General features: G+C 45.9%; 45 protein-coding genes and 1 tRNA gene (1 of these 46 running past the window's edge). 19 read left to right on the forward strand and 27 right to left on the reverse strand.

All coding sequences use genetic code 11. The features are described 5' to 3' along the window. Positions 1–26: 26 nt before the first annotated feature. A tRNA-Arg gene (locus tag A3860_RS22545) sits at positions 27–100 on the reverse strand. A gap of 644 nt (positions 101–744) precedes the next feature. On the opposite strand from A3860_RS22545, the gene A3860_RS22555 reads away from it, so the two are divergent. Continuing rightward, positions 745–1,158 carry a hypothetical protein gene (locus A3860_RS22555; RefSeq protein ID WP_081150221.1) on the forward strand — a complete coding sequence of 138 codons (414 nt, stop codon included), beginning with the start codon at positions 745–747 and terminating at the stop codon, positions 1,156–1,158. Between the two features lie 97 nt (positions 1,159–1,255). Then, a complete protein-coding gene (locus A3860_RS22560) occupies positions 1,256–1,729 on the forward strand; it encodes a 23S rRNA (pseudouridine(1915)-N(3))-methyltransferase RlmH (RefSeq protein ID WP_081150223.1) in 474 nt (157 codons plus the stop codon). 1 nt (position 1,730) lies between these two features. Here the strand turns inward: A3860_RS22560 and A3860_RS22565 are convergent, their stop codons facing one another. The 6 genes from A3860_RS22565 to A3860_RS22590 all read right to left on the reverse strand — a co-directional run bounded on the left by A3860_RS22565 (position 1,731) and on the right by A3860_RS22590 (position 8,797). Beyond that, complete coding sequence (locus A3860_RS22565) at positions 1,731–2,498, reverse strand: polysaccharide deacetylase family protein (RefSeq protein ID WP_245843599.1); 768 nt, start codon at positions 2,496–2,498, stop codon at positions 1,731–1,733. Between the two features lie 29 nt (positions 2,499–2,527). Next, a complete protein-coding gene (locus A3860_RS22570; RefSeq protein ID WP_081150227.1) occupies positions 2,528–3,349 on the reverse strand; it encodes a glycosyltransferase family 2 protein in 822 nt (273 codons plus the stop codon). Positions 3,350–3,499: 150 nt separating this feature from the next. Then, positions 3,500–4,540: a DUF4249 domain-containing protein gene (locus tag A3860_RS22575; RefSeq protein ID WP_081150229.1), complete on the reverse strand. Its 1,041-nt coding sequence runs from the start codon at positions 4,538–4,540 to the stop codon at positions 3,500–3,502. A 2-nt stretch (positions 4,541–4,542) separates the two neighbouring features. Then, positions 4,543–7,122 (reverse strand): TonB-dependent receptor, encoded by a 2,580-nt coding sequence (locus tag A3860_RS22580; RefSeq protein WP_081150231.1) that lies wholly within the window; start codon positions 7,120–7,122, stop codon positions 4,543–4,545. Between the two features lie 69 nt (positions 7,123–7,191). Then, positions 7,192–8,190 carry a FecR family protein gene (locus tag A3860_RS22585; RefSeq protein WP_081150233.1) on the reverse strand — a complete coding sequence of 333 codons (999 nt, stop codon included), beginning with the start codon at positions 8,188–8,190 and terminating at the stop codon, positions 7,192–7,194. 46 nt (positions 8,191–8,236) lie between these two features. Next, entirely contained in the window at positions 8,237–8,797 is a 561-nt protein-coding gene (locus A3860_RS22590; protein WP_081150235.1) for an RNA polymerase sigma-70 factor, read from the reverse strand. Positions 8,798–9,154: 357 nt separating this feature from the next. Here A3860_RS22590 and A3860_RS22595 point away from each other — a divergent pair, with 357 nt between their 5' ends. Beyond that, a complete protein-coding gene (locus A3860_RS22595) occupies positions 9,155–9,751 on the forward strand; it encodes an RNA polymerase sigma-70 factor (RefSeq protein WP_081150237.1) in 597 nt (198 codons plus the stop codon). Positions 9,752–9,894: 143 nt separating this feature from the next. Continuing rightward, positions 9,895–11,163, forward strand: coding sequence for a FecR family protein (locus tag A3860_RS22600; RefSeq protein ID WP_081150239.1), 1,269 nt, complete (start codon positions 9,895–9,897; stop codon positions 11,161–11,163). 650 nt (positions 11,164–11,813) lie between these two features. On the opposite strand, the gene A3860_RS22605 is transcribed toward A3860_RS22600, so the two are convergent. After that, a complete protein-coding gene (locus A3860_RS22605) occupies positions 11,814–12,794 on the reverse strand; it encodes a helix-turn-helix transcriptional regulator (protein WP_081150241.1) in 981 nt (326 codons plus the stop codon). 567 nt (positions 12,795–13,361) lie between these two features. Between A3860_RS22605 and A3860_RS22610 the strand changes: the two genes are divergently transcribed. The 3 genes from A3860_RS22610 to A3860_RS22620 all read left to right on the forward strand — a co-directional run bounded on the left by A3860_RS22610 (position 13,362) and on the right by A3860_RS22620 (position 22,099). After that, positions 13,362–13,967, forward strand: coding sequence for a GNAT family N-acetyltransferase (locus A3860_RS22610; protein WP_081150243.1), 606 nt, complete (start codon positions 13,362–13,364; stop codon positions 13,965–13,967). Between the two features lie 368 nt (positions 13,968–14,335). Continuing rightward, a complete protein-coding gene (locus tag A3860_RS22615; RefSeq protein WP_216823491.1) occupies positions 14,336–20,779 on the forward strand; it encodes a HAMP domain-containing protein in 6,444 nt (2,147 codons plus the stop codon). Between the two features lie 24 nt (positions 20,780–20,803). Further along, positions 20,804–22,099 (forward strand): ATP-binding protein, encoded by a 1,296-nt coding sequence (locus A3860_RS22620; RefSeq protein WP_081150245.1) that lies wholly within the window; start codon positions 20,804–20,806, stop codon positions 22,097–22,099. A gap of 41 nt (positions 22,100–22,140) precedes the next feature. Here A3860_RS22620 and A3860_RS22625 read toward each other — a convergent pair whose 3' ends face one another. Continuing rightward, complete coding sequence (locus A3860_RS22625; protein ID WP_081150247.1) at positions 22,141–22,590, reverse strand: response regulator; 450 nt, start codon at positions 22,588–22,590, stop codon at positions 22,141–22,143. Positions 22,591–22,777: 187 nt separating this feature from the next. Here A3860_RS22625 and A3860_RS22630 point away from each other — a divergent pair, with 187 nt between their 5' ends. Further along, positions 22,778–23,083: a hypothetical protein gene (locus A3860_RS22630; protein ID WP_081150249.1), complete on the forward strand. Its 306-nt coding sequence runs from the start codon at positions 22,778–22,780 to the stop codon at positions 23,081–23,083. Positions 23,084–23,199: 116 nt separating this feature from the next. Here A3860_RS22630 and nagB read toward each other — a convergent pair whose 3' ends face one another. The 3 genes from nagB to A3860_RS22645 all read right to left on the reverse strand — a co-directional run bounded on the left by nagB (position 23,200) and on the right by A3860_RS22645 (position 28,956). Next, positions 23,200–25,107 (reverse strand): glucosamine-6-phosphate deaminase, encoded by a 1,908-nt coding sequence (nagB, locus tag A3860_RS22635; RefSeq protein ID WP_081150251.1) that lies wholly within the window; start codon positions 25,105–25,107, stop codon positions 23,200–23,202. Positions 25,108–25,217: 110 nt separating this feature from the next. Next, positions 25,218–26,795 carry a beta-N-acetylhexosaminidase gene (locus A3860_RS22640; protein ID WP_081150253.1) on the reverse strand — a complete coding sequence of 526 codons (1,578 nt, stop codon included), beginning with the start codon at positions 26,793–26,795 and terminating at the stop codon, positions 25,218–25,220. Between the two features lie 262 nt (positions 26,796–27,057). Beyond that, positions 27,058–28,956 carry a CocE/NonD family hydrolase gene (locus A3860_RS22645; protein ID WP_081150255.1) on the reverse strand — a complete coding sequence of 633 codons (1,899 nt, stop codon included), beginning with the start codon at positions 28,954–28,956 and terminating at the stop codon, positions 27,058–27,060. 67 nt (positions 28,957–29,023) lie between these two features. On the opposite strand from A3860_RS22645, the gene A3860_RS22650 reads away from it, so the two are divergent. Together A3860_RS22650 and A3860_RS22655 are read left to right on the forward strand one after the other, a co-directional pair. Then, positions 29,024–30,055, forward strand: coding sequence for a N(4)-(beta-N-acetylglucosaminyl)-L-asparaginase (locus A3860_RS22650; RefSeq protein ID WP_081150257.1), 1,032 nt, complete (start codon positions 29,024–29,026; stop codon positions 30,053–30,055). A gap of 186 nt (positions 30,056–30,241) precedes the next feature. After that, complete coding sequence (locus tag A3860_RS22655) at positions 30,242–30,973, forward strand: copper homeostasis protein CutC (RefSeq protein ID WP_081150259.1); 732 nt, start codon at positions 30,242–30,244, stop codon at positions 30,971–30,973. Positions 30,974–31,101: 128 nt separating this feature from the next. Here the strand turns inward: A3860_RS22655 and A3860_RS22660 are convergent, their stop codons facing one another. Together A3860_RS22660 and A3860_RS22665 are read right to left on the reverse strand one after the other, a co-directional pair. Further along, the gene (locus A3860_RS22660) at positions 31,102–31,776 is read right to left on the reverse strand and encodes a hypothetical protein (RefSeq protein WP_081150261.1); all 675 of its coding nucleotides are present in this window, start codon (positions 31,774–31,776) and stop codon (positions 31,102–31,104) included. A 129-nt stretch (positions 31,777–31,905) separates the two neighbouring features. After that, positions 31,906–33,723, reverse strand: coding sequence for a M61 family metallopeptidase (locus A3860_RS22665; protein WP_081150263.1), 1,818 nt, complete (start codon positions 33,721–33,723; stop codon positions 31,906–31,908). Between the two features lie 118 nt (positions 33,724–33,841). Between A3860_RS22665 and A3860_RS22670 the strand changes: the two genes are divergently transcribed. Continuing rightward, on the forward strand, positions 33,842–34,318 hold the full coding sequence (locus A3860_RS22670; protein WP_081150265.1) for a nucleoside deaminase: 477 nt from the start codon (positions 33,842–33,844) through the stop codon (positions 34,316–34,318). Here the strand turns inward: A3860_RS22670 and A3860_RS22675 are convergent. Both A3860_RS22675 and A3860_RS22680 read right to left on the reverse strand, forming a co-directional pair. Beyond that, the gene (locus tag A3860_RS22675) at positions 34,315–34,680 is read right to left on the reverse strand and encodes a hypothetical protein (protein WP_081150267.1); all 366 of its coding nucleotides are present in this window, start codon (positions 34,678–34,680) and stop codon (positions 34,315–34,317) included. The genes A3860_RS22670 and A3860_RS22675 overlap by 4 nt on opposite strands. 39 nt (positions 34,681–34,719) lie before the next feature. Beyond that, complete coding sequence (locus tag A3860_RS22680; RefSeq protein ID WP_081150269.1) at positions 34,720–35,292, reverse strand: RNA polymerase sigma factor; 573 nt, start codon at positions 35,290–35,292, stop codon at positions 34,720–34,722. A 279-nt stretch (positions 35,293–35,571) separates the two neighbouring features. On the opposite strand from A3860_RS22680, the gene A3860_RS22685 reads away from it, so the two are divergent. Beyond that, positions 35,572–36,342: a C40 family peptidase gene (locus tag A3860_RS22685; RefSeq protein WP_081150271.1), complete on the forward strand. Its 771-nt coding sequence runs from the start codon at positions 35,572–35,574 to the stop codon at positions 36,340–36,342. 5 nt (positions 36,343–36,347) lie between these two features. Here the strand turns inward: A3860_RS22685 and A3860_RS22690 are convergent, their stop codons facing one another. The 7 genes from A3860_RS22690 to A3860_RS22720 form a co-directional block, all read right to left on the reverse strand. Then, positions 36,348–37,724 carry a thioredoxin family protein gene (locus tag A3860_RS22690; RefSeq protein ID WP_081150273.1) on the reverse strand — a complete coding sequence of 459 codons (1,377 nt, stop codon included), beginning with the start codon at positions 37,722–37,724 and terminating at the stop codon, positions 36,348–36,350. A 143-nt stretch (positions 37,725–37,867) separates the two neighbouring features. Next, positions 37,868–38,239 (reverse strand): sulfite exporter TauE/SafE family protein, encoded by a 372-nt coding sequence (locus A3860_RS22695; protein WP_081150275.1) that lies wholly within the window; start codon positions 38,237–38,239, stop codon positions 37,868–37,870. Between the two features lie 157 nt (positions 38,240–38,396). Next, positions 38,397–38,948 carry an inorganic diphosphatase gene (locus tag A3860_RS22700; protein ID WP_081150277.1) on the reverse strand — a complete coding sequence of 184 codons (552 nt, stop codon included), beginning with the start codon at positions 38,946–38,948 and terminating at the stop codon, positions 38,397–38,399. Positions 38,949–39,103: 155 nt separating this feature from the next. Continuing rightward, positions 39,104–39,508 (reverse strand): hypothetical protein, encoded by a 405-nt coding sequence (locus A3860_RS22705; RefSeq protein ID WP_143774221.1) that lies wholly within the window; start codon positions 39,506–39,508, stop codon positions 39,104–39,106. Positions 39,509–39,738: 230 nt separating this feature from the next. After that, positions 39,739–40,761 (reverse strand): PhoH family protein, encoded by a 1,023-nt coding sequence (locus tag A3860_RS22710; protein WP_081150281.1) that lies wholly within the window; start codon positions 40,759–40,761, stop codon positions 39,739–39,741. Positions 40,762–41,161: 400 nt separating this feature from the next. Then, entirely contained in the window at positions 41,162–42,136 is a 975-nt protein-coding gene (locus tag A3860_RS22715) for a DUF2147 domain-containing protein (protein WP_081150283.1), read from the reverse strand. Between the two features lie 724 nt (positions 42,137–42,860). Further along, complete coding sequence (locus A3860_RS22720; RefSeq protein ID WP_081150285.1) at positions 42,861–43,376, reverse strand: YdeI/OmpD-associated family protein; 516 nt, start codon at positions 43,374–43,376, stop codon at positions 42,861–42,863. 625 nt (positions 43,377–44,001) lie between these two features. Between A3860_RS22720 and A3860_RS22725 the strand changes: the two genes are divergently transcribed. Then, entirely contained in the window at positions 44,002–45,255 is a 1,254-nt protein-coding gene (locus tag A3860_RS22725) for an alkaline phosphatase family protein (RefSeq protein WP_081150287.1), read from the forward strand. Positions 45,256–45,398: 143 nt separating this feature from the next. Next, positions 45,399–46,670 (forward strand): flavin monoamine oxidase family protein, encoded by a 1,272-nt coding sequence (locus A3860_RS22730; RefSeq protein ID WP_081150289.1) that lies wholly within the window; start codon positions 45,399–45,401, stop codon positions 46,668–46,670. Between the two features lie 706 nt (positions 46,671–47,376). On the opposite strand, the gene A3860_RS41190 is transcribed toward A3860_RS22730, so the two are convergent. The 3 genes from A3860_RS41190 to A3860_RS22740 all read right to left on the reverse strand — a co-directional run bounded on the left by A3860_RS41190 (position 47,377) and on the right by A3860_RS22740 (position 50,445). Continuing rightward, complete coding sequence (locus A3860_RS41190) at positions 47,377–47,523, reverse strand: hypothetical protein (protein ID WP_158085326.1); 147 nt, start codon at positions 47,521–47,523, stop codon at positions 47,377–47,379. Positions 47,524–48,069: 546 nt separating this feature from the next. Next, positions 48,070–48,342: a hypothetical protein gene (locus A3860_RS22735; RefSeq protein ID WP_081150291.1), complete on the reverse strand. Its 273-nt coding sequence runs from the start codon at positions 48,340–48,342 to the stop codon at positions 48,070–48,072. A 453-nt stretch (positions 48,343–48,795) separates the two neighbouring features. Next, positions 48,796–50,445: a L,D-transpeptidase family protein gene (locus A3860_RS22740; protein ID WP_081150293.1), complete on the reverse strand. Its 1,650-nt coding sequence runs from the start codon at positions 50,443–50,445 to the stop codon at positions 48,796–48,798. A gap of 280 nt (positions 50,446–50,725) precedes the next feature. On the opposite strand from A3860_RS22740, the gene A3860_RS22745 reads away from it, so the two are divergent. Then, entirely contained in the window at positions 50,726–52,564 is a 1,839-nt protein-coding gene (locus A3860_RS22745; protein WP_081150295.1) for a gamma-glutamyltransferase family protein, read from the forward strand. Between the two features lie 338 nt (positions 52,565–52,902). Here the strand turns inward: A3860_RS22745 and A3860_RS22750 are convergent, their stop codons facing one another. After that, positions 52,903–53,328 (reverse strand): TerB family tellurite resistance protein, encoded by a 426-nt coding sequence (locus A3860_RS22750; protein ID WP_081150297.1) that lies wholly within the window; start codon positions 53,326–53,328, stop codon positions 52,903–52,905. 382 nt (positions 53,329–53,710) lie between these two features. Here A3860_RS22750 and A3860_RS22755 point away from each other — a divergent pair, with 382 nt between their 5' ends. The 4 genes from A3860_RS22755 to A3860_RS22770 form a co-directional block, all read left to right on the forward strand. Further along, the gene (locus A3860_RS22755) at positions 53,711–54,319 is read left to right on the forward strand and encodes an RNA polymerase sigma factor (RefSeq protein ID WP_081150299.1); all 609 of its coding nucleotides are present in this window, start codon (positions 53,711–53,713) and stop codon (positions 54,317–54,319) included. A gap of 467 nt (positions 54,320–54,786) precedes the next feature. Beyond that, positions 54,787–55,368, forward strand: coding sequence for an RNA polymerase sigma factor (locus A3860_RS22760; RefSeq protein WP_081150301.1), 582 nt, complete (start codon positions 54,787–54,789; stop codon positions 55,366–55,368). A 54-nt stretch (positions 55,369–55,422) separates the two neighbouring features. After that, on the forward strand, positions 55,423–56,550 hold the full coding sequence (locus tag A3860_RS22765) for a FecR family protein (protein ID WP_158085327.1): 1,128 nt from the start codon (positions 55,423–55,425) through the stop codon (positions 56,548–56,550). 358 nt (positions 56,551–56,908) lie between these two features. After that, positions 56,909–57,671 carry the 5' portion of a SusC/RagA family TonB-linked outer membrane protein gene (locus tag A3860_RS22770; RefSeq protein WP_245843594.1) on the forward strand. The gene runs 2,879 nt beyond the window's last position, so only the first 763 of its 3,642 coding nucleotides appear in the window; it begins with the start codon at positions 56,909–56,911; its stop codon lies off the right edge, out of view.

Below are 57,671 nucleotides of genomic sequence, written 5' to 3' on the forward strand. Positions count from 1 at the left end.
TCCACATTTCTGTGAAGCTCTCTTCGTGATCCCGTCAGGATTCAAACCTGAAACCTTTTGATCCGTAGTCAAATGCTCTATTCAATTGAGCTACGGGACCATCTTTTTTCGTGAATGGGCGGCAAAGATATACATCTTTCATATTCAACCCAAAAGAAAATAAAAAAATGGAAAACTGCCTAAATTCCAATCTTTTTAGATGGTTTAGCAATATATTTGCCTGGTACAATCCTTTCCGATACTTCCACTTAGAAAAAGCACCAGGCTGCGATACTTTACAGTTTTATAATTCAGGGTTTATTTAAACAAAAACTGGAAAAGATGACATTTTTTCAAAAGAGCTCAATTGCGCTACAATTTTTTAAAAAGCTTATTGTTAGGTTGTTTTGTACAATATACCTGAGCAATTTAAAACTCAATTTGAGTAAAAAGAAAACCAGCAACACCAGGTCTGGCATATCTCGCTCTATCTACGCGTTTAAATTAGAAATAGTACGTATCAATAAAAATAAGCCATAAGATCTTTGCAACTAAATAATGCATTGTTTTTGTCTTTTAGCAGGAGGGAATAAATGATCTTTCACAAGTTTAACAGGTACATTTAATTAAATAATCACAACTGTACGGCATGCCCAATAAGCGTGTCTTTAACAATGAAAAAAGCCTTGTTTATTCATACTATAAGTAGAATAAATTGAGGTGATTTTTTTCATTATCAGAAGATATGTTTATCAAATTTGGCAAATGACCGTTCCCATTCACATTGGTAAAATAATACAGGCAGAAGTAGAGAATAAACGGCTTACTCAGAAAGAATTTGGTGCCCTTATAAATAAAAACGAAAAAACGGTGCCAGATATTTATGCTCGTGCTTCTGTGTCAATCGATCTGCTGGTAACTATTTCAGTGGCCCTTAAAAAAGATTTTTTAAACGTCTTTTACAGCGAAGAGCCCATGAAAGGCTTACGCAATGATGAGGTGTCGGCATTAAATGGTCAATTACAAAAGGTCATCGAAGAAAATAAACGCCTGCAAAAAGAACTGGCATTAACGCAAAACCTCGCCGAAGCCCAAAAAGAAACTATTACTTTAGCCAAAGAGCAAATAGAACAGTATAAATTGAAGCTGACAGAGCAGGTAAACAAAAATTGCCCCTGAAATCTCCGCCTATTTTCTCCGCTTTTACAACTCCCTGATATTCCTTAAATTGCATGAGCATTCTACAGCGGCCTATTTATAATGCTCAATCTTCATTATGAAAATTCAATGCTGGTCAATCGGTAAAAACCATGAACCATATGTAAAGGAAGGCATCGAGGACTTTACCCGCCGCCTTTCAAAATACTTTCCCGTTGAATGGAACCTGATGCCCACTCCCAAAAACGCCGGCATGCTCAGTGAAATGGACCTCAAAAAGAAAGAAGGCGAAACCATTCTCGAATGGCTTAAAAAAGATGATTATCTGGTATTGCTCGATGAACGCGGCAAATCATTCTCTTCTCCCGAACTGGCCGATTTTTTACAGGCCCGCGCCAATGAAAGCACTAAAACCCTCGTTTTCCTCATTGGTGGCGTTTATGGTGTCGATGAAGCCGTTTTTAAAAGAGCCAACACCACCTGGTCGCTCTCGAAACTGGTATTCCCACACCAACTGGTGCGCCTGATCCTGGCCGAACAACTCTATCGCGCCTGCACTATTTTACGTAACGAAAAATACCACCATTCTTAGCTTAAATTTTATTCTTCCCCTTTCGTAATAAGCTCACAAACTTTTCAAAGGGATCATCGCCCCTGATATCGAGCCGCTGAATAAGCAATGGATTGCGAAGCGGCAGCCTGTTTAACCGGTTGCCTATGCGAAAAGCCAGCTCAATGTCATTGGCGGCAAGTGTTTTGTAAAATTGTAGCCGTTTAACAGGGTTTCGTTTTGGAAAAGCGCCATAGGGGAAGGCCAGGCAGGGCTGATAGCTAATATCCATGCTTTGCAACAGTCTCTTGGTAGCTATAATATCCTGGTTAATTTCGTCAGGTGTTAGTTTTTTATAACTCTTATGGTCATAGGAGTGCAGCCCGTATTCAACCAGCTGTTGGTCCATGGCCTGTATATCACTTAACTGCAGGTATTCATTGTTTGCATGATCGTGTGCCTGTTCGGGCTGCAGGAAGGCTGGTACTAAAAAAATATTCGCCTTCATGCCATATTTTTTCAGCAGCGGGTACATGACCGTAAAATTGTCGCGGTACCCATCGTCGAATGTTATAAGTACAGGTCTTTGCGGTAAGGGAGTTTGGGTACGGGTATAATTAAGCAGGTCGCTTAATAGTAACGGCGTATAACCCTGCTTAAGCAGGTAATTGAATTGTGCTTCGAGGCTGTTAGCGGGCACCGTTAACCCATCACGATCGCCATTACCCGATACCTTGTGGTACATTAATACCCGTAACTGCGGGATCTTTTCTCTTACAAGCACCCGCCAAACCAACCATGACAGCAACATCAAAGCTGAAAAAATATACCAGTATATCATTATTGTTGTGCCCTGTCGTGTAGCTCTTTTATTTTTAAATATTTGGCGAAATGAGAGTAGGCCGAAAAGGTTGACCAGTACAGGCCTTTGGCGCCATTCAAAAAATTCCTTTCCAGTAAATAGTATTTGAAAAAGTTAAAAGGAATGGCGATCACCACGGCTGCCAGCGATTTGTTCTTCCCTTTCTGAAAAGCCATTTCCGCTGAATAAGAGGTGTACTTGTTAAACTTTTCGAGGTATTGATTAATGCTGGAGTAGCTATAATGCTGTATAATGTGCCGCATTTTTTTTACGGGACCGCTCACCTGTATACTTTCATGCACCTTATCATGAGTAAAACCACCTTTTTGCCGGTTGAACAGTCGCAAAAAATAACGCCTGCTTTCTTTACCGTGGGTGAACTCCTTGTTCAGGAATACCAGGTTCATGGGAAATGCATAACCGGCATAGGGGCTATCGCTCTCCGTTATGCTGATGATCTCCTGTACGAGTGCATCGGTTAACACTTCATCGGCATCAATACACAGTACCCAATCGTTCTTTACCAGCGATACGGCAAAGCGTTTTTGGGAACCATATCCATCAAATTGTCGTGAATAAACCGTACATCCGAATTGCTCACATATGGCAACGGTGTTATCGGTACTATGACTGTCAACTATAATGATCTCATCGCACCAATATAATTTCGACAATGTTTTGCGAATGATGTGCTCTTCATTATAGGTAATAATAACAGCGCTTACCTTCAGGCCGGTTACACGCATTTTGGGTACAGGCAATAAAGTCCTGTGAATGGCAGGGGCTTCTGCAATCATCATAAAGTAATGATAAGATGAGAAAAAATTATTATACCAAGGTCTTGCTAAAGGGTTTTCAACGTCGCAATAGGGTACTGGATCGCATCTGTGACATTGTGCAATTATAAAATGGCAGAATGAACAATACCCCTATAAGATCAAATGAAAAAATTACTGGAGCACATCAAAATAATAAACCCGTTCTCTTTTGGCCGAGCCGCCAAAAATGCCAAGGCCATTCGCGATATTCCCGGAAGGGGAAATGAGCTGGTTGGTAGGCACCGACCCAAAATCGGTCTTGTATTTTTCGTACAACTTCAGGTAATTGTACAGTTCCCTGCTTACTGATTTTAATTGCAGCCGTACGCGGCCTTTTTGCGGGGGATTTACAAAGAATTGTTTATCGATATACACTTTCGTGGTGTAAAGCTCGCCATTGAATACGGGGTCAGAGAAGAAGATACGCCGGAACGGATTGGTGAGCTTGTCGATCTTTGCATTTTCCGACTGGCCATCTTCAGTATATACGTTTAACCGAACAAACTTGTTGAGGCCAACGGTGTCGGTCAGGATCTTTATCCCCGGGGTATTCTTTACCTGTTGATAAAACTCTTTTCCCTCTTTGGTGTCGTAACTGTACCGCTTGTTCCTGTACCAAAACCAGTGATTGTTCTTTACCAGTTCCTTTACGGCTTCAATAATGTAAAACTCTTCAAAGTCTGCCGAGTCTTTCCAGGTTATACTGGCGGCAAATACATCTGTATTGTTGAAAGTGGTGGAGGCGGAGTCAACCGAAATAAGCCGGGGAAACGGGGGTATATGGGTACTTGCTTTTACAATGCCGAGGGTAGGGTGGTTGATCTCGATCTTGTAAGTGGTATTTGATTTAAAGCGGTTCCTGTTCGTAAATACCGAGGTGGGGTTGTTTGCATATTGCGATGAGTAATTGGGTTGGCATACCCAGCTCATTGTATTGGTGCCGGTAATGGTAACGGTGGCGTCGTTCACTTTTTCAAAACGTATCAGGCTGCCGTTCTCTACCTTAATGGTTTTGCCGATAGGGATCTTTACCGAATCACCCGCCGTGATCTCTGCCAGTACCACCAGTTTATCGTCTTCGAACTGGTCGCTCGAAAAATTCTTTTTACAGGCGCTTATCAGCAGCACCCCAAAAAAGATCAACAACTTATATGGTGGTTTGTTCCTCGTCATGTTTAAAATGTCACAGTATACGATACATAGGGTGTTATTTTAAAAAACTGGTACTTGGTGGTTACGATCAGCGACCGTTTTCCAAGGGTCCCTTCCAGGTCATAAACATACTGGCTGGGTGAACCATAAATATTATAAACCCCTGCTGTTAACCGGCTGGTGACATGGTTGCCCAGCGTATGATAATTGCTGGCCGAAACATCGAGCCGGTGATAAGGCAGGGTTCGGTACATTTTGGCGTTCGATGAATGATAGATCAACCGGTATTCCCGCGGCGCCAGCGGATCGCTGATCTGCTGGGCATCGTCAAAATCGGGATATACCTGATTGGGCAAACTGTACACATCGCCGGTGGCAAACATCCAGAATGCTGAAAAGGTCCAGTTTTTATTGTACTTGTACGTAGCCGCGGCATTGATCTCGTGGCGGCGGTCGTATTTAAACGGAAATTTGGCGCCATTGTTCAAATCGGCAAACTTGCGCCAGTTCCACGACAGGGTATAGCTGAGGTGTAAATACCAGTTTTCGGTGTTGCGTTCTGCTTTTGTTTCAAATCCATAACACCAGCCATTGCCCAGCTGCACGTTGTCGCCCCAGTTGGCCGTATTCAGGAACAGGTTCTTGCCTTCGGCGTAATTCGTAACCCGCTTCAACTGTTTATAATAAACGTCGGCATAAATGTTCAGCTTTTTATTATCGCGATAGCTGTAACCCAGGTTTACCATATCGCTTTCTTCGGGGTTGAGCTCGGCCGTGCTGGGCACCCAGGCATCACTGTTAATGCCCATATAGGGGTTGGTTACCATGTGCAGGTACTGGGTCATGTGGTTATAGGAGAAGTCGAGCTGGTTATGTTTGTCGAGTTTGTATACCGCATACAACCGCGGTTGCCAGGAGGTATATTTGAAATCGTTATACTGGTAAAAAGATACGCGTACGCCGGGGCGGAAAAAGAATTGTTTATCGGGCCTGATCTCATTTTCATAGAACAGCACCATTTCGCGGAACGATAGCGGGGGAAAGGCCTCAAAATCGCCCGGCTGGTCAATGAATTCAGCCGACACGTTGCTTTCGAATGGGCGAATGCGCGTGTAGGAAGCTTTTCCGCCTATATTGAACTTTACGTTATTGTTGGCCGAAAACTCCAGCGCGGTGCGCAGGTTGTATTGCCTGATGGATGAATATGTGTTATAAACCCTGTTTTGCATCAGCCGGCCCGTACTGTCGTACAGGGTATACCTGAACCCGGCTATATTATCATAATTACTTACGTTAAAAGAGGAATTGATGAAAGCCCGTGAGCTAAGCAGGCGGTTCCAGTTCAGCGAGGCGGCCTTGTTGCCCCAGCGTTGCTGGTTATTGCTATAGTTCTGGTGCAATTGCATTTCATCGTGTCCGGCATAGCCGTTGATCATGATCTTGTCTTTCTTCCCCAGCCATTGCGTGTACTTGAAGTGCAGGTCATAAAAATTTACGCCAATGCCCGATTTCAGCATGCGCAGGATGGGGTTGATCCAGCTTTGGCGAAACGACACCATGATCGAGGAACGGTCTTTTTTTATGGGACCTTCCAATGTAAAGGAGCCGGCCAGCAAACCCGCATTGGCTTCGCCTTGCCATTTTTGCATATTACCGTCCTTCGTCATTACATCTATTACCGACGATAAACCGCCGCCATAGCGGGCGGGAAAATTCTTTTTGTACAGGTACATCGATTTCAGCGAGGTCTTATTGGCAATAGACAGGGTGCCTAACAGGTGCGTGGGGTTGAAAATTGGATTGCCATCGAGCAAAAAAACGTTCTCATCGGGGCTGCCCCCGCGTACCAGCATACCGTAAGTGATCTCGGCAATGTTCTTTACGCCCGGGTCCATATAAAATGAGCGCAAGGCATCCGATTCGCCGAGGATGATGTCGTACGAGTTGGCTTCCTTCGAGGCCTTGTTCTCTTCAATTTCTGTTGCTGCCGGGGCCGGGGTTACTGTAACTTCCTCGATCTCGCTTTTGGGGGTCAGGTGCACATCCATACGGGTGCTTGCCTTCAGGTCGATCTCCATGCGGTGGGTTTCGTAACCCGCATACGACAGGTAAATAACATTTCTGCCTTCAGGAAGTAATATAGTATAATACCCGTGGTTGTTTGAGTAGGTGCCACGTTGCCGGTCGGGTTGCCACACGGTGGCGTCGGCCAGTGGTTCCCCGCTCACGGTTTCTTTTATGTAACCGTATACCGAATACCAGGAAATAAAAAAGTCCTCCGGCAGGGGAATGGGGGAGGGCGTAAGAATGAGTTTATTATTTTTTTCGAGCAGGTTTACCTTCTGGTCGGCCAGTACCTGCTGCAAAACGGCGCCAATGGTTTCGGGCGAACCCCGCAGGGTAATGATCTTGCCGGTATCTATAAAATTGTCGGCATATTCAATAAAGATGTGGCTGTTGAGGTTAATATCATTGAGAAAATCGCGAATAGAACCGTGGTCAAAGGTGGGGGTGTAGGGGCGTGCAAATAGGCTAAGCCGTTGAGCCTGGGTCAGTTGTACACTAATCAAAAGTACCACCAATATACAATAAAGTCGTTTCATGCTATAACTGAAGCTATAGCCTGCAGTTCATCGGTTTTTTTATAAGCCCAAAAATTACAAAGAACTTGCTTATTTCCGATAAAATATGACTTTATCTTTTTCTTTTTTTATCTGCAGCCCGGTGATCAGCCTGAGTTCTTCCAGGGCCTGGTCTACAGGTTGGTTGTTGAATTCAACGGTTACGCGCACGGCTGGGGCAATGGCTGTAAGGGCGGGTGCCAGTTTCAGCTCAACACCATAAAAGTGCGATATATCCTGCAGTACTTTGGGAAGGGGGGTATTATTAAATACCAGCTGGCCGCTGTTCCAGGCAATAAAATTGGAATCGGTAACGGGCGACTGGTAAATATGTCCCTGCGTTAACAATGCCTGCTGGCCTTTGGTAAGAATAACCTGGTTACTGCTTTCAGTAGTGTTTTTATAGGTCACATTCACTTTTCCGGTCACCACTACCACTTCATCGGTGGCCTCGCCTGAATTTACCAGGAAGGTAGTGCCCAGCACCTTTACCTCCGATTTATCGGTAGTCACCAAAAAGGGTTGATCTTCTTTATGTTGCACTTTAAAGAATGCTTCGCCTGTAAGTTCTACGCGGCGTTCTTTTTTGTCGAATTTTTTCAGGTATTTGATCGAGCTGCCCTTGCGTACCAGTACAACCGACTGATCGGGCAGGGTGAGGGTTTCGTTTTGATTGGTGGCGGTAAATGTTTTCCATTGTGTCTTTACACTATACCAGTAGCCGCCGATGGCTATCACGGCCAGCACCAGTATTGCTGCTACGGCGCGTTGGGTGAACAGGGTTGAAATAAGGGTGTGAAAAGGCAATTTGGGCCTGGGGTTCAGCTGCGTGATTTTGTCGTCGAGGTTCAGCCAGGCTTTTTCGGTATTAAATGAAGGGTTAGCCAGCAAAGGGCCGGTTTTTTGCCAAATGACCGCCATGTCATCATACACCTGCCGGCATTCCACATCTGACTGCAGCCATTGCTGCAGTTCCGCAGTTTCCTCAGCAGTTGCCAATCCTCGCAGTTGTTTGGCAATAAGGTTTATAATATGTTCATGTTGGTTCATATGGGTTATCCTGTTGTAATAACATAAAATTGTTGTAAACCCCTACTTATGACGTCAAAAACAATAAAAATATGCAGAGAATTACCGGAAATCCCTGTTTTTGTCTGATGTAGGCCCGCAGGATCTTCAGGGCTTTACCCATTTGGTTCTCAACAGTTTTTATTGAAATTCCCAGGGAGTCGCTGATCTGTTTGTAGGTGAGGTTGCTTACCCGGCTCAAAACGAATACTTCGCGGCACTTGGGCGGCAGGTTTTCCAGGGCGTTTTGTAAAAGGGTGTCGTAGTCGGTTTCGTTGGTTGGAACCGGCGGGCGTTCGCCGGGCGTTTCAATGATCTCCTGTCCGTTAAATTCACCCAGCACGGTTTTTTGCTTTTTTTCCAGAAAGCTGAGGCAGTTATTGCGGATGGCAGTATATAAATACCAGGTGAGCTCTTCGGAACCTATGAGGTTTTGTTTTTTTTCCCAAACGCGCAGAAAAGTTTCCTGAACGATGTCTTCACAACTATGTGGTTCTTTTACAATGGTAAAAGCATATTTGCAAAGCGGCTCATAGTATTTATAAAAAGTTTCCTGGAATAACCGGTATAATTGTTCAGGTTCCTGCATAACCGTGTACGGCAATCATTTCAATAAATGTAATAAAAACTCGTAATGAAAACGTTTAATGTATTTGATAGTGCCACAATATACAAGTTACGCGCCAATACGCAATACTGGCAAATTGTTGAATTATATACCCCGGCAAACGGGTTCGGACAGATTTTCGTAAATTAACTTATATATACATGTTATTACCGGTTTGTTGGCGGCCACCGTATTTTTCAGCAAACTTTTTTTGGGCGTATGCTTTAATGATCGATATTCGTCAGTTAGTTATACATGCATAAAGGGGATTTTTAATAACTGCACATAAATTTCAGTACCCCTGGTTTGCGCGGGGCCAGGGATGACAAGCATTGAGGAATGAAACATAATTTTCAGGATAAGTCTCTTTTACTGGAGTTTAAGAGAGGGAATACACATGCGTTCAGGGCCGTGTATGATCTGTTTTTTCCCGGTCTTTGTTTTTTTGCAAAACGATTGGTCGATAATGACGGCGAAGGGGAAGATATTGCTGCTGATAGTTTTGTAAAATTATTGAACCGGCACGACTCCTTCGATACCCTGCCAAATATTAAAGCCTTTCTGTACATAACTACCCGCAATGCCTGTTTGAATTACCTGCGCTACTCGCAACGCCAGCATTCATCAAAAAGAGAATTGAACCGCATACAGGAAAGAACCGATGAGCATGCCTTAAGTCTTATGGTTCATGCAGAAGTGCTGCGCGAAGTGGAATATGAAATTGAACAGCTGCCCAATCGCTGTAAAGAAATTTTTAAACTGATCTACTACGAGCGCCGCCCCGCCGATGAAATAGCTACCATGCTTGGGATCTCTATCAACACGGTTTGGGTGCAACGCGCAAAGGCCATTCAACTCATCAGGACCAACTTATTAAAGAAAGGTTTACTATCGGCATTGCTTTGCTTTCTGGCAATGAATAGTGAAAGTTCATAAGTTATTGATTTGAGCGCAATCTGTGCAAACTATGAACAAACCGGGAAAATTACCATTCCTCCTTTTGTTAATGCGCCCAATTATTTACGGATATTGTAAAGGAATAGCCCCGAAATGGTGTTTCTATATCAGGGTATTGAACTATGGACACTGAATTGAATATACCGCACATGGGAGAAGTAGATTATTTCGCGGCCTTGCTGCTGAAGCAGTTACGGCATGAAATAACCGAAGCAGAATTGCAGGAGCTGGAAAACTGGAAAGCGGGCCATCCTTCGTTTGCCCGCGTATGTGAGCAGGTGAATGATGGCGAACAATTGCTGGCCGACCTCATTGCATTGAAACAGGTTGATATGGAAGGGTGGTGGCAAAAGATCAGTGACCAAATTGAAACGGTAAAAAAGCCGGTGCCCGTTTATCGCCGCTGGTATGCCTATGCGGCTGCCGCTGTGTTATTGCTGGCGGCAGGAACCTTTGCCTGGAAATATTTAATGCCTGATAAAACACCCGCCACTGTAAATGGGAAAAATGTACCTGTGGTGGCAGATGTGCCGCCCGGTGGCAACAGGGCAACACTCACTTTATCAAACGGGGCTGTTATTGACCTGGGCAATGCCGGCAACGGCCAGCTGGCGCAGGAAGGCAATATGAATGTTTTGAAGCCGAAGGAGGGCGAATTGAAGTATGAACCGGCAACCAGTAATCCCCGGCAAGCAGGGGCGGGCAGGCAACCGGCAGTGATCGCATATAATACCTTAAGTACTCCAAGAGGGGGGCAATACAGCCTGGTGTTGCCCGATGGCAGCCAGGTATGGTTAAATGCCACCTCCTCTATAAAATATCCCACACAGTTTACCGAAAATGAACGGCGGGTGACCATTACCGGCGAAGTATATTTTGAAGTAAAAAGCCTGGCAAAAAAACTTCCATTTATAGTTACTGTGCAATCGCAGGCCGGAGCAAATTTAGAAGTGGTGGAAGTGCTGGGAACACGTTTCAATATCATGGCCTATGATGATGAAGCAACAGCCAAAACAACTTTATTGAAAGGAAAAGTAAAGATCTCGGTGCCGGGTGATAACTTCAGGCTGTTACAACCCGGTCAGCAGGCGCAAATACCACAGCAGTTGGCGGGTAATGGCATCAAAGTAATTGAAGTGGAAGATGTGGAAGATGTGGCCGGCTGGAAGGATGGGTTGGTTACGCTGAAAAATGCCGATGTAAAGACCATCATGCGCATACTGGCCCGCTGGTATAATGTAGAAATAAGCTATCAGGGAAATACCTCCAACTATACATTTACAGGAACGCTCCCACTGAAAAACAATCTCTCCGTTGTTATGAAGCTGTTGGAGTATAACGGTGTTCACCTCACCTTGCAGCAAAATCACAAGATAATAGTTAAGCCATAATTTGATAGTGAACTAAGGGTTTGAAGTTCTTACTCCCCCTTTAGGGGGCTGGGGGTAAAACACATGCGCCGGTAATGAGCATATAACTAACCGGATGATGATGTGCGAAAGGAGCGAGTGTTAAATGAGTAAGGCCAAGCAAACCCTCACAATAGCATGCTTTGGCTTAACCAATTTACCGGTTATACTGATATGCGTTCACTACCAGCGCAGGAGTATTACACTATTCAACCAATACCATGATAAACCTTATCTTATGAAATGTAGACGATGATTTTTTACGTTGTTTCCTGAAATTTGGCAACCAACAGGGCAGGTGATCAAAGGTCTTTAGATAGTGACGGATTGGAATTTTCGGGCTTATACTGATATAACAATTATCATCACCTGACGCAACGCCAATTCAAAGGTACAAAGCCTGCTGCTCCAATTCCAAATTTCACCTGCAAAAACATTTTGCCAAAAACGCGAAAAGGCAATATTTTTTTTAAGCCTATATATAGTTTATTTGTTTGTCAGTTTTGCCAAGTTCTCATAGCGAAACTACAGTTACAAGTTTCAGGTTTCAAGTTGCAGGGAAATACGGATTAACTTGAGGCTGGCCCTGTAACCTGTAACTTGTAACATGTAACAGAGAACCGGTAACGGCATTACTCACTATGTTCCTTACTTCGTTCACGGGCCGTTATATTATAGTACTTCTTAAATGCCTTCGAAAAAGCACTTAAATTAGTATACCCTACTTCTTCTGCCACTTGCGATACCGAATATTTTTTCCCCGATAACAACTGCCACGCTTTTTCCATTCGTATATCGCGTAAATAATCGGCCGGGCTGCTCTGGTACAACTGGTGAAATCCTGTCTTGAGTTTATAATCATTCAATCCCGTTAGCTGGGTGATCTCTTTGAGCGTCCAGTCGTGTTGCAGATCGTCTTCCATTTTTTTTCTGATCCCGTAAATTGCCTGCGCTTCCTGCATGGAAAGGGTTACAGGTTCCCATAAAGGACGTTCCGAAATATTTTCAAGGCATAACGTTAATAAACCCATGCTTTTCATCTGCAGCACAGATGTTGACCGTTTACCCATTTGCAGTAACTGATGCACTTTTGCCAGCAGCCCCCGGTCGGCCACCTGGTTAACCGGTACCAGCATGGCCGGTTGTTCGTGTAAAACTTTTTTCTGAAAATCATTCATCAGAACTAAAGGTGGTAATTTTTCGTCCAGGGTTTCAGTCGGAAATTCAATGTCTACTGAAAAATAAACACCCGCATGTTGAAAATGCAACCGGTTATGCTGAAAAGGAATATACAATAGATTATACCCCTGTTCATAAAATACCAGATTGCCCAGTCCTTCAATATGATACTGTATATGATTGGTTAAATGAAAGCGCAGCTTCAGCATGGGGTCGTACTCCTGCATAACGATGGTACAGCCCCGGTTCAGTATAAAATGTTGCAACCGTACAGTTATTGCCTCACTCTGTATTTGCTGAAACAGCACATGGCCAAAGGTGCCCGATGCCGAAATACCCGTTGCACCCGCAACCAGGTATTTATCCAGTACTTCCGGAAGTTGATCTGTTAACACCAACTCTTTATCATTATCAGCGATCAATTTTATTAGCATACCTACCAATGATTTAATGGGCTATTTTTCACACAGTGGTTTACTGTGCAATGCCATATTGAAATAGCATGCGCCAGAGCCAGGTGAACTGTCATTATTCTTTTGAGAACAGCCTACTGTAAATGATAACCAGATAGGTGAACCACCTATTGCCAAACGTTAGTATCAGATCCATTGTGCAGCGCGATCATCAGGCCCTTGTGGGGATGTTGTAGGTATGCTATAATATGCATGGTAGAGAAAGACGCAGCACCGGCTAAAGGTAAGGGAATTTTTTTCCAATCAATTACGAATTCCGCTTTAAAATTTTGTGAAGAGCAGTGCTAACGCGGGTTTCAATTAGTGCCTGCAGATAGCCTCATCAGCTGATAGTACAGGTAACAGTGGTATTCAACCGGAGTTTATTAAAAAACACGTGTCTGTTTAGTATTACCATAAAAAAATAGCTTATTTTACCAATGAAGTGTTGAACCCCGCCATTTCATTAATTCCGATACCTGCAAAAACACCACCTTTATCCGATCTCCCGGTTTTTTTTAAAAAAAATCATGTTTTCTTATCTAAATTATGACAACCCCAATCCCCGATTCCCTTTGCCAATCACTCAACGTACGAAAAGAACAACCCATTGTACTGCAAAAAGAGCTGGTACCCGGTTATTTGATCAGTTTACGCCCGGTATCGATGCATGACAATAACGACATTAACGTCATTCAGGAATGGCTAACCGATGGGTACCCCGGCAAGGCCGGTTTGCCGGCCGACCAGTTGCGGGTGTTCTTCATACTGCTGGCCGAAAGCACCTATGCCCAGGCTTTTATGGTATTGCTGAACGGTATTACGCCTATTGGTCAGCTGGAGGTATACCAGGTGTTGCACGACGAGCTGAAAGATGCTGTTGATGCCCGGGAAGGCGATTTCAGAATATATGTGCCGGTAATGCCTGTCATCAGCGACTTTCCTCAAATAACAATACAGATCTTACAAACCTGCCTCAGTTACTTCTTTTCCTGTATTGAAGTAAAACGCATTTTTTGGGTGATACCGGTAAGCGATGCGGCCCGAAATAAAGTAGCCCTCAATACCGGCTTCGGCTTACACAAATCACTGCGCGAATTAACCATCGATGGCGAACAGCCGGCGAAAGTATATCAGTATACGCGCCTGATGTAGGCATATTTATATTAAATTGTTTTGTTATCTTTTTTGGTATCTGGCCCCGTAATTAAATAGATACATTTTTCAGTAGACGATATGATTTTTTATCAATTGTTTGGGTAGCGCTTTGCCCATTTTGGGGTGGCGTAGCCTAAATGGGGATTATATAGTAGTTTCTGATTTAAACTTTTTGCCCAAAAACCTGGAAAAAGCTGTATGAATTATTACCAAAAAAACGGAACGCCGTTTGTTTCAAAAGACGGCAACATTGTACCGTGCAGGATCGCTATCTCCAAACATCGATTGTTGGCTCATCAGCTCCTGTGCAATTCTCCAGCAGACCGGTTTCTCAATTTTAAAAGTAAACATTAAAAAACCTGATTATGGCGCGTTCAAAACCCAATACTACCCGCCCGGCGAAGCAAGAAATAGCGGCAGTGCCTGTGAATGGTAAACATCCCTCTTCAAAAAAGAACTCCAAAATATCATTAAGCGAAGCAGATATAGAGAACAATCAGCGGCAGCTAAGCGGCTTTCTCGATTCCCGCGAGTTGTTGCAGGTGCTTACCCAGGTAAAGAACGGGAACTTCAGTGTGCGCATGCCCATTGACCAGGTAGGCCTCAGCGGAAAGATCTGCGATACGCTCAACGAAATAATTTCCCTCAACGAAAAAATGATGATGGAGTTTACCCGTGCCGGTAATACCATCGGTAAGCAGGGTAAGCTGAACCAGCGTATTGAGTTGCCCAATGCCCGCGGCGCCTGGCGCACCGGTGTTGAATCGTTGAACATCCTCATCAGTGACCTGGTGCACCCCACCATCGAGATCGCCGATGTAATTAGCTCGGTGGCAAAAGGTAACCTGTCGAAAGAAATGCCGCTCGAGATCGGTGGCCACGTATTGCAGGGAGAATTTGCCACTATTGCCAAGGAAGTGAACGACATGGTGAAACAGCTGAACCTGTTTTCCATGGAGGTAACGCGTGTGGCCCGTGAAGTGGGTTCTGAAGGTAAACTGGGCGGACAGGCAAAAGTAAAAGGCGTGGGTGGGGTATGGAAAGACCTTACCGACTCGGTGAACCAAATGGCCAGTAACCTTACCGGTCAGGTGCGTAACATTGCCGAGGTAACCACCGCGGTGGCAAAAGGTGACCTGTCGAAAAAGATCACGGTAGACGTAAAGGGGGAGATCCTCGAATTGAAAAATACCATCAACACGATGGTTGACCAGTTAAACTCCTTCTCTTCAGAGGTAACGCGTGTGGCGCTGGAGGTAGGTACCGAAGGTAAACTGGGCGGGCAGGCGCAGGTAAAAGGCGTGGCCGGAACCTGGAAAGACCTTACCGATTCGGTGAACCAGATGGCGAGTAACCTTACCGGCCAGGTGCGCAACATTGCCGAAGTAACCACCGCGGTGGCAAAGGGTGACCTTAGCCGTAAGATCACAGTAGACGTAAAAGGGGAGATCCTCGAGTTAAAAAATACGATCAATACAATGGTTGACCAGTTGAACTCCTTCTCGGCCGAGGTAACGCGTGTGGCGCGTGAAGTAGGGTCAGAAGGTAAGCTGGGCGGCCAGGCAAAAGTAAAAGGGGTAGGTGGGGTATGGAAAGACCTTACCGACTCGGTAAACCAAATGGCGAGTAACCTTACCGGTCAGGTACGTAATATCGCCGAGGTAACCACGGCCGTGGCAAAGGGTGACCTTAGCCGTAAGATCACAGTGGACGTACGCGGTGAGATCCTCGAATTGAAAAATACCATCAATACGATGGTTGACCAGTTGAACTCCTTCTCGTCTGAAGTAACGCGTGTGGCGTTGGAAGTAGGTACCGAAGGTAAACTGGGCGGGCAGGCGCAGGTAAAAGGCGTGGCCGGCACCTGGAAAGACCTTACCGACTCGGTGAACGGGATGGCCAGTAACCTTACCGGCCAGGTGCGTAACATTGCCGAGGTAACCACCGCGGTGGCCAAGGGTGACCTTAGCCGTAAGATCACGGTGGATGTAAAAGGAGAGATCCTGGAGTTGAAGAATACAATCAATACGATGGTTGACCAGCTGAACTCATTTGGGTCTGAAGTAACGCGTGTGGCGCGTGAAGTGGGATCGGAAGGGAAGCTGGGCGGCCAGGCCGAAGTACGCGGTGTGGGCGGAACCTGGAAAGACTTAACAGATAGTGTAAATATCATGGCCAGTAACCTTACCTCACAGGTGCGTAACATTGCCGAGGTAACCACAGCGGTGGCCAACGGTGACCTTAGCCGCAAGATCGATGTGGACGTGCGCGGTGAAATTCTGGAGCTGAAGAATACGATCAATACGATGGTTGACCAGCTGCGTGGTTTTGCCTCTGAAGTAACGCGTGTGGCGCGTGAAGTGGGGTCGGAAGGAAAGCTGGGCGGCCAGGCCGAAGTGCGTGGTGTGGCCGGAACCTGGAAAGACCTTACCGATTCGGTGAACATGATGGCCAGCAACCTTACCAACCAGGTGCGTAACATTGCCGAAGTGACCACCGCGGTGGCCAAGGGTGACCTTAGCCGTAAGATCACGGTGGATGTAAAAGGCGAGATCCTGGAGCTGAAGAACACCATCAACACGATGGTTGACCAGTTGAATGGTTTTGCTTCGGAAGTAACGCGTGTGGCGCGTGAAGTGGGATCGGAAGGTAAACTGGGCGGACAGGCGGATGTGCCCGGTGTGGCCGGCACCTGGAAAGACTTAACGGATAGTGTAAATAAAATGGCGAGTAACCTTACCTCGCAGGTGCGTAACATCGCCGAGGTAACCACAGCGGTGGCCAATGGCGACCTTAGCCGAAAGATAGATGTGAACGTAAAAGGGGAGATCCTGGAGCTCAAGAACACCATCAATACGATGGTTGACCAGCTGCGCGGTTTTGCCTCTGAAGTAACGCGTGTGGCGCGTGAGGTAGGTACCGATGGTAAATTGGGCGGACAGGCAAACGTGCCCGGTGTGGCCGGCACCTGGAAAGATCTCACCGACTCGGTAAACCAGATGGCCGGTAACCTTACCGACCAGGTGCGTAACATTGCCGAAGTGGCCATTGCGGTGGCCAATGGCGACATGTCGAAGAAAATTACGGTTGACGTACGTGGTGAGATCCTGCAGCTGAAAGAAACGCTGAACACGATGGTTGACCAGCTGCGTGCCTTTGCCTCTGAAGTAACGCGTGTGGCGCGTGAAGTGGGTACCGATGGTAAACTGGGCGGACAGGCGTTTGTGCCGGGTGTGGCCGGCACCTGGAAAGACCTTACCGACTCGGTGAACCAGATGACCGGTAACCTTACCGACCAGGTGCGTAATATTGCCGAAGTAACCAAGGCGGTGGCCAGTGGCGACCTGTCGAAAACCGTGGCCATCGACGTAAAAGGGGAGATCCTCGATCTCAAAAACACCATCAATACCATGGTGAACCAGCTGCAGAGCTTTGCCTCTGAAGTAACGCGTGTGGCCCGTGAGGTAGGTACAGAAGGTAAACTGGGCGGACAGGCTGAAGTACGCGGGGTTGCGGGAACCTGGAAAGACCTTACCGATAGTGTGAACATGATGGCCAGTAACCTTACCAACCAGGTGCGTGGTATCGCCAAGGTGGTAACGGCGGTGGCAACCGGTAACCTGAAACAAAAACTTACCATAGTATCGCGCGGTGAAGTAGCGCAGTTAATTGATACCATCAATGAAATGATCGATACGCTGGCGACGTTTGCCGACCAGGTAACTACCGTTGCCCGTGAGGTGGGGGTTGAAGGGCGGTTGGGCGGTCAGGCCAGTGTGCCCGGTGCAAGCGGTATCTGGAAAAACCTTACCGAGAACGTGAACCAGCTGGCGCAGAACCTTACCACCCAGGTGCGTTCTATTTCTGAAGTGGCCTCGGCGGTAACAAAAGGCGACCTTACCCGTACCATTCGCGTGGAAGCAAAGGGCGAAGTGGAAGCCCTGAAAGATACCATTAACCAGATGATCAGCAACCTGCGCGAAACCACCTTGCGTAACCAGGAGCAGGACTGGCTGAAATCGAACCTCGCCAAATTCGGGCAAATGCTGCAGGGCCAGCGCGACCTGAAGACGGTAACACAAAAAATATTATCGGAGCTGGCCCGTGTGGTAAGCGCGCATTTCGGCGCCTTCTATATCCTGAAGCAGGACGATGATACCCAGGTTGTAAACCTGAGCCTGTTTGCGGCTTATGGTTATAAATCAGATAAGAACTTTCAAACCGAATTTGCGATCGGCGAAGGGCTGGTGGGGCAGGTGGCCCTCGATAAGGAACGCATTATTTTGTCGAATGTGCCTTCCAATTACATTCGCATCAGTTCGGCGCTGGGTAAAGCCAAACCAGCCAACGTGATCATTCAGCCGGTGTTGTTCGAGAACAATGTGAAAGCGGTTATTGAGATGGCCTCGCTGGAATCGTTCAGCCAAACCCACCTCGACTTCCTGAGCCAGCTTACAGAAAGTATCGGTATCGTGTTGAACACCATTGAAGCGAATACCCGTACCGAAGAGCTGCTGACCCAGTCGCAATCGTTGGCCAGTGAGTTGAAAGTACAACAGGAAGAGTTGCGCCGCACCAACGATGAGCTGCAGGATAAAGCGCTGTTGCTGGTAAAACAAAAGAATGAGGTGGAAGCCAAGAACAAGGAGGTGGAAGAAGCGCGGCGCTCACTCGAAGAAAAAGCAGAGCAGTTAACACTGACCTCGAAATATAAATCGGAGTTCCTGGCGAATATGTCGCACGAGTTGCGTACGCCGCTGAACAGCTTGCTGATCCTTGCGCAGCAACTGTACGAAAATGCCGAAGGCAACTTAACCGAAAAGCAGATCCGCTATGCGAAAACGATCCACTCCTGCGGTGATGACCTTATACAACTGATCAACGACATCCTCGACCTGTCGAAGATCGAATCGGGGTTCATTACGGCCAACATAGCGCCGGTACGGTATTACGAGATCACCGGCTTTGTGGAAACCACCTTCAAACCCATTGCCGAAGCACGGCATTTGCGCTTTACCATTGAAACCGATACCAAGTTGCCGGAGACAATGGAAACCGATATACAACGGTTGAACCAGATCCTGAAGAACCTGTTGTCGAACTCCTTCAAGTTTACAGAAAAAGGAGAGGTGAAGCTGAAGATCTATGAAGCCAACCGCAACTGGAAACCCGGTAATTCCTCGCTCGACAACGCGCAACGCGTGGTGGCCTTTGCCATCAGTGATACGGGTATTGGTATCCCGCTCGAAAAACAAAGCATCATCTTTGAAGCCTTTCAACAGGCCGAAGGAAGTACCAGCCGTAAATATGGCGGAACCGGTTTGGGCCTGTCGATCAGCCGCGGGTTGACCGAACTGTTAGGTGGAACCATTGAGCTCGACAGCACGCCGGGAACGGGAAGTACGTTCACCCTGTTCCTGCCTATTGATAACGTATCGGGCGTGGTAACGCGCGAAGCACCGGCCAACCTCAACCTGAGCGAATACCAGTACCAGTTGGGCAGCGACAGCGGGGAAATTGATACCCTGTTAAATTCAATAAGGGTTACCGGTGAAGGCAATGATAGCGGTGGTTTGCATATTGTGAGCGAAATGATCAACGATACCGGCGACGACCGCAATAATGTACAACCGAACGAAAAAGCCCTCCTGATAGTTGAAGATGACATCCGCTTTGGTAAGATCATCATTGAAAAGGCGCATCAATATGGGTTGAAGGCGATCGTAGCCACCAACTATATAGAGGTATTCGATTTCATCAACCGCTTTACCCCCATCGCCATAACGCTCGATGTGAAGTTGCCCGATACCAGCGGCTGGAAGGTAATGGAACTGTTGCGCAATGACCTCAGCTACCGCCATATACCCATACATTTGATCTCGGGCGAAGAGAACCGCAGCCTGGCTCTGAAACGCGGGGCCCGCAGCTTCAGGCTAAAACCGCTGGATAATGAATCGCTCAACGACCTGTTCGATGATATTATCTCATTCAATAAGAAAGATGTAAAACAGATCCTGGTGGTAGAGGATAACGAAGTAGACGCTTCACAGATCGTTAAATTGCTGAGCACCGATAACATGCAGGTGACGCTGGCCGAAACCGGCGAAAAGGCCATGCATGATATCAACAGCAGGGATTTCGATTGCATTATCCTCGATTATTCGCTGCCCGACCTGCCTGGTCAGGATCTGGTGAACCTGGTGGCTGAAAACAAACCCCGGTTAACCCCGGTGATCATGTACTCGGCCCGGGAATTCAATAAAAAGGAATTGCAACAATTGAACAACGTGTCGAGCAAGATCCTGTTAAAAGGAGTGAACTCGCTGGAGCACCTGCTCGAAGAAACTGTGCTGCACCTGCACATCAACCACAAAGACCTGCAGGCCGAAAAACGGAAGGTGATCGAGAATATTCGTAAAAAGGAAGATATTCTCACTGGCAAGAACATATTGGTAGTGGATGACGATGTGCGTAATTTATTTGCACTAACCACTGTGTTTGAGCGTTATAATATCAATGTGATCACCGCCGAAAGTGGAAAGGAAGCTATTAATATTATCCGGGACGACAATCCGAAGATAGATATGGTACTGATGGATATCATGATGCCTGAGATGGATGGCTATGAAACCACGCAAAAGATAAGGCGCGAACATAAGAACAGTACCTTGCCTATAATTGCAGTTACGGCAAAAGCGATGAAAGGCGACAGGCAGAAATGTATTGAAGCAGGAGCCTCGGATTATATTACAAAGCCATTGAAGATCGATCAATTGTTGTCTTTAATGAGAGTGTGGTTCTATAAATAGTTAGTAAACCAGGAAATCGTAACCATGCGTCCAAAAATTCTATTAGTAGATGATCGCGAAGATAATTTAATGTCTATGGAGGCCATTCTGGCCCCTGATGGATATGTTTTTATCAAGGCAGCTTCGGGCAGCCAGGCATTGAAGATCCTGTTGAATGAAATTGACTTTGCGTTGATTTTAATGGATGTTAAAATGCCCAACCTGAACGGGTTCGAAACAGCTGCCCTTATTTATGAACGCGAAAAACTAAAACACATACCCATCATTTTTATTACTGCCAATAATTATGGTGAGGATAATATTTTCAAAGGCTACCGCATGGGCGCGGTAGATTACATCTACAAACCCATTAATTCCGAATTACTGCGGGCGAAAGTAGGGGTGCTGGTTGACCTGTACCGAAAAAATCATCGCCTCATTGAGCAGGAGAAGCGGCTGACGATCATCAACCGCAACCTGGAGATGGAAATAAACGAGCGTAAGTCGAGTGAAGAACGGGTGAAGGAGCTAAACCGGCAGTTGCTCGAGAACATAGCGCTGCTCGAATCGGCCAACCGCGATCTCGACCGGTTTGCGTTCATGGCCTCGCACGACTTGCAGGAGCCCCTGCGCAAGATCAGGACCTTCAGCGATCTGTTATTTGTAAAATACCAGGCGGTGCTCGACACCCCGGCCATCAATTACATCAACCGTATTCAGAATGCCGCCATTCGCATGCAAACGCTCATCAGCGATATCCTTGCATTCTCGCGTATCAATAATGAGAAAGACATTTTTGTAAATATCAATCTCAATATCATTGTGCAGGAAGCGATGGATGAGCTCGACGCCATCATTCAGGATAAAAAAGCCCGCTTTGAAATTGCCGAGCTGCCGGCCATTGATGTAAACCAGGGATTGATGCGCCCCCTGTTCGAGAACCTGCTGAGCAATGCGCTGAAGTACAGTAAGAAGGAGGAGCCGCCGGATATCAGGATCTATTCTGAAATAATAACGGCCACCACTTCCAATAAGGAGCCGGTGCAGTATTGCCGCATCTATGTTCAGGATAATGGCATTGGGTTCGACCAGGTATATGCCGAACAGATCTTCGACATGTTCAGGCGGCTGCATGTGCATAGTGAATTTGAAGGCACGGGTATTGGCCTTACGTTATGTAAGAAGATCGTTGAAAAGCACAACGGCTATATCTCTGTGCAAAGTAAAGTAGGCAAAGGTTCTACCTTTATTATTTCATTGCCTGTTCACCAGGCCAATGTTGAAAATACAGGGGAGCCCAATGGGGATACAAATGCGTTTTTGATGTTGGGAAAGAAATAAGGAATTCCGCCCCGGCAATAGCCGGGGCGGGTATAAATATTTTATTGTGGATTCAACACGAACATGGAACGGGGCGGAAAGTAAAGCACCTTCTTCCAGTCGATGCTGAAGATCTTCTCCAAAATTGTTTTTAACTCCAGTAAGGTATGCGGTTTTATCGCATACAGGTTCGATCCCTCCCGGTAACAGAACTCAATATTTTGCAGATCGCTCAATGATGTATATACGATAATGGGAATGGAATCGTATTTCCGGTTCGACCTGATCTCGCGCAGGCATTGCCGCCCGTCTTTGCACGGCATTAACAGGTCAAGGAAAACTATATCGGGGTTTTTTTCGTCCAACAATTTAAAAAGAATATCGCCGTTTTCTGCCCTTGATAATATCACTTTAAAGGAAAGTTCTTCGATCGCCAGTGAAAAGATCAGGTAGTCCTCGTCGTCATCTTCCGCAATTAGTACATTTGTTGGATACTGATTCGAAACGTTCATATATTTACTTTTTTTAACCTGCTCTCTCCTCCCGATTTGGTCCGGAGAAGAAAATCACAAACCAGTTACAGCACTTTTTTAAATGTTAAAACCGGTAATTTACGGCAATAAGAATACCGAAAATACAATCTAAATCCCAATGATGGAATACAATTTTTAGGTTATTGCCGTATAAAAACAGTAAAGTATGCAGGCAAAATCCAGGTATATTATATTGTTTTACGACCACAGCGAAAAGGTACACACTATGAAACAGTTGTTGCAGCATCTGCCGGTCCCTGTTGAAACGGATTATGTAGAGAATTTTCAACAACTGGAGGAAATGCTCGACAGCAGGGTGCCGGACCTTATTATCGTATATGTTAATAATCCGGAAGTAGGGTATGTTGATCACCTGAAAACCCTGCGGGTAAACAACGAAATAGATGAAATTCCGGTATACGTTTTTACCGAATTACCCGAAAAGCAAACCCTGATCAACCTCATGAACTGATGCCTTCCCCGAGAGTTGGGGGAAGGTATTATGATAGCAAAAAGGCACCGGGAAACCCTGGTGCCTTTTTTATGAAAATAACTAACCTTTTTGAGTTAGTCATTGAAAAATAGCGATTAAAAATGCCAGCGTACGAAGGCTTCCATGGCCGCGTACTTGGTAAGCCCTAACTGGGCATACAGGCTGGCCGTATTGCCATTGCGGTCTTCAGCGCGTTGCCAGAACTCCCGGCTATCGCTTCCCTGGAAGGGCACCATGTCTTTCTGCGACTGGTGAATGAAGATGCCAAAGCGTTTTTTCAATACCTGGTCGGGGCTCATGGGAATGGCCATTTCAATTTCGCTGAGGTCCCATTCCTGCCAGGCGCCTTTGTACAACCAAACCCAGCAGTCTTTTATCCATTCATCACCGGCTTCCTTTATGCGGCGTAATGATTCAAAAACGATATCCAGGCAAACCTTGTGGGTGCCATGCGGGTCGGCGAGGTCGCCGGCGGCATACACCTGGTGCGGTTTTATTTTACGCAACAGCTCCATGGTGAGCTTAACGTCCTCTTCACCCATTGGTTTCTTTTCAATGGTCCCTGTTTCATAGAAAGGCAGGTTCTGAAAATGGATATTTTCATCCTTGATACCCACATAGCGGCAGGTGGCCTTGGCCTCACAACGGCGTATAAGCCCTTTTACCGACCTGATCTCGGGGGTGTCTATCTCGTTCGATTTTTTGAATTTCAGGTACTGGCGGGCCTGTTCCAGGATCGCTTTTGACTTTTTACTGTCAACCCCGAACATATCTTCAAACCCTACGGCGAAATCCATAAAGCGGGTCACGAATTCATCGGTGACGGCAATGTTGCCCGAAGTTTGATAGGCCACATGTACATCGTGCCCCTGGTCGTGCAAACGCTGAAAGGTGCCACCCATTGAAATGATATCATCATCGGGGTGTGGCGAAAAGATCACACAGCGTTTGGGGTAGGGTTTGGTACGCTCGGGATGATTGGGTAAATGTAAGTCGGGTTTACCGCCGGGCCAGCCGGTTATGCTGTCGCGGAGCATATAGTACACCTGCAGGTTGATCTCATAGGCATCGCCTTTTTCAACCAGCAGATCACCAAGGCCATTATCACGGTAATCAATATTTGTTAAACTTAATAAGGGCTTGTTCACTTTCAAGGCCATGTTCACCACTGCCTTGCGGATCATCTTGGGCGTCCACTCCGTATCGCCTGTAAGCCAGGGCGATTTGTAACGGGTAAGGTCGGCGGCAGCCACTTCATCGAGTATGAATATACTGTCGTTATGTTGTTGTAATAAAGAAGCCGGTATTTGTTCCGTAACGTTATCCTCAACCGATTTTTGTACAACCGCTGTTTTGGCCGGGCCCCAGGCCATTAATAAAATGCGTTTTGCTTTTAAAATGGTGCTGATACCCATGGTGACGGCCAGGCGGGGTACTTCTGAAATATTGGCGAACTCATGTGAGTTTGCTATACGGGTAGAAGTGTCCAGTGTTACCAGCCTTGTACGGGAAAGTATGCTGGAGCCGGGTTCGTTAAAACCGATATGTCCATTGTTACCGATGCCCAGCACCTGCAGATCGATGCCGCCGGCATCTTCGATCATATGTTCATATTCCAGGCAATGCGCCTTGATGTGCTCTTTGGGCGTTTCACCGTTGGGAATGTGAATGTTTTTGGGATCAATGTCAATGTGATCGAACAAATGCGTATGCATAAAGCGATTGTAGCTTTGCAGCGCATCTTTCTCAATGGGATAGTATTCATCGAGGTTAAAAGTGATCACGTTCTTAAAGCTTAAGCCTTCTTCTTTGTGCATGCGTACCAGTTCGGCATACATGGAACGTGGGGTTGAACCGGTGGCCAAACCTAAAACACAGGACTGGCCGGCTGCCTGTTTGCTGCGGATGAGGTCCGCAATTTCCCGGGCGGCGAATTTTGACCCTTCTTTTAAATCGGGATAAATACGTACAGGTATCTTCTCAAACGAATCAACCATGCTCATAATTAATCGGTTTTTTTATTGCGCGAAATTAAAGTTATTTCCAGTATTCAGGGGCAAATGCGGTTTCTTTCGGGTAATTTAGGTCAAACGTTTGATTTAACGATTATGCATTATTCAAACACTTTATTATAATTGGTTCCCCATAAAGTATATCGTTTGCATTGTGTTTGCAGGCGGTTCTCAAAATCGCTCCAGTTGCGTTTGTCTGCAGGGCTCCACAGTACTTCGCTCAGCGCACTCAGGCGGGGGAATACCATGTATTCTACCTTTTGGGTATAGCCCATGTATTCGGTCCATACATTGCCCTGGGCGCCCAGAATATGTTTGCCTTCTTCAGCGCTTAATTCTTTGGGTACCGGTTCATAACTATATGCCTGTTTAACCGGCAGATAACCACCTATTGTTACTGAATCTTCTTTTTGGGCCTGTGCATGATCGAGATAAACATATTTGCCCGGCGTCATTATTACATCATGATTTTGTTTGGCCGCATCAATACCGCCCTCTTCGCCGCGCCAGCTCATTACAAGGGCATTGGGGGCCAGCCCGCCTTCCAGGATCTCGTCCCAGCCGATCATGGTTTTGCCTTTGCTGTTGATGTATTTTTCCATGCGTTGTACAAAATAGCTTTGCAACTCATGCTCATCTTTCAAATGGTTATCGGCCATTCGCTTCTGGCATTTTGGACATTTCTTCCAGCTTTCTTTGGGGCATTCATCACCGCCTATGTGCACGTATTTGGCAGGGAACAAGGGGATCACTTCATCGAGTACGTTTTGCAGGAATGTAAATACAGAGTCATTGCCTGCGCAAAACACATCATTGAAAACACCCCAGGTTTGTTGCACCTGGTAGGGGCCGCCGGTGCAGCCCAGATAAGGATAGGCAGCTAATGCAGCAGAGGCGTGGCCGGGCATTTCAATTTCAGGTATAATGGTCACATACCGTTTAGCGGCATATTCAACAATTTCCTTCACTTCTTTTTGTGTATAGAAACCACCATGACGAATGCTGTCGTTACCGGTACCGGGGTAACGGCCAATGATGGTGCCATTGCGCCAGCCGCCCACTTTGGTTAGGTTGGGATATTTTTTGATCTCTATGCGCCAGCCCTGGTCTTCTGTTAAATGCCAGTGGAAGTAATTCATTTTATGTAAAGCGATATAATCGATATACCGTTTTACAAAATCGGTTGGAAAGAAATGACGGCCTACATCGAGGTGCAAACCGCGGTATTGAAAACGCGGATAATCTTTTATAGTGAGATAGCTTACCGGTAAGGTAGTTGCTTTTTCAACCGGTAATAACTGCAACAGCGTTTGTACGCCATAAAAAGTGCCGGTTTCATTATCACCGCCAATATAAACGCCTTTGGCATTTATCTCCATGTTGTAAGCGCCGGGCAGGGTATAGTTTATGCGGTCATAATTGAGGCGAATGCCGGGCACCTTGCCTGCTTTTTTAATAATGGGTAAGGTAAAGCCATACAATTGTTTCAGGTAATCATTCAGAAAACGGGCTGAGTTTTCCAGGCCCGAACCTTCAAGGATGATGGGCGTTTTAGCCGTTATCACAAACTGACCGGCTGTTTCCGGCATCTTCAGTTCGGCAGCCTGCGGAATAATGTTTACCTGGGCATAGGTGTTCATTGTCAACAATAAAGAGGCGAAAACCCAAATTTTTTTCATAATGCATAAAATGTTAATACCCTTTGGCACTAAATAGTGTCAAAAGCGGGTGTTTTGTAATGAAAATAAATGAAGTATACCGCGCACGCGCAGTACTGGCGTTTAGCCTGGTTTTAAGTGTTGAGAGTGTAAGAGCTGTGCATCAGCCAACAACAGAGAGGGTGCAAGATAAGGGAAGAAGTTGAAAAGTTAACAAGTTAACAGGTAGAACATTTCGAATGATGTGCACCTGTTAACTTGTTATACAATATACCTGAAAAGCTTATTTTAATACGGGAAGAACAATTGAACTGCTATTGGTGCCATCATGATATATACGTATGGCCGCCTTCTGAAAATCGCTGTCATTACATTCGTAAATATTTACGAATTGCTGTGGATTGCGGTCAACCAGTGGAAACCAGCTGCTTTGGATCTGGATCATTAACCGGTGTCCTTTTTTAAAGGTATGGGCCACATCGGGCAATTCAAATTTTACGGGTTCTATCTTGTTGGGTTTAAACGCTTCGGGTGCGGTAAAGCTTTTGCGGTAACGGCCACGCATAATTTCACCACGCACCAACATCTGGTAGCCGCCCATTGGGTAAGCGCCGCCGGCGTCGCGGCTTTGATTAAGGGCAGCACCGGGATATTTAAAATCATCGGGGAACACATCGATCAGCTTTACTACAAAATCAGCATCGGTGGTTGTAATACTGGTGAGCAGGTCGGCCACTACGGTTCCGGCCAGTGTAAGATCATTGCCCAGTTCATCTGTTTCAAAGGTCAGTACATCGGGGCGGCGGCTGGCAAAACGCTGGTCATCGGTCATATAATCGCGTGTGCGCGTAAAGTGTACGTTTTCAGTATAAGGCACCGGATGCGCCGGATCACTGATGTATTCACTGTAACTGGTTTTTACCGCAGGCTTTTGCCAACCCAGTTTGCCGCCGGGTTGCAGGTAAATGGGTTCTTCTTTTTTATCTGCAGGCGGCCAGGTCTCAAATTGTTTCCATTCATTGGCGCCGCTGAAGAAAACAGTGGCTTCGGCCAGTTTCGAAATATCGCCTTTGCCTTTTAGATAATAATTAAAGTAGGGGATCTCGATATTGTTCTGGTACCAGATGCTGGTGTTGGAACCAAATTGCACATTCCCTAAATGCGTACCATTTAATGATGACCATTGCCCATGGTACCAGGGACCCATTACCAGCCGGTTGTTGTTTTTGGCTTTTTGTTCAATAGCGCCGTAGGTTCGCCAGGCGCCAAAACAATCTTCAGCATCAAATAAACCACCAACCACCAGCGTGGCGGTGCCGGCCGGTACATTATTTACAAAGTTCCTGATGCTGCGGGCCTTCCACCAGTCGTCGTAATTGGGATGCGCATACAGGTCTTTCCAGAACAACAGGCTATCACCGGTGAGCTTCATAAAATTTTTCAAAGCCCCGATGTGTAAGTACGAATCATAATTATCGTTATCGGGAATTTGAATGCTTTGTTTGGGTGCTACTTTGGTGGGAACCGGACGCGGATAGCCAAAGCCGCCGCTGTAAAATGCAAACCCATCCATTATAAAGAACGCGCCATTGTGATGAAAATCATCGCCCATAAACCAATCGGTGACCGGCGCCTGCGGGCTCACCGCTTTTAATGCCGGATGCCCGCTCAGGGCTGCCATGGTAGAATAAAAACCGGGATAACTAATGCCCATCACACCCACGTTGCCATTGTTATTTTCAAGGTTCTTTACAAGCCAGTCGATGGTATCATACGTATCGCTGGCTTCGTCAATATCCTGGCTGGTTTTTTTATTGGGGTTGAAAGGCCGTACATCAACAAACGTTCCTTCGCTTGCCCAGCGGCCGCGTACATCCTGAAAGGCGATCACATAATTTTCCCTTGCATAATACCGCAAGTGACGCAGCCACAGGCTGGCGGGGAATTTGTTTTCTCCGTACGGCGAACACGAATAAGGCGTACGCATTAAAAGTATGGGATGCTTTTCAGTAGCATCTTTTGGTACATACAACGCGGTAAACAGCTTAACGCCATCACGCATGGTGATGTACATTTCTTTTTTAACATAATTGTCACGAATCCAGGCCGAATCCTGTTCATTTTGCGCTTTACCGGAAAGGATAAAGTGTAAAGCAAAAATTAAAAGAAATAAATTTCTCATGTTTAGCTCTTAATTTAGATTTTTAAAGATAAGGCGTTAGCTGATAAACTACATAAACCAAAAAGATATGTCAACGCGTAGGAAATTTTTGCATACATCGTTCCTTGGTTCACTGGGTTTGTTTACCGGAAAAAAGCTCATGGCCCAAAATAGCGAAACCAGCTATCCAACTGTAAAGAATGAACCCATTGTGCTTTCGACCTGGGATTTTGGAAAGGCTGCCAATGCCGAAGCCTGGACCATCCTGGGCAAGGGCGGCCGTGCGCTCGATGCGGTAGAGGCGGGCGTTAAAATACCGGAAGCCGATCCCAACAATCAATCGGTGGGTTACGGTGGTTTGCCCGATCGTGATGGGCGTGTTACCCTCGATGCCTGTATCATGGATGAACATTACAATTGCGGGTCGGTGATGTGTTTGGAAAATATCATGCACCCGATATCGGTTGCGCGGCTGGTTATGGAAAAAACACCGCATGTGGTGCTGGTGGGTGATGGCGCTTTGCAATTTGCCCTGGCAAATGGTTTTAAAAAAGAGAACCTGTTAACACCCGAAAGTGAAAAGGTTTGGAAGGAATGGTTGAAAACATCGAAGTACGAACCTGTTATTAATATCGAAAACAAGTTGCATAAACCTGCAGGTGAAGGCGTCATGCCCGGCGGTAAAGATAACCATGATACAATCGGGATGATCGCCATGGATGCCAATGGTAATTTAAGCGGCGCCTGCACTACCAGCGGCATGGCGTTTAAAATGCATGGCCGGGTAGGCGATTCGCCCATCATTGGCGCCGGTTTGTATGTTGATAATGAAATTGGCGCGGCTACCTCAACGGGTGTGGGTGAAGAAGTGATCCGTATTGTAGGTTCGCACCTGGTAGTGGAGTTAATGCGTCAGGGGCTGGCGCCCGAAGCGGCTTGTAAAAAAGCAGTAGAGCGCATCATCAGCCGCAACCCCGCCAAAGCCAAAACCCTGCAGGTTGGTTTTCTGGCCCTCAATAAAAAAGGCGAGTACGGCGGGTATGCTTTGCAGAAAGGGTTTACATACGCGGTAAAAACAGGTAAGGAAGAGAAGCTGATCCCGGGTAAGAGTATTTATTAGTGGTGAATGGTGAATCAGTTGCCGGTTACCGGTAGCTGGTTCCCAGGACCTAAATTCGAGCATGGATGTGAGAGGTCGGGCTGTCTATGGTTTTTGCCCGGTAACTGGTAACCGGTAACTGGCGACCTGCAACTTTTTATAACTCAGATAAGCTACAATTAAAAACAGAAAGTTTTAAAAATAACCATGTCTCTTCAATTAGAAGTTTGTGCATTCAATATGCCATCAGCTGTAATTGCCGAAAAAGCCGGTGCAAAGCGGGTTGAGTTATGCGAAAACCCGGCCGATGGGGGTACCACGCCTTCCTATGGCACTATTAAACATACACGCGAAAAAATAAGCATCGCTTTATATCCCATCATCAGGCCGCGTGGCGGCAACTTCTTTTATTCTGCCGAAGAATTTGACATTATAAAACAGGATATCCTGCTTTGCAAACAACTGGGTTGCGATGGTATTTCAACGGGTGTGCATTTGCAAAACGGTGAAATAGATACGGAGCGGTTAAAACAGATCGTTGAATGGGCGTACCCCATGGGGGTAACCTGTCACCGCGTATTTGATGCTACGCCCGATCCTATGAAGGCATTGGAAGAGATCATTGATTGCGGGTGTGAACGTGTATTAACGAGCGGACAAAAAAGCACCGCTCCCGAAGGCATTGAATTGCTGGCGAAGCTGGTACAACAGGCGGCCGGCCGCATTATCATTATGCCCGGGGCAGGGGTGCGTTCTTCCAATATTGAAACGCTGATACAGGGTACCGGCGCAACGGAGTTCCATACTTCGGCACGGATAACAGCGCCTGATCCCGTAACCTTTCGTAACCCGGCCATTACTGATGCCACACCCTGGTACATTGCCAATGAGGATGAATTAAAGAAGATAATAAGTGTATTAAACAAAGCCACGCAGTAGGCTGAATTGGTGAATGGTCAATGGTCAATGCTTTCGTTTCCGGTTGCCAGGCTTAAGGGGTCAGCATTCCCGCAAATAATAAAGCAGTCCTTGTTTTCAGCCCCGGTACCTGGTAACTGGAAATCTCTTTATTGTATCTTCCCCAGCTTTCCTATCACGCCTATATGACCGAACCAGGGCCATACCTGTACGCCGTGGCTCCATTCGCCGGTGTTCTTGATGGCGAGGCCCGTCAGAAATTCGAAGCGTACATTTTTGCTGCCCACATTAAAACCCAGATAGGGTTCATAATAATACAGGATGTCATTTAAAGGTTTATCCTGCCGGGTGCCGGTATAATCAAGGTAATTTACCCTAATGCCAAAGAAGCCATCGAAACGGGCATTGCCCAATGGGTTATTGATGACCGATTGTTGTATTTGTAAAAATAACCGGTTGAAATGGCCGCTTAGGTCTGTGCGCACCTTTTTGTTGCTGCCATTACCAAGGCCCACCCAAAAACTGGTGACCTCCCGGTTTTTGTTTTCATTGGTTTGCACGCCGATAGAGTATTCTGATTCTTTACTGCTGTAACCGCTGTCCGAAGGCAGCGTAGCCGCCCAGGCATTCACATTAATGTTACGGGTAACCGCAATACCGCCTTTGCCGGCGAAACCTGGTGAACCAAATACCAAACCAAGCTGGCCCTCACCGCCATGGCTGTAGGCAGTTGTGTTCATGGTTGCAGGCACATAACTGTAGCTGGGCGCTTTACAGGAATACAGGGTATAACAGGCTCCGATAAGGTAAACATATCTTTTCATATGCTGGTTTTTTGCATGTGAAAGGTAGTTACATTATGATTTATAAGCAACTGTGTTGAAAAGAAAATCCCGTCAGCGGGTAACGGCTACGGCTATCAACTGACGGGATTTATAATTTGTAAATAGTTATTATTTGATCTTTGTGCCCAGCCAGTTGTTGCGGAAGTCCATCATTTCTTTGGTCACTGATAAGCCGGCCTGTTCATAAGTGGTGAGTGTATAGGTGGGGTTCTCCCCAAGTGTAAGCGGTACTGTTTTGCTTTCAGTGCGGTGTTTGTATGTAATGTTGATGACATCACCGGGTTTATGTGTATTGAGCAGTTCGTTTATATCGGCCGGACGGGCTACCAGGTGGCCATCGATCTGCACGATCACATCATCATTATCAAGTCCGGCATTGTATAGCGGCGAGCCAATAATGGTATTGGAGCTAATGGTGGTAGTGCCTTCAGTAAATGACACCTGCCCCAGCCAGGCTTTGCCGGCATATTGTTTTTTCAGGGTCAATCCGGCTTTCTCTAACAGCGGTTCATAATTGAAAGATTCATGACCGGTAACAAAGCGGGCAAAAAAATCGGAGGCGAAGGCTTTATCGTGTGTTACATCTGCCAGCACTTCTTCGAGCCCCGTAACGGTATAAGCGATCTCTGTTTTGCCAAAGCGTTTCCATAAAGCCGTCATATAATCATCGAGCGTAAGCTGGAAGCGGGTGCGCAGTTGCAGGTCGAGCGCCATGGCAATAGCGCCGCCATAAGGATAATAGGAGCTGAACATGTTGGGATAATTGGTTCTGTCAACCGCAACGCCGGCATCAACAAAAACTGCATGGCGGCTCATTTCAACCGGTGAATACCGTTTGGCGCCGGGTGTATTTTCCTTTGTATTGATGAGGTTGCTGAAGGAGGCCAGTATTTCGCCCAGTGGTCTTAAACCGGCGCGGCATAATAACAGCTGTCCATAGTATTGCGTAAACCCTTCAGCACACCACAACTCATTGCTCATATTGCTTTTTTCGAAATTGAATGGCTCCAGTGTTTTGGGGCGAATGCGTTCTACATTCCAGCAATGAAAGAACTCATGCGCAAATACGCCCAGCAGGCTGTTGTCGCCATTAAATGCATAGGGTATGCTTATCATGGTTGAATTGCGGTGTTCCATGCCATCGCCTTCTACATATGGATTTATGCTGGCAATAAAGGTATAGGTGCCGTAATCGTAGGCAGGCACTTCACCAAATACGGCCTGCGCCTCCTGGGTAATGCGTTTTACTTTGGTGGCAAATGTGCCGGCAACAGTATCTGTGGCATCTGCTTCCAGTGCCAGCCTGAAGGTATAATCATTGCCATTGGGGTTTTTGATATTCCATTCTTTCCAGGTAAGGCTGCCTATTTTGGTGGGGCAATCCATGAAATATTGTAAACCGGGGGCCGTGAATTCAATGGGGTTGCCGGTGGGTTTCAACTGCGTGGCAATGGTCCATTTTTTATCGGTGGGAATGTTGAATGTAACAGTGATGGGTGCTTTGTCGAAACCTTTGATCCACATAAACGTGGCGGGCATATTCAGGTGAACGCTGGCGGGGTCAATGCCGGAATAGGTGCCATCGGCATAAGCTGCGTATAGGGTATAATCAACCCGTACAAAGCCGTTTTGTTTTGGCACTTCATATACATCGCCATCGATGCGGTTAATGGTAACCGGGTTGCCGCCCTGGTCAAATGCTTTAACGTCGTACACGTTCTTGCCAAACTCATGGGTGGCGTAGCGGCCGGGGGAAGAACGGCTCATGCGGAAAACCGCTTTTCCGGCGGGAATGCCCGATGCAGCTATGCTTATATTGGCTTCGTGGTGAACAATATTGGGAAATGAAACTACATAATTGATCTTTTGGGCATAGGTATGCGAAACTGCCAGTAGGGTCAGGAGCAGGAATAACTGTTTTGTCATAATCGTGATTATATTACCGGGTTTAAATATAAGGAATATTTCAGGCAGGGTGAAGCTCGTTACACAGATGGCGCACCCTTCATCTTTTTCAGTTAAATTTGATAACAAAAGGAATTATATGACGGAACGTGAGCTTCATTATATGCAGGCAGCAGTTGACCTGGCAAGACAGGGAATGAACCATGGCACTGGCGGGCCCTTTGGTTGCATTATAGTTAAGGAGGATACAATAGTGGGAAAAGGCTGTAACAGTGTGGCCAGTACAAACGATCCTACTGCGCATGCCGAGGTGGTGGCCATCAGGGATGCCTGTAAGCATTTACAAACCTTTCAGTTAACCGGTTGCGAAATATATACCTCCTGCGAACCCTGTCCCATGTGTATGGGCGCTATTTACTGGGCCCGGCCAACGAAAGTGTATTTTGGCGCTACCCGGCACGATGCGGCGGCTGCCGGTTTCGACGATTCGCTTATTTACCAGGAATTGACGGCCCCGCTGCATGAGCGCATCATTGAGATCATTAATGTAGGACGCGAGAAAGCGATTATTGTATTTGATGAATGGGTAGTGAAGCCCGACAGGATCAGTTATTAGTGGCTGAGGCGGCTGATGACCATATAGGCCAGAATGATGATGATAAGGATAAATGCAATGGCCACATAGATCCAGAAGCCGGTGTTGATCCTTCTTTTTTCGCGGAGGTTCTTCTTTTGTTTTATGTATTGGGTCAGTTCCTTGTTGAGCTGGTCAACATAGCCTTCTAATTTTTTATTATTAGAGCCGGCCATTTGCTGCAGCCCTTCCAGCGCTTCATTTTCAAAATCATTGTCAACCATCCACATTTCCACCTCATGCTTTTCCTCCTCATTCAGCTTGCCGCTGAGGTAGTCCATCAACTTCTGGTTGTCAATGTCTTTGTTACTATTCGATAATATGTTCAGTAAGTCGTTATTCATTGTTCAAGTCGTCAATGTATATTCATTAGACCCGGGGTTTTACGATTGGTTTAGTTTCCGTTCCAGCAAGATCTTCAGGTTGCGTTTGCCGTTCTGGATATAGCTTTTTACCTGCATCGACGTAAAGCCCGTTTGGTCGGCAATCTCATTGTACGACCGTTTTTCAAGATAGAACAAAGTTACGCACTGTTTTTGTTCTTTGCTCAGTTCCTGCAGGCAATCAGTCATTAAATCAAGCTGCCGGTCTTTTTCGAGGTGGGGCGCCAGGCTGGCGTCATCATCCTGGGCAATGGTCATTTCCTCCCTGATCTCGGCCGGCGTACGGGCCTGTTTATCGCGCAGCTTCATGAGGCAATGGTTCTTGGCCACCATGTACAGCCAGGATTTAAAGTATTCAACCTTGTATTTATGCAGTTCGGTAATGGCTTTTAAAAACACCTGTTGCACGCAATCTTTTGCTTCTTCCTCATTTTTCAGGTATTTCATGCATACCCCCAGTAATAAAAGGGTATAGCGCTGCAGAAGTATCCCAAGCCAGTGGTTATCGCGACTGGAATAAAAGGAGCTGAGCAATTGCTGATCGCTGATATGTGAATTAGGGTCTGGTTTCACTATGCGAAAATGCTGTTTTCTTATTACTAAGATGCAGTTCGTTCAAAAATTCCACAAAATTAATTCGACACCCTTAACGGAATAAGTGATACTTTATTGAGTGATCGTTCAGGTTTCCGGTTACCGGTTTCCAGTTCCCGGGATTTGGGCATAGGAAGCCCGCCAATAATCGAACTTCCATTGATTTGCGACCTGGTAACCGGTATCTGGTAACTGGTAATTTGCCTTTTGCTTATTGTCTATTGTTCATTAATTACATTTGCAACCAAATTACTAACTATGGCCTATGCCGTTTGCAAAGTACCGGTTGCGCCTTTACGGGCCGAACCGGCGCATAAAAGTGAAATGATCAGTCAGTTGTTATTTGCCGAGGCCGCCCTGGTGCTGGAAGAAGGAAAGGATTTTATAAAAGTACAGGGTGTATATGATGGCTACGAAGGCTGGTGCCAGCGCAGCCAGCTGGCTATTATCGATAACTGGGCGAACAACACGCCGGCGCAAACTTTTACTGCAGAATGGATCAATGCCATTACTATCAATAATCTCCCTTCGAAGGTGCCGTTGGGCGTACCGGTATTGAATGGTGTAAACCGGCAACAGCTGGCGGCTGTTTTGTCCATCGATTATAAAGAGGCGGCTACCTGGAATGCTGCCGGCGCCAAACCGGGCGCCGATGCCATTAAAGAAAGAGCGATGCTGTTTTTAAATACACCCTACCTCTGGGGTGGACGGTCGGTTTTTGGGGTCGATTGCAGCGGCTTTACCCAAATGGTGTTCCGTTTTTTTAATATTCCGCTGCTGCGCGATGCGTATTTGCAGGCCACCCAGGGCGAAGTGGTTGGCTTTTTACAGGAAGCCCGCTGTGGCGATCTCGCATTTTTTGATAATGCCGAAGGAAGGATCACGCATGTTGGTATTTTGTTGAACGATCATGAGATCATTCATGCTTCGGGCAATGTGCGCATCGATAAAATTGACAACGCCGGTATCCTGAATGTGGAAACAGGGTTGCGTACGCATCAGCTGCGCATTATTAAAAGATATTTCTAAATTGATCAATCTATGGCGGAGATGCCTTTTTTCATTTTGTCGAGCACTGCCATATGTGTTTCTGTGGGCATGTCATGTTTTTTCAGAAAGTCAATAGCCCTTTCTTCGAGGTGTACGGCTTCTTCTTTATTATTCCCGACCTTATATAATAAACGGGCCCAGATGTCGAGGGCATAGGCGCTTTCATAAAATTCGTTGGCATAAGCAGCCCATTGCAGTGCTTTTTTCAGGTAAATGGTGTCGTTTGTCATGCGGTAAAAAGTACGGGCGGCGTAATGCAGCTCTTCGCCATAGTGCTGGGCAGTTGGGGTATAACGGGTAGTGGTAGTGAACACTTTGCGGGTTTCCGTCCACTCAAGGGTATCCCTGATTGAAATATTCCTGACCGGATCTTTTTTAAGCTCCGCCATTTTCAATGAATCTTTCTTTTTGATGGCGGTGGCATTCACCGGCATCTGATACAATTCATAATAGTTTACGGCTGCATTTAAATAGGCGGCGGTATCATTAGCACCCCTGAAATATTCCATGAGGTTATAATGGTAGGCTTTATTGACGGGCGGCTTCCCGCTAAAAATGGCCCCGCTATAAGTGAGGGCGGCAAATTTTGCCACTACTTCGGCTTTGGCTACATTCTTTTCACTGATGGCCTGGTGACGGCTTTTAATAATGATCTGGTTGTTGATGGTTATGCGGTCTTTTTCGGGCAATGCGTACCAGGCCTGGTTAAACAGCTCCTGGTTATTACGCAATATGCTATTGGCGTTGGAGCCTAATAACGGGCTCATGCGGGCAATGCGTTGCAGGGTACTTATTGACGTAAGCGAGTCGGCCGGTAGTTGTTTCACATATTGATCGAGGTGTTCGTCAATAGGTAAGGAAAGCGTTTTTCGCGCCTCCATCAGTTCATACAACTTATCAGATTCCATCTTTCCCGCCAGCGCATCCTGTTCTAATGACCGTATGTAATCTGCCTGTATTTCATTCAGGTATGCCCGCTTTGACTCGTAGAGATATATAGTAGCTGCAGTAGTGCTCATATTCATGCGGTGCACCAGCGTACCCCATTTATCTAAATACAATACCACATTGCCACCAATGTAATTGTACTTATCCTTTATGTAATTACGGTCGGGGTGAAACGCCGGAATGCGAAGGGCGATAAAATTCCGTTTGAGCTCATCTTTCAAATCATTTTTTTGCAGGGCTTTACCGGCCACATCATTGCATTGCTGGCACTGGTCGCTTTCGATCATCAAAAAAATGAGTTTATCTTCCCGGGTGGCCTGTACGAGCGCTTGTTGTAAAGTGGTTTCGGGAGCGAGGAACTGTGCCCGGGTGAACGCAGGCAACAGCAGGGTGAGTAACAGCAAGCGGGTCATCTGAATAAAGTTTTGGGTATTGCTAAAATACCCAAATAAACAGGCTGTACCGGCCCGGCTTCCTTTTTTAAGAAATTTTTACCGGCTGCTTTTCTTGTGCGGGGGTATATGCGAAGATCTTGTAAGGTGTGCAGCTCGGGGCGTTATTTATCGAGGAACAGCATTTTGCCGGCTATCAGCAACAATACCACGGCAAAGATCTTTTTTACGGTTTCCTGGGGTATGGAAAGGGAGAATTTGCTGCCGAACCAACCACCGATCACAAAGGTGACGAACATAATGGCCACTACTTTTATATCAATATAGCCCTGTTTGTAATAGTTCATGACAGCGAGAATACCAGCGGGCAGCAGCAACAGGCCTAACGAGGTGCCCTGGGCCTTTAACTGCGAAAAACCGAGAATATACACAAGGGCGGGAACGATAATAATGCCGCCGCCAACGCCTACCATACCGCTTAATGCACCTGCGGCCAGGCCTACGAGGATGAGTAATAGGATCGTTTGTATGCTCATGGTTATTAAGTTAAGTAGGTTTTTGAAGTAGGAGGTAGGAAGTAGGATGTAAGAAGAGTCTGACATTCGTACTTTCTGATTTTTCTTTGTCTTTCTTACTTCTTACTTCCTACTTCTTATTTCAGCCTTTCACTATATAAACTACCCTTCTTACCACTTACTTACTTGGTTTTCGAAAATGCTCCTTATACAACTCCAGGGCTTCCTCGATGATCGTAAGCGCTACGGCTTTATCGCCGAATTCGTTCACGGTTACCGATTTATTCTCGAGGCGTTTGTATTCTTCAAAGAAGTGGCGCAGCTCTTCAAAGAAGTGCGGCGGTATTTCTTCAATGTTGTTATAGTGGTTTACGCTGGGATCGTTGGCCGCTACGGCAATGATCTTGTCATCGGCATCGCCACTGTCGATCATTTGCATAACCCCAATTACTTTGGCCTGCATCAGGCACATTGCCTGTACGGGCATGGAAGTGATTACCAGTATATCGAGTGGATCTTTATCGTCGCCGTAAGTTTGTGGAATAAACCCGTAATTACACGGATAATAGAAAGAAGAATAAATGACACGGTCCAGCTTTAATAAACCGCTGTCCTTGTCGATCTCGTACTTAGCCCGGGAACCCTGCGGAATCTCAATTACTGCATTTACAATGCGTGGAGACTGATCTCCAGGAGGCACACCATGCCAGGGATGGGAAACAGTTATCATATTGTTTTTAAAATTTAAGCAAATCTATAATAAGTTCTGTTTCATATGGCTGTTAATCGTAGCAGTTGCCTTTACTGGCCGGGGCGCAAAATAAACCAATTAAAAAACATCCGGCAACATTTACTGTCATGGTTGCGGACGGGTAGGGGTTGTGCCTACATTTTTATAACTGACTTCAAATCAACCAGCCAGGTATCCTGGCGGCGTACAATGCGCAACGTGGTGGTATCGGCAGGGTTCGAGGTTTGGTAATATTTATACAGGGTAGTGGAATCGTTTTCGGTGGTTATGGCAACCGGCCGTATGGTGGCAGCTTTCTGGCTGCTTTTTTCCTTGCCGCTCATTTCTTTGTAATTGGCCTGTTGTTTATCGAACAGCAACTGGTTGGTGGTGTCTTTTAACAGGTAAAATGCCGCTTTATCAAAGTCTCCATCCAGTGTAGAACGAATAAACAGGGTGCCGGCATCCTGTGCATCCTCTGCTTTTTTGTACCCGCCTCCTGAGGTGGAATTACAGGATAAAGTGGCAAGAATGCATAAACTGGCAATTAATTTCTTCATAATCAACAAAAATATAACAGAAGAGGCATATATGGAATGCTTTTTTGACCAAAGTATGTTGTGTGGAAGGTTCGGCAAATTTTGAGATTTTGGGATTTATTGATTTTGAGATTTATCGAAAATTCTAAACCCCGGCAAATCTCAAAATCCCGAAATCTCTAAATCAGAAATAAAAAAAGCAGGAAGTATGAATTATTATCGGTTCATACTTCCTGCTTCGTATTTCAGGTTTATTCTGACCGGTGTCGTTGGTTCCGCCAACTGCCACCTGAATGCCCCTGCTGCAGCTGATCGCCACTTTCCTGGTGATCTTTGTCGTAAGCCCTGATGATGGCTTTTACCAGGCGGTGACGCACCACGTCTTCTTCATCGAGCTCAATATGGGCAATACCGTCGATGTTCTTCAGGATCCGCGCAGCTTTTTCGAGACCACTGCGTTGATTTTTCGGCAGGTCGATCTGTGTAAGGTCGCCGGTGATAATGGCCTTGGCGTTGGAACCGATACGCGTAAGGAACATCTTTAATTGAAGATCGGTCGAGTTTTGCGCCTCATCCAGAATGATGAATGCATTATCGAGCGTACGGCCACGCATATAGGCCAGCGGGGCAATTTCGATAACGCGGGTGCTCATATAATAACCCAGCTTATCGGCGGGTATCATATCGTCGAGCGCATCATATAAGGGACGCAGATAGGGATCGATCTTTTCTTTAAGATCGCCCGGTAAAAAACCGAGGCTTTCGCCGGCTTCTACTGCGGGGCGGGTAAGAATGATCTTCTTGACCATTTTATTTTTCAATGCCCGAACGGCCAGCGCTACGGCTGTATAGGTTTTACCGGTACCGGCCGGACCGATGGCAAATACGATATCATTTTTTTCTGCTACCTGCACCAGTCTTTTCTGATTAACTGTGCGGGCCCTTACCGTTTTGCCATTGGGACCAAATACAAGTATGTCGTTGGGATTGCGATCGATAAAATTGTCAACTGTTTCGGCATCGTCGCCACCAAGGATCTGCTCAAAATAGTTCTCGCTCATATGGCCGTTGCGCTCGAGGTATTGAACAATGAGTTCAATTTTTTCCCTGGCGCTTTCAACCTGCTCGGGTGAGCCGCTCAATTTGATCTGGGTGCCTCTGGAAAGGATTTTTAAAAGCGGGAATTTCTTTTTGAGAATATCCAGTTTTCCGTTGTTTACACCGAAAAACTCAATAGGGTTTACAGTTTCAAGGCTGATTATAGTTTCTGTCAATGCACATCAATTTAAGTTTCACAAATACAGGATAGTTTCCTGAAGTCCTCTTGATTTTCCTCTATTCCAAATATAATTATTTAGAACAGCATTTTCGTAAAGTTACTTATACACAACATGTGGAAAATCGAAAAAGTTGTAGTGTTTTCGTTAAATAATTACTGATGATTTCACATGATGAAATAAAGAAACTGTAGTGCTTTGATTAATGTGATTGCAGTGTGTTACCAGTTACCGGTTGCCAGTTGCAGGGCCTTGAATGTCGATCATTTTAACTGTAGTCGGAGTCTCCGAATTTTTGACCTGGTAACCGGAAACCAGTACCCGGGAACAAATAAAAAATGCCCCGTTTTACCAGGGCACTCTTATATGGTTATTATGATAGTAAGTGGCTTATCACTTATTTACTGATCTTAATTTCTGTTATTTTTACCGGTACTCCGTTTTTGTCGTAATCGATCTTGGTGAAATGTTGCAGGATGTTCGGTTCGCTCACATCTTTTGAACTGATCTTTTCGAGCTGGTTGCTGGCATTGTAAGTATATTCATTGAGCGGAACGCCAGTCATATAAGGCAGTACGGCTGCAACTGGTTTTGAGCTGCTGTTATATTGCCACATGGGGAAGATGAACGGCACTTTTTTCTGTTGACGGGCATCTACTTCCCAGTTGTCGTTATCGAATTGTAATACTCTGCCGGGCGAGCTGATCTTTTGCAGCTTGTCACCGTTGTAAGAGTACGTCCAGGTATCGGTTTCCTGAGCACCACCGTTTGGAATTACCTGTACGGTTGTGATCTGGCCGGTGCCATTGAAATTATAAACGAGTTCATATTCTTTTTGGCCGGTAGGCTCGCCGTTTGCGCTTGCACGCAGGAACCATTTTTCAATTTTTACCTCTTTTACTTTCTTCTTGGTGATGAAAGCGCTATTAGGCATAAATGGCAGGCCGGGGTGCGATGACAGGTAGAAATTGATCCCTGCATAGTAGTTGTTGGTGCTGAAATCAAAAAAGTCATCAGCAGATGCAGCTACAGTTTTGCTGTTTACAGGCGACTCTGAAGTAGTTCTTGAATACTTTTTGCCAGAGCTGGGATCTGTAATGGTTTTACCATCGAAGCTTAATGACATCTTGGATGCATCTGGTTCAAAGTGCACCAGCTCGTTTCCGGCGGCACTTAAGCTGAACGGTAAGAATTTGGCCTTGCTGGGAAAATAAACGAATACTGCGGGGTTGCTTTGTCCGCTTGTGCTGATTAACAGGGAATCCTTTTGGTCCTGGGTTTTCCATACTCCTTCAACCTCGGCTTGTTTTTGCCCGAAGCTGACAGCGGAGATGATGAGCAGAAGTGTGGTTAGGGAACACTTACTTATCATAGAACGGTTTTTAAAATTAATTGATAAAAATAATTGAAACCATATTGTTTAAAAGTTCACACATTCACTTGTTTAGGGGTTGTCCTGCTTTTTCGCCGGACCGGGGGCATCCCGCGGAAGTGCGGAAAATCCCAAGTTGCACTGATTCATGGACCGTTTTTCACTTTTGAAAAATTGTTACATTTTTTATTTTGACTATTGAATTTTATTGTAAAAGAACTTCCGGTGATTGGTTTGCAACAACCTCACACAAAACCTGCTTCGCCCATAATTATGCGCGCACATTACCAATTTTAAAAAAAGACGCTGAATTATCTGATGAATTGAGAGCGGGAGAATGAAACACACAACCAGGCTCGTCTGCTTTCCATGTGGCAACTGTACCATGTTGCAGTAGAACTGCTAAACAGGGTAAGGTCGGGGCACAGATCAAAGAAAGTAGAATTATATTCATCATAGGGTATTAGTATGCTGCGGCAAATTAGTAAATTAACTAATTTAAAAAAATGGTAAATCGGTTTTTATTATTAAAAGATACTGTTATTATTAATAGTTAACATACAAAGCCACCCGGAATAGTACCTACTCCGGTATAAAGATATAACGCAAAATTCAGATCGGCAGTATACAGGAATTGAAATATGTTACGACAATTTGCCTTATATAAAAGCTTATTATATACGTTTTGAATGGGTAAACAGGGAACAAGCGCGTAGCAGGCAGTTTAAAACCCTTCTTTATCCTTTTTGGCGGCCCGCATCATTTCAGAAAAACCCCATCCTTTTCCCAGTGCAACAAGGGCTTTGGTGAGCCGGTTGGTCTTCGTGGGCTCGGTTTTGGCGCTTTCGATCCATTTGCTGAAATACTGCTGATGACCTTTGGGCAGTTTGTTGAAATGGGTCTGGGCATCGGGATCTTCCTGCAGGCAGGCCAGTAGATCTGCGTTCAGTTTTATTTCGGCTTTATCTTCCTGTAACTGTACTTTTACCATCGCACCTTTACGTTTTCCTATGCCTTTTCGCATGGTGGCATTAACGGCCAAAATAAAATTGCCGCCACCCATCGGTAGCACCGATACGGCTTTGATGGAAAAATTATCGAGTTTACCTTTTACGCGGAACGACTTTTTGTTACCGGGCTTTATCTTCCCTGCAATATCTGCAGGAATTTCAATGTAGGTCCAGCCGGTTTTTTCGCCCTGCTTGTCGAATTGGAGTAATGTAGCAATAAAAGATACCATGTGAATGCTAATATATAAAGTTTCTGGTTTAGTAGCGTCAATGGTCAATGGTCAAAGGTGAATGGGCCGCTCAATTTTGAGCTTCGCTAATATTTTCGACGCCTGCATACCCGGGGTGCTATTCACCATTGACCATTAACCATTCACGAAAAAGCAACAGGCGATGCTAAATTTCAATAGCATCGCATCGCCTGTGTTGCATATGGCTAACTGACAAAGTTTATTGCTTAACGACCTTTATCGATTGTAGCCACTGCCGCAATAAAGCGATCGACGCGGGTTTTAGTTAGAAAATCAATCGGAGTGACCTTTTCCAACCTGGCTGGGTTGCTGGCAATCGTTGATTTAGGACCGGGGAGAATACGGATAGTGTAGGAAGTTAGTTTAGGCAGGGGGCAAAACCATCCTGAACTTACCGGGTGGTGAATGGTGAGTGATTCCCGAAACTTTAGCAGTCTGAAAATTCGCGAGCTTCGCCATTGTTTAGAAATATTTAAAATCGCGAACACACTCACCATTGACCATTGACCATTCACGATTGCCTGTATTCTGAGTATTAATTGTTTAAAAAACCATAATACATGGTAGGTGTAACCTGGTTACATTTGCAAACAAAAACACACACATGAGGATTTATCTTGCTCTCCTGGTCCTTTTTATGCCCGTATTCCTGGCTGCCCAGGTTGATATTACGCAACAGGTGATCCCCGGTCGCAGCAACAGTGCCCAACAACAGCAAAAGCCCTATGTGATCGTGATCTCGGCCGATGGTTTCCGCTATGACCTGGCCGATAAATACAATGCTACCCACTTGCAGCAGCTGCGCAGCAGCGGGGTAGCGGCCAAAGCCCTGATACCCTCGTATCCTTCGCTTACTTTTCCCAATCACTATACCCTGGTCACCGGTTTGTATCCCTCGCATCACGGACTGGTTGATAATTCCTTTTACGATAAAAAAAGAGACGAGAGCTACCGCCTTGGCAATCGCAAAGCGGTGGAGGATAGCAGCTGGTACGGCGGTACGCCATTATGGGTACTGGCCGAACAACAGCAAATGGTTTCGGCCAGCTTTTACTGGGTAGGTTCAGAAGCGGCGATAAAAGGCATCCGGCCCACGTATTATTACCGGTATAACGATAGCATCGATATTGATACCCGCATACAGGATGTAAAGAACTGGTTAACCCAGCCCGAAGATAAGCGGCCACACCTCATTACGTTTTATATGTCGGAAGTTGATCATGCCGAGCATATGAATGGGCCCGATTCAAAACAAACGGAAGAAGCCGTACATTTTATTGATGAAAGCATTGCCAAAATGGTGCGGATGACCGATTCATTAAAGCTGCCGGTAAATTATATTTTCCTGGCCGATCATGGTATGCTCACGGCCGATACCCTGAACCTGATGCCCAAGCCCGCCGCGCTTGATACCACCAAATTCAAAGTGCCCGATGGTGATGTGCTGGTGCATTTGTATGCCTATAATGAAAAAGATATTCAACCAACTTATGAAGCGTTGAAAAAAGAAGCGGTTGATTATGATGTATACCTGGCCCGTGAAGTGCCGGCCCGCTGGCATTATGGAGCTGCCGACGACCGGTACCAACGCATTGGCGATATCCTCCTGGTGCCGCATTCCCCCAAATCGTTCAGCTTTCGCAAACGCCGGCCGCTGCTCGGCAAGCATGGGTTCGATAATGCCATTCCCGACATGCAGGCCACCTTTTATGCCTGGGGACCCGCCTTTAAAAAGCAAGTGCAAATAGATGCGTTTGAGAACGTGAATGTATATCCGTTAGTGGCTTATATATTGGGGCTTCATATTACTGAAAAAATTGATGGTGAGTTGAAGGTCCTTCAGCCTATATTGAAGTGATGTAAGAAGTAGGAAGCAGGACGTAAGAAGGGTCTGTATTTCGAGCCGCAAAACCAGCGGCCTGATTTTTTATTATTTAAATAATAGTAAGAGTTTTGAATTATTATTAGCCATCTTACTTCATACTTCTTACTTCGGAAACAATGCAACACTCAATACTCGTTATAGGAGCAGGCGCTTCAGGATTAATGGCAGCCCGTAAACTATCTTCTGCCGGCCACACCGTAACCGTGCTGGAAGCCAGTGACCGCCTGGGCGGAAGAATTCATTCCATTCAACCCTTCGGGTTCATGCAACCCATAGAAGAAGGCGCCGAATTCGTGCATGGCAAACTGCCGCTCACCATACAATTGCTGAAAGAAGCGGGGTTGGCCTACCAGCCGGTACAGGGAAAAATGATCCGGGTAAAGAACGGTGAGTGGAGTGCCCAGTCGGCATTCACCGAGGGCTGGGATGAGTTGATGCACCGCCTGGCGCAGTTGCAAACCGATATGACGATGGCCGATTTTCTGCAGCAATATTTCAGCGAAGAAAAATATGCCGCCTTACGTAATTCTGTACGGCGTTTTGCCGAAGGCTTCGATGTGGCCGATACCCAACAGGCGAGCGCCATGGCCCTGCGCGATGAATGGATGCACGAACAGGATGAACAATTTCACCTGCCACCCGGCGGGTACGGCCAGCTTGTAAATTATCTGCAGCAGGCTTGTACCGCCAACGGTTGCCGCATTCATACTTTGCATGCAGTAAGAACGCTTCGCTGGCAGCCGGGCAGGGTAGAAGCCATCACGGCCGATGATCAAATAGTCACCGCCGAAAAAGCGATCATCACAGTTTCGTTGGGCGTGCTGCAGGCGCCCACGCAACATAACACCGCCATTACCTTTGAACCGGCCATCAATACGCACCTGCAGGCCATACAACAGATCGGGTTTGGTTCGGTGGTAAAAGTGATCCTGCAATTTGCAGAACCTTTCTGGCTGAACTATGACAATAATATCGGGTTCTTATTAAGTGAAGAAGCCATTCCAACCTGGTGGACGCAATCGCCCAACACCATACCCATATTGACCGGCTGGCTGGGCGGGCCGCAAACTGAGCGTTTCAACAACAGTGCCGATGAAGTGGTGTTGCAACAGGCCATTCAATCACTGGCTAATATTTTCAGGCAAACTGCCGAACAAATAAAAGCGCGCATGACTGCTTCGCATGTGGCGCGCTGGCAAACCAATTCCTTCTGCCTCGGCGCTTATAGTTACAGTAAACTGTTCACTACCGATGCACGTACCCTATTGCAGGAACCGGTTCAGGATACCCTGTATTTTGCCGGTGAAGCATTGTATGATGGTATAAATGGCGGTACAGTAGAAGCGGCGTTTGTATCGGGTTTGGAAGTGAGCAAGCTGATAAGTTAATAAGTTTAAAGTTTACAATTCACAGTTACGAATTCCCTTGCTGATTCAATAACTATAAACGTTGAACTTGCGAACTGCTAAGACATCGTAAAATTACTAGTTCAATAAAAACATTGATCATCCTGCATAGTTGTTTGGGTATTAAGGATAAGCTGCTAAAAAAAATTGCATCGTTTCCGTTAACATTATGTTACAAGTGGCACCATTTTGGATATGAAGTGGTCGACTAATTGTTACTTAACCTATGAAGGAGATTGGTGAGGCAACCATTCTGATTGTAGCGGATGTTTTGTATCGTAATTTCATTTCCATCCGTTCTTTATTTTTTTGTAGCAGATCTATTGTTTATGAAGAACAATCTTCTTTAAGGAAGACCTGTTTCACCGATAGGTTCTTCCGTAGTCACGCCTTGTTTGAATATCCCCCTTTAGAATGTAGATGTATTCCATTGTATTGTCATAACGGTACCTAAAGCCGGGTACCACGGAAATCTTTTGTTTAATCCATACCCCCTTATCTCGGGCGTAGCAGCCTGAACAGCCGGCTTATGGGCTTGCTACGCCCTTCATGTTAATTGTATTACCTACAATAAACAGGTCTTATCCTATATTGATACTACCCTTTAGCTATCAACAAAAAGGCAGGGAGAAAACTCTCTGCCTTTGTTGTAGCGTTGTTCAATGCTAAGATAAGTATGGTGTAGTCATTATTTGCTCAGAAAGCCATCGATGCCAATATATATGCAGGAAGCAACAAAGGTGGTAATGAGGAAAACCACGAAAGTGATCAATGCAATTTCTTCCGAATTTTTATATAAGTTATTATTCCCACTGTATCTATTTGCCGGTTTCATGGTTGTAAAGTTTAGCGTATATAATTAAAAAAGATGCCACTGGCATGGCGGTTTGATTATCAGTAGTTTGTAAAAATGAAGTGTGGAAAGGAATTGTTAAAAACGGGGAATGGAACCCCCACTTTTCTTATATGCTTTATTGCTAATATACAAATCCCATGACTTCAATACGCCGTTGAAACTTTACCGCTTTTGCCCGTGCTTGCCCAGGCCGGTGATTTGCCCGGGACCTTCGCCAGCACGTTTTACAAGCATCGGGGTTGGCGCCCGGTTGGCAGGTGGTGTAGAAGCCCGAAAGGGCATAAAAAAAAGGAAGTTGCCTTCCTTATAGTTGTTGAATTATACACAGGTGTTGCCTGGCAGTAAATGGTAAACAATGGGCCTGTAAATCAGCCTGTTAACCAGTTGGCTGTTGATCCCGGCCAGGTTGGGACAAACCCGACAATGTACCTCAAGGTGCCCCCCGCACACACAGGCGGGAACCAGGCTTTGAGGGAATAGGTATCCCGATTTGGTGATACCGGGCGGGTGAAGCGGTGAGGTATGTTACAGGCTGCGCATCTCTTCCTCTATGAGATCATGGAATGTGGTCTCCTTTTCCATTACCCAATTCGGCAGTTGCTGAGCCACCACTATCTTCCAGGCGTCTTGTTCTTTTTGCATGCGAAACAGGATGCGATTACCCCTGTCGTCGCTAACATCCACCGTAAAAAGACCTTCATTAGGGCCGCCCAATTTCCTGAAGTTAAATTCCTTCAACCGTCCATTCACTTTCACCAACTTGGTGAAGTGGATATTTTTCTTTACTTCAATTCGCATAGTCCAAAAATATGTAACAAGTGAAACACAAAGGTAAAAGCAATTCTCGTGCTACGATTATAAAAATTTACTAATTAATAGTTTTTTACTTGCGAAACACCGCTACAGGCCTACATTTTACAAGGTACTGACTATTTGTTGATCTATAACAAGCAAATATGTCACGTCAAATTGTGTGGTAAAACATTTTACTCAATTCGCTGTTAGCGTACATAAAACGGTTTAGGTCTTGCTACTTAACGCTGAATACTAAACGCTTAATTATGCGCAATGAACAATGAACATGTATATTAAATATCCAATAAACCGGGAATCGTTTACAGCTGCTGCTCTGCCGTATTCAGGGTGATGCTGCATTGCAGGCCTTATAGTGTCTGCCGTATTGACCGCGCATGGCGCCTCCATAAAAAATTTTGACCGCGCATTTGATCGCATTTCGGGCAGGCATTCTTTCTACTCAAACAGCCTTGCTGTTATATCTTTATCATGTCCGTATACATCCTGTCTGAAGTTTAAACGCCCCTCCTCATCAACCCAGGCGGTGTAATAAGTGATAAACACTTCAGCGGTATTTTTAAGCTTTACAAATTTCTGTTCTTTCGCATTCATGGCTTCCTCAATTTTCGCTGCATCCCAGTCGGGATCATTGCGTAGCAGGTACTCAGCCATCTTTTGGGCATCGGCCAGTCTGATGCAGCCATGGCTAAAGGCCCGTCTTTCTTTATTGAATAAGCTTTTGGCCGGGGTATCGTGTAAATAAATATCAAAGCTATTGGGGAAAAGGAATTTCACCTTGCCCAGTGAATTTTTATCGCCCGGCAATTGTCTGATGTCGGTAATGCCATCTCCATCTTTATCGCCCAGGTCTTCCATCTCATTTTTCCTGAGATAGTCTTTATCCTTTTGTATTTCGGGCAGAATTTCATGGGTGACAATTTTAGGCGGCACATTCCAGTAAGGGGCAAACACGATCTGGTTCAGGGTGCCGGTGAACTGCATGGTGCTATGTCCTTCCTTGCCTACCACCACATTCATATCAAACACCTTTTTGCCATCTTCCAGCATATGCAAATTGAATTCGGGAATATTCACGATGATCAGCGAGCCCTTTGGTTGCGAGGGCATCCAGCGCATGCGGCCCATATTGATCAGTAATTGCTCAATACGGTCGCGCAGGGGTATATTCATTTCCTGGAGCAGGTCCTTTGTAAGGTGGCCGGTGGGGTTCAGTCCAAATCGTTGTTGTATGTTGGTTATGCCTTCGGCCAGCGCATCGTTGTATACGGCCGAAGTATCGTTGCCCGCCATGTCGCTGGTAATGGCGAGGTATTTTTTTATAAGAGGTATGGTGGGGGAGGAGCTGCCTTTCTTTGGCAGCTTTTTCATGGGCGGAATAACAGGCCAGCCGCCTTTTTTATAGAGGTCGGTATATTTCTGCAACTGGCCTTTCAGCGATTTATACGAAGGGTTAATATCTTCAAAATATTTATTATCCTTATGCTTTTTCGATAATAAGGAATCGGCCAGTTGAATGGGATCTTCTTTTTTTATGGGGATGAACCGTTCCAGCTCTTTGCGTTTTACATATCCTTTGTCGAAATGCTTCAATGCATAACCCATCAGGCTTTCGGTTAACCGCAGCTCGGTTTGCTGATAGCTTTTGTCGCTGGCGCTTACGGTAAAACTATCAGGAAGCAGGCGGTTCATTTGTTTTTCGAGTGGTTTGTTCTTCAGCGAGGTGTCGCCTGAATAGGTGAGGTAATGATCGAACATATTCCAGAAGGCCTGGGCCTCTTCGGTAAAACCATCGCTGTTGAACCAGGCAAACTGGTAATTGCGGGCATTGTAAAAACTGATCATGCGGCTGGCAATGGAATCAGCCGGTTTATTTTTAGCAATATAATTACGAAGCAGGCTGCTGTCGAAGAACAGGTCTGAATACGAGTTGGCTTTTGTAATACTGCGATCGCGCGAGGATATATTCTTTGGTTGGGCGGGCTCGCTGCCGCCTGCTGCTTCGCTATTATCATTATTGTGTTCGGCGCTGTTTAAACAACCGGCTAACAACAGGGTTAACGAAAACAGGTACATGAGGTGTTTCATACGGGTATACTAATGAAATCTTATACCATCAATGGTAATGGTATAAATTAAATTATTGTCTTTCAATTTGCTGCAAGCCTGTTGTAGTGGGTTTTATAAGATTTCTGGTGTGGAATTAGTTCTACATCATTTGGAAAACCTCTTATAAACTTCGGGGCACGCGCTATAACCGCATTTCCCCGCCTTCGCCTGGCTTCGGACGGGCAAGCATTATCCAATTATCATTTTATCACATTATTGAATTACCCCATTGACTAACTTTAGTTTACAAAACAATCATATGAGAAGATTTCTGGTCCTTTCCATGAATCTGTGTCTCTTTCTTTCCCTACAGGCACAGCAAACCCAAAAACCGCCCCTTCACGGCAAAAACTGGATGGCCATCACCGGTAAACCGCTGGCTGCCACTGCCGGCGCCGCCATCTTTCAAAAAGGGGGCAATGCCGTGGATGCCGCCTGCGCCATGATCGCCGCTACCTGTACCATGTGGGATGTGCTGAGCTGGGGTGGCGAAACACAGGCGCTTATCTATAATCCCCATACCGGCAAGGTCATTGGCATTAATGCCCTGGGTATGGCGCCTACGGGTGCTACGGCCGATTTCTTTAAAAATAAAGGCATGCATTATCCGCCCGAATACGGTCCGCTCGCCGCGGTAACGCCCGGCACGCCCGGCGGCATATGCACCATGCTGGCCGAGTACGGCACCATGAGCCTGAAAGAGGTGCTAACGCCAGCCATGCAAATGGCGGCAGGCTACCCCATCGAAGCGCAAACCGCCAACAGTATGGAACGGGGAAAGGCCCAGATAAAACAATGGCCCTATTCAAAAGCGGTGTTGTTACCGCATGCCGGTCAGGAACGCGAGGCGCCGGAAGCAGGCGAGATCTTTAAACAAACCGATCTGCTGGAAACCCTGCGCAAAATGGTAGAGGCCGAACAGCAGGCATTGAAAAAGGGGAAGAACCGGAAAGAAGCGATCTATGCCGCCTACGCCCGGTTCTACACCGGTGATATCGCCAAAGAATTTGTGCGTGGCTGCAAAGAGCAGGGCGGCCTTATCACAGAAGAAGACCTGGCTAAATGGAAAGTGCAGATTGAAGAACCGGTGAGCGTGAATTATAAAGGTATTGAAGTATACAAACTGCAACAATGGACGCAGGGGCCGGCCATGTTGCAGGCGCTGAACATTCTCGAGAATTTTGACCTTAAAAGCATGGGCTATAATTCAGCGCGTTACATACACACTGTAACGCAGGCCATGCAGCTGGCATTTGCCGACCGCGACTTTTATTATGGCGATCCCTATTTTGCACCGGCAGAGCCGTTGAAGGGATTGTTGTCGAAAGAATACGCTAAAGAAAGGGCGCGGTTAATTGATCCGGCGAAGAACCTGTCGCCAGCCCTGCCGGGCGATCCCTATCCGTTTGAAGGGAAATCGAACCCGTTTACCAATTACCTCAGCAAGTGGAATACCAGCAAGCCCCTGGCTTATTCGCCCGTTGATGAAAAATACCTGGAACAGGTTTGGCGGGGCACTACTTCGGTAGAGGCGGCCGATTCGGCCGGCTGGGTAGTGAGTGTTACGCCCAGCGGTGGCTGGCTGCCCGCCTGTATTGCCGGCCATACCGGTGTGGGCATGAGCCAGCGCATGCAAAGCTTTGTGCTCGATTCGGTATTCAATCCGTTCAATGTGGTAGAACCGGGTAAACGGCCGCGTGTAACGCTAACCCCCACCCTGGCCATGAAAGATGGCAAACCGTACCTGTCATTTGCAGTACAGGGTGGCGATACGCAGGACCAGAACCTGTTGCAGTTCTTTTTAGATGTTACCGAGTTTGGGATGACGGTGCAGGAAGCGGTGGAAGCCCCCAACGTGAATACTTATCAGTTATACCTGTCGCTGGGTGGCGAAGACCGCAAACCCAAGCCGGGCTCTCTATTAGTGAATAGCAACACGCCCGACTGGATCAGGCGCGAGCTTATTAAGATGGGTTATAAGTTAACTTATGAAGATCGTACATCGGGTCCCGTGAATGCCATTTACTTCGATAGCAGGCATGGAACGCTTTGGGGCGGATCGAGCAATCATGGTGAAGATTATGGGGTAGGCTGGTAAAAAAATCGTGGAAAATTAACTACATATCATGTGGTTATATATGCAATTTCAGGGTAAACCGGTTGGCATAATTTTGTTGTTTACTAAGATAAATTAGAGGGTATTACAGATTCGTGACGAATGAAAGCAAAATCAAAGTCGACTGAATTCAATTCAAAAATAACGCATGGAAGAATAGAGATGTGGTAGCACGCCGGGTGCCTTGATGGGCATCCGGCTTTTTTTGGGGCAATGGTCAATGGGCAATGGTCAATTGTCCGCTCATTTTGAGCCTCGCTAATATTTTAGGTGCCTGTCTGGTCGGGTTCTATTCACCATTGACCATTCACCACTGACGATTAAAATTTTTTCTCCACTAACACACTGCTCCGCTCAATCATCAACCTTTGAAGGAGGTCCTTTTCTGTTTCTCCGATATTGAGCAGTTTGGCAATGCGAAAAAGCAGGGCGTCTTCTTCCGCACTTACACCGCTGTCGCTGGCGCATAACTCAACACACCAGGAAAACAGGGCCAGGGCGTTGGTTGGTTGTATAAGGCTGATGAGGTATTTCAGATACATGTCTTCATCGGTGAGGCTGCTCTGGTACGATTTGAACTTGCGCATCTCATCTTTGAAGTTGAGCTTTTTGTGCAGGTCTATTGAAACCAGTTTATCAGAAATGGTGTTCAGCTCCGATTCCTGAAATTGTCCATCCTTCATGCAGCAATAATAGAACAGGTGGCAGATGCCCTCTTCAGGGGCTTTAAGCAAACCGGTATACATAAGTAAGTTTGTTTTAAGTAAGCAATGATTCAACTATGGTGCCAGTGGTGATCGGCTGTTACCGGTTGCCAGTTTCCGGTTGCCAGGGACTTAATGCGGGTTGCCTGCCTGTTTTCAGGCTTCTATTGATTTGAGCCCCGGTAACTGGTAACAGGTAACTGGTAACCGAAAAGAAATTTACGATTTTTACGGGCAATTGCCGCGGGGAAATGGTACAATTGTTATATTTACTTTATAACGGACCACCGCACTTCATGATCTGCATCATGTCAATGCTAAACCATCCCTCATCCCAACCTTATCTGCCCAAAGTGTAATTACTGCGAATCACACTGTTTATTCAACAGCTTTATCCGGAAAACATTGCTTTCAATCTTTAACTATGCCCATGACCCTATCGCCCCAAAACCAGGATGCTATCGCTGTTTTTCAGCAAGGCAGCTATGTTGCAGTAAAAGAATTATTCGATGAACATTACACCGTGTTGATCGATTTTGCCACCCAGTTGATCTTAAATAAATCCGAAGCGCATCATATTGTGCAGGAAACTTTTATAAAACTGTTCCAGATGCGCGACCGGTTCAACAGGGAAGCCGATATCAAAGCCTTTCTGTTCATAACGGTCCGGAACATTTGTTTTGCCTATATAAGATCAGAAAATAAAAAAGGATCTGACCAGGACGTTACCTGGTACCAACAATCGCTGAAAACCACGGCCCGCTACGACGCCGAAACGCTGCGCAACCAGGCGCTTGACGATATGCAACGCCAGGTACAGGCCCTGCCCGAAACGGAACAAAGGGTGTTCGCCCTGCTTTTTTGCGATCAGCTTACCATACCGGCGGTGGCCGGTCAATTAGCGCTTACTCCCGTAACGGTTACCCAGCTTCGAATAAAGGCCATCGCATTGTTGCGCGAAAACCTGATCGCGGCGGATCTTTTTTCCATTCCCCTCTTTATTTATTTTGTTGCCGTTTATTCAGGTTTATAAGTTTTTTAGTTTTAAGTCTCACTAACTAACAAACTAATAAACTGACAAACTAACAAACTGGGATTCAGGAAATATAAAATTATCCCTTAATAGATTCAGCTGCATAAATCAGCTGGTCGAACTTACATTTTCGGATAAACGTTTGTAAGTTTCAAAACTTTTTCTGTACATTAGGCATCCAATCCGCTGTTAAATAATCCAGTACAAAAAAGAAGACCTGAAAGAAGCAGCCTGAAAAGGCAGGGGATAGCATCTATGTAAATGTCAGTCAGTACCCGTTAAAATGCCTTCTATATTGCTTGTCAAACAAACGTAACTAACGGAATGCACGAATCATAGCAACTCATTTCCGCGCCCGTCCATCGTGAAGTGTGCTCATCCTCTTTGAGTACCTGCTTTACGTTTATGTACCTGGTCGAAGGACTGGTATGTAAAACTTAACTATTAATGGCATAAACCTTAAACGAATGGGTGCTGAAACAGACCATATCCTACTACAATTGCTCAAAACCTCGGACCCACAAGGGTTTAAAGCGTTATTTCAACGATATTACAAAACGCTTTGCATACAGGCATACCTGTTATTACAGGATGAAGGAGAAGCTGAAGACCTGGTGCAGGACGTTTTTGTAAAATTCTGGCAGGAACGCAAGTTTGAGATCGTACAGCAATCGCTGGGTGCTTACCTCACCACCATGGTGAAACATGCTGCTTTGAATTTGCTGAAGCATAAAAGCAGGGTGAACCGGAAAGAAAAGACTTACCAGGAACGGATCGATATCATTGAAAATACCCACGTAATGGAGATCCAGGAAATGGCTCAAATGGTACAAGGTGTTATTGCCCAGTTACCTGAGCAATGCAAACGTATCTTTGAGCTGGTTTGCGTGGAAGGCAAAAAATACCAGGATGCGGCTGTTATTGCCGGTGTAACCGTTAATACGGTTAAAACACAGCTGCGCCGGGCTTTTGCAAAACTCCGGGAAAGTCTGCGCGACTATTATTATTTTACCGGCTTGTCACCTGTTTTGTATATTTTATTGTCATAATATTTAACACCCCCTGATGTTTGATTCATACTTGCCATGAACAATTATATTGATATGAATGATGTCGAGCAACTAATAATTGATAAACTGACGGGCCAAATTGGTGAGGAAGATGATTTAAGGCTTGAAGAGCTGATCACCCGCCACCAGGAGGTTGAACATTTATGGCAGCAAATGCAACAGGTATATGCTATGCGCAAGGCAGTGAGCTTCGATCAATCATTTAATGTAGAAGATGCCTGGCAGGCTTTACAACAAAAAGTGAACCTTCACGACAGGCCAACAGAACCTGTTACCGATACAGTCGCTATGCCCGAACGTACCACCGGCACCGGCTTCATGCGTTATGCAGCTGCTGCGGTTGCCATTGGTATTATTATAATGACCGTGTATTATTTTTTGGGGGTGAACCGTTCGCAAACAACGGCATCAGGATCAATAGATATTAAACTCGCTAATGGTAATATTGTGCATACCACCGCGCAGGATTCGCTGGCGCGCTGGATGCAACATGCGCGCGATGCCAAAATTGATCCCGGCGCCTGGAACACGCTGATGGTGCCCGCCGGCAAAAGCTATGCATTTCAACTGGCCGATGGCAGCAAGGTATGGCTGAACGCCGTTACAGAATTCAGGTTCCCATTATCATTTACGCAGCCCGAACGCAAGGTGGAATTAAAAGGCGAAGCTTATTTTAAAGTATCGCACGATGCGCGGCAGCCGTTTAGCGTACAGGTGAACGGTTTAACCGTACGGGCACTGGGTACCGAATTCAATATTAAATCATATAATGGCGAAGCTACTTATATCTCGCTCGTGAATGGCTCGGTATCTGTAGAGAATGCCAAAGGCGAACGTATTATATTACTACCCGGGGAAGCCGTGATCGCTGCCAACAGCAACAGCGCCCTGCGTAAGGAAAACTTTGATGAAACAATGGTATTGGGCTGGTTGCAGGGCCTGTACTATTTCCGCAATGAAAAACTGCAGCAAATAGCCGTCGTTGCCGAGCGATGGTTCGATGTGCAGGTAAAATTGAAAGATCCCACACTGGCCGGCCTTCACTTCTCTGGCGCCATGAACCGCAATAAACCTGTAAACGCTTTCTTCAACATGTTAGCTTCTTCGGGTGATATCACTTATGATAATAAGGATGGAAAAGTAACTATTACCCGAAATTAAACTTTATTAGTTGCCGGTTTCCAGTTACCAGTTGCCAGGCTTGAATTTCGATCATTCTGCCAATTGTCGGGTTGCTCAAATTTTTTGCCCGGTAACCGGGAACTGGTAACCGGTAACTTTCAATAATGTTTCCCCTTTGATTTTAATTCCACAATTTAACTAACAAGTCTACACGTAAATAACTCTTCTGCGTTTTTGTGCCGCCGTATTTTCTGCACATCGAATACAAAAAATAAAAATTAATTAATCGCTGTCACCCGATTCAAACGAATGCTTGTCTAAATAGTATAACCGTTTTACAAAAACTAATTGTATTATGAGATTTCCCTCCGGACGTTGTCCCCACAATATCCGGGTAATGAAATTGTTTTGGATATCCATTTCCATATTGGTTATTCTTTCAACATTACCCTTTTCCGTACAGGCCGATCCCCGGCAGGAGTTCAAAGTAACCCTGCAGGCTAAACGTAAAGCCATCAGCGAGGTATTCAGTGAAATACGCCGCCAAACCGGCTTCGTGGTCTTTTACAGTAACGATCTTGTAAATGATAAGGAAAAGATAAACGTAAGCTTTTTCGAGGCCGGTTTAGATGAAGTGATGCGCAGTCTGTTGCGTGGCCGCTCACTCGGTTATAAGATCACTGAAAATTTCATCATCATCATTAAGGCCGTTGATAAAAAGAAAGAAAGCAAGGCCGGTATTATTAGTCCTGCCGCCGGTGCACAGGTCACTATCGACTCCATTCCAACCAAACATGTAAAAGGAAAAGTAACCGGCAAAGAGGAGGATGCTCCGCTGGGCCAGGTATCGGTTGAGAACCTGGGCGACCACAAGGGTGTGTTCACCAACGGTAAGGGCGAGTTTACCATCAATGCGCAACCGGGTGACAGCATCCGGTTTTCGTACGTGGGTAAAGCGCCCAAAGTGATGCTGTATAAAGGACAAACATTCTTAAGTATTGAATTATTCAATGAAGAAGAAAGGGCGTTGAGTGAAGTGATCGTTACCGGTTTTCAGAATATTGACAAGAACAAGTTTGCGGGGGCTGCTACCCGCCTGAAAGCCGATGAGATCAAATTGCAGGGCGTACCCGATGTAAGCAGGATGTTGGAAGGGCGCG

The sequence above is a fragment of the Niastella vici genome (assembly GCF_002077945.1).
Taxonomy (GTDB): Bacteria; Bacteroidota; Bacteroidia; order Chitinophagales; family Chitinophagaceae; genus Niastella; species Niastella vici.

Bases quoted from the DNA above. Each gene is read 5' to 3' on its own strand.
- nagB (WP_081150251.1), bottom strand. From the start codon at position 25,107: ATGAGCATGGTTGATTCGTTTGAGAAGATACCTGTACGTATTTATCCC.
- A3860_RS22575 (WP_081150229.1), bottom strand. From the start codon at position 4,540: ATGACGAGGAACAAACCACCATATAAGTTGTTGATCTTTTTTGGGGTG.
- A3860_RS22655 (WP_081150259.1), top strand. From the start codon at position 30,242: ATGTCTCTTCAATTAGAAGTTTGTGCATTCAATATGCCATCAGCTGTA.
- A3860_RS22740 (WP_081150293.1), bottom strand. From the start codon at position 50,445: ATGAAACACCTCATGTACCTGTTTTCGTTAACCCTGTTGTTAGCCGGT.
- A3860_RS22750 (WP_081150297.1), bottom strand. From the start codon at position 53,328: ATGTATACCGGTTTGCTTAAAGCCCCTGAAGAGGGCATCTGCCACCTG.
- A3860_RS22695 (WP_081150275.1), bottom strand. From the start codon at position 38,239: ATGAGCATACAAACGATCCTATTACTCATCCTCGTAGGCCTGGCCGCA.
- A3860_RS22645 (WP_081150255.1), bottom strand. From the start codon at position 28,956: ATGAGAAATTTATTTCTTTTAATTTTTGCTTTACACTTTATCCTTTCC.
- A3860_RS22690 (WP_081150273.1), bottom strand. From the start codon at position 37,724: ATGACCCGCTTGCTGTTACTCACCCTGCTGTTGCCTGCGTTCACCCGG.
- A3860_RS22700 (WP_081150277.1), bottom strand. From the start codon at position 38,948: ATGATAACTGTTTCCCATCCCTGGCATGGTGTGCCTCCTGGAGATCAG.
- A3860_RS22600 (WP_081150239.1), top strand. From the start codon at position 9,895: ATGGACACTGAATTGAATATACCGCACATGGGAGAAGTAGATTATTTC.
- A3860_RS22675 (WP_081150267.1), bottom strand. From the start codon at position 34,680: ATGAATAACGACTTACTGAACATATTATCGAATAGTAACAAAGACATT.
- A3860_RS22705 (WP_143774221.1), bottom strand. From the start codon at position 39,508: ATGAAGAAATTAATTGCCAGTTTATGCATTCTTGCCACTTTATCCTGT.
- A3860_RS41190 (WP_158085326.1), bottom strand. From the start codon at position 47,523: ATGAAACCGGCAAATAGATACAGTGGGAATAATAACTTATATAAAAAT.
- A3860_RS22585 (WP_081150233.1), bottom strand. From the start codon at position 8,190: ATGAACCAACATGAACATATTATAAACCTTATTGCCAAACAACTGCGA.
- A3860_RS22555 (WP_081150221.1), top strand. From the start codon at position 745: ATGACCGTTCCCATTCACATTGGTAAAATAATACAGGCAGAAGTAGAG.
- A3860_RS22735 (WP_081150291.1), bottom strand. From the start codon at position 48,342: ATGCGAATTGAAGTAAAGAAAAATATCCACTTCACCAAGTTGGTGAAA.
- A3860_RS22630 (WP_081150249.1), top strand. From the start codon at position 22,778: ATGCAGGCAAAATCCAGGTATATTATATTGTTTTACGACCACAGCGAA.
- A3860_RS22730 (WP_081150289.1), top strand. From the start codon at position 45,399: ATGCAACACTCAATACTCGTTATAGGAGCAGGCGCTTCAGGATTAATG.
- A3860_RS22570 (WP_081150227.1), bottom strand. From the start codon at position 3,349: ATGATGATTGCAGAAGCCCCTGCCATTCACAGGACTTTATTGCCTGTA.
- A3860_RS22560 (WP_081150223.1), top strand. From the start codon at position 1,256: ATGAAAATTCAATGCTGGTCAATCGGTAAAAACCATGAACCATATGTA.
- A3860_RS22650 (WP_081150257.1), top strand. From the start codon at position 29,024: ATGTCAACGCGTAGGAAATTTTTGCATACATCGTTCCTTGGTTCACTG.
- A3860_RS22580 (WP_081150231.1), bottom strand. From the start codon at position 7,122: ATGAAACGACTTTATTGTATATTGGTGGTACTTTTGATTAGTGTACAA.
- A3860_RS22765 (WP_158085327.1), top strand. From the start codon at position 55,423: ATGAATGATGTCGAGCAACTAATAATTGATAAACTGACGGGCCAAATT.
- A3860_RS22745 (WP_081150295.1), top strand. From the start codon at position 50,726: ATGAGAAGATTTCTGGTCCTTTCCATGAATCTGTGTCTCTTTCTTTCC.
- A3860_RS22660 (WP_081150261.1), bottom strand. From the start codon at position 31,776: ATGAAAAGATATGTTTACCTTATCGGAGCCTGTTATACCCTGTATTCC.
- A3860_RS22620 (WP_081150245.1), top strand. From the start codon at position 20,804: ATGCGTCCAAAAATTCTATTAGTAGATGATCGCGAAGATAATTTAATG.
- A3860_RS22725 (WP_081150287.1), top strand. From the start codon at position 44,002: ATGAGGATTTATCTTGCTCTCCTGGTCCTTTTTATGCCCGTATTCCTG.
- A3860_RS22760 (WP_081150301.1), top strand. From the start codon at position 54,787: ATGGGTGCTGAAACAGACCATATCCTACTACAATTGCTCAAAACCTCG.
- A3860_RS22625 (WP_081150247.1), bottom strand. From the start codon at position 22,590: ATGAACGTTTCGAATCAGTATCCAACAAATGTACTAATTGCGGAAGAT.
- A3860_RS22670 (WP_081150265.1), top strand. From the start codon at position 33,842: ATGACGGAACGTGAGCTTCATTATATGCAGGCAGCAGTTGACCTGGCA.
- A3860_RS22720 (WP_081150285.1), bottom strand. From the start codon at position 43,376: ATGGTATCTTTTATTGCTACATTACTCCAATTCGACAAGCAGGGCGAA.
- A3860_RS22565 (WP_245843599.1), bottom strand. From the start codon at position 2,498: ATGTTGCTGTCATGGTTGGTTTGGCGGGTGCTTGTAAGAGAAAAGATC.
- A3860_RS22605 (WP_081150241.1), bottom strand. From the start codon at position 12,794: ATGCTAATAAAATTGATCGCTGATAATGATAAAGAGTTGGTGTTAACA.
- A3860_RS22755 (WP_081150299.1), top strand. From the start codon at position 53,711: ATGCCCATGACCCTATCGCCCCAAAACCAGGATGCTATCGCTGTTTTT.
- A3860_RS22715 (WP_081150283.1), bottom strand. From the start codon at position 42,136: ATGATAAGTAAGTGTTCCCTAACCACACTTCTGCTCATCATCTCCGCT.
- A3860_RS22595 (WP_081150237.1), top strand. From the start codon at position 9,155: ATGAAACATAATTTTCAGGATAAGTCTCTTTTACTGGAGTTTAAGAGA.
- A3860_RS22685 (WP_081150271.1), top strand. From the start codon at position 35,572: ATGGCCTATGCCGTTTGCAAAGTACCGGTTGCGCCTTTACGGGCCGAA.
- A3860_RS22610 (WP_081150243.1), top strand. From the start codon at position 13,362: ATGACAACCCCAATCCCCGATTCCCTTTGCCAATCACTCAACGTACGA.
- A3860_RS22590 (WP_081150235.1), bottom strand. From the start codon at position 8,797: ATGCAGGAACCTGAACAATTATACCGGTTATTCCAGGAAACTTTTTAT.
- A3860_RS22665 (WP_081150263.1), bottom strand. From the start codon at position 33,723: ATGACAAAACAGTTATTCCTGCTCCTGACCCTACTGGCAGTTTCGCAT.
- A3860_RS22615 (WP_216823491.1), top strand. From the start codon at position 14,336: ATGGCGCGTTCAAAACCCAATACTACCCGCCCGGCGAAGCAAGAAATA.
- A3860_RS22640 (WP_081150253.1), bottom strand. From the start codon at position 26,795: ATGAAAAAAATTTGGGTTTTCGCCTCTTTATTGTTGACAATGAACACC.